Here is a 57671-nt window from a genome sequence, read left to right as displayed (position 1 = left end):
TACAGGTATTTCTATCCATCAGACAACCTAAGTAGTTGTCAGAAAGGAGGTTGATAATATGATTCATTCGGCCGACTGCTCGAAATACGTTTGATTTATTCTAAGAGTAAAATAAATTATATTTTTAATGAAATAAATACTACTTGTTCCATAATACCTCCAAATGACCAATTATTATTGCAAATAAATTTACTTTTTAAATTTATTCTCTTGCATATTTTATCATTGTCAGTATATTTGAGAAGTCGTTAAACGAATGACAAGACTTCCAAAAGCAGGATATATTCGAGCCGCACATGAATATATCCGACGCAGCTGAGGAGTACAGACGCCAGTCTGAGAGGGCCTTTGTTCCGGTCTTCAGCTACGTTCTGCCTCAGCTAAAATATAATTTTTTCAATACCGGTTATTTAAGTCGTGGACAAGCAGTTTTGTTGCGCAAGGCATTTTGCTTGCCACAAGCTACCTCTGTTTGTCCTCGGTTAACGAGGGTATTGCTTTCCGGAAAAGCAGATTAAGCAAGCTTATGGCTGTGTTGTTCTGTCCACGCGAAAGTGTGTGCGGCGCACGGCAACGTGGACACCGCACAGCCATAACTTTTCTTCCCAATCTCACCAACCACCTAACTCCTATTCCACATGCGTAAAGTTTTACTCCTGTTTTTATGGGCATGTTTGTTTTCTCCGCTTGTGTTTGGTCAGTCGCGGCAGGTCAGCGGAAAAATAACGGCTTCTGACGACGATCTGGGCCTTGCAGGGGCTTCTGTCATTTTTAAGGGTACCAATATCGGCACCAATGCCGATGCCGATGGTAAGTTCAGCTTCTCTGTTCCAGGCGACGGCGTTCTTGTCATTTCATACGTAGGCTTTCTCATCAAGGAACTTCCCCTTGGCAATCAGACAAACTTTGACATTAAACTTGAAGCCGATACGCGGCAGCTGGCCGAAGTGGTGGTAACCGCATTTGGTATCGAGCGCCAGCGCAAGGCATTGGGGTATACGGTGCAGGAAGTAAAAGGGAGTGCATTGACCGAGTCACGCTCAACCAATGTGGCGAATGCACTTTCAGGAAAAATCGCCGGGGTGCGGGTACAGTCCAATGGCGGGCCGGGCAGCGGCTCTACTATCCAGATCCGCGGCTCCTCGTCTGTTTCCGGCAATAACCAGCCCCTGATTGTTATCGACGGGGTTCCAATGGAACAAACAGCAAGCAAAACGTACGGTGGCGGTATTTCCGAGGTCAATCCCGACAACATCAAAGAAATGTCGGTGCTGAAAGGTCCCAATGCCGCAGCCCTTTACGGCTCCCGTGCGGCAAACGGAGTAATCATTATCACAACCAAAAACGGCCAGGGAACCAAAGGACTTGGGGTGGACATCAATTCGAATGTTACCTTCGAACGTCCCTGGATCAAGCCCGACTTTCAGAATACCTATGGGGGTGGCAATGGTTACCGTACCTGGTACAATGATGGCTGGAGCGGCAGCATCAGCGATCCGGCCGAAATCGCGCAGTACCGGGCAGTGTATGATACGCGCTACCCGCTGGCCGGCTCGGAAGGTACCGACGAAAGCTGGGGAGCGCCCATGGACGGCCGTCTGGTGCGGCAGTGGTGGACCGGTGATGACGTAGCTCCGCTGACACCACAACCCAACAACTGGAATGAGTACTGGGCAACAGGCCGCACGATCACCAACAGTGTGGCACTTTCAGGAGGAAATGACAAAGGTTTTTTCCGGCTTGGTCTCAGCCGGCTGGACCAGAAAGGGATCATGTATTACAATGATTTTCACAGAAACAACTTCCGCATCAACTCGGGATATAACCTCACCAAGAATCTCAGCATCACTTTATCCGGCGAATACATCAAGTCGGGCTCAGACAATAAAAGCTACAGTGGCGGACAGGAATTCATCTGGTCACACCGGCATGTATCCTGGGACCAGCTGCGCGACTATGAAAGCTATGCAGATGTGCATAACCAGCGTGGCAATGATACCGACCCGCCCAACTGGCAGCATACGTTCTTTACAAACCCCTATTTCTCACAAAAGAAACTGCCGTCCGGGAATGAAAAGGACCGGGTACTGGGCAACATTGCACTGAACTACAAAATCCTGCCGTCTCTCAGCGTAATGCTCCGGAGCGGTACTGACTACTGGTCTGATACGCGCATTAACGTATCGAACTTCAACCGCGTGCGGAATGGCGTACGTACGCCGGGAAGGTTCTCCGAGGAAGTACTCCGCAGCCAGGAAACCAATTCGGATTTCATTTTTACGTACAACAAGGACATCAGCAAAGACTTTGGTCTGAACGTGCAGTTTGGAGGTATTCAACGTACCAATTATTACAAAAGAAATTACTTCTATGTAGGCGAGATGGTGGTGGACGGGCTGTACAATGCAGGCAACTCGGTACCCAGCCAGAACAAGATTGAAAGTGAGATCCGCAAGTCCGAAACCCAGAGCTTGTTCGGAACTGCCAACTTCTCCTGGCGAAACTCGGTATTCCTCGACCTGACGGCACGCAATGACTGGTCGAGCACGCTTCCCAGCAATGCACGCTCGTACTTTTATCCCTCGGCGTCGCTGAGCACGGTCTTCACCGAACTCATGGACCTGAAAAGCGATGTACTTTCATTTGGTAAAGTGCGTGTAAGTTATGCCCTGGTAGGAAATGATGCCACGCCCTACCAGCTCGCGCAAACTTTCCTGGCCGGCGATCCATGGAACGGTTCAATACCAAAATTCACAGAAAACACGCAGATCGCCAACTCCACCCTCAAACCTGAAATTACCACAGGCTTTGAAGCCGGCGCCGATCTGCGGTTTTGGAAAGGCAAGCTCGGGCTCGACATCACTTACTACGATCAAACGACCCGCGACCAGATCCTGGGCGTCGAGATCTCGAAGGCATCGGGCTATAACACGCGGATCCTGAATGCCGGAAAACTGACCAACAAGGGCATTGAGATAACCCTTACGGGATCACCTGTAAAACTGTCCAATGGTTTCAGCTGGGATGTATCGCTGAACTATGCCCGCAACCGTAACAAGGTTGTTGAGCTCGCAGAAGGACTCACGACCTACACCCTGGCAACCCAGCGCGGTATGTCCTCGGAAGCGCGGGTGGGTCAGCCTTACGGCACATTTTACGGAGTAGGATTCCAGAAAGCCCCGGACGGCCAGGTTGTATACGGTGCCAATGGTCTTCCGCTAACCGCAGCCAACCAGCGCCTGGGCAATATTCAGCCTGACTGGATCGGCGGCATGGTGAATACCTTCAACTTCAAGGGTTTTTCACTGAGCGCCCTGGTGGATGTGCGTGTAGGCGGTGATATATATGATGAAGGTACCGGTACTGCGCGCTGGACAGGCCAATATGCCGAAACCGCGCTGGGACGTGAAGAAGGGGTAATTGGTCGGGGCGTGCGCGAGGTAACTGCCGCAGACGGCAACAAATCCTACGTACCGAATGACATTATCGTTACTGCCAACCAGCTTTACGGGTACAGTAACCCACGGAATTACCATGAGTCGGCCATTTTTGATGCGAGTTATGTCAAACTGAGAGAGTTGTCACTTGGGTACAGCGTGTCGCCTGCTTTCCTGAAAAGGATCAAGGTACAATCTGCCAAGATATCGCTGGTAGGCCGGAACGTGTGGATGATCTTCAAAAACACCCCCCACATTGATCCCGAGATCGATGCCAAAGGCGGCAACCAGCAAGGCTTCGGCTACGGCGAGCTGCCCAGCTCGCGCAGTATGGGTATGAACCTGTCGCTATCATTCTGATCCAAGGGAATAACACTACCAACAAGTCATTTTTCCGATGAAAAACATATTCAGACATAAAAGCATACTGAGCGCCGTACTGGCAGGAACGCTGGCGGCGGGCAGCTGTACCGGGGATTTTGACAAAATGAATGTCAGCCCCAACAGTCCTACTTCCATTGGCCCCCAGTACCTGCTGCCCACTGGCATAGAAACATCCATCGACCGCTACTGGGGCCACCGGGAACGTTTTGAAAGGATTAATATCGATGCGGCCGAGCTCTATGTACAACATCTTACCCGCAACATTTACAGCAATGAAGGCGACGATTACACTGTGTCTCCCGCTCTGCTATCAAACAACTGGCGTGGCTTTTACAATGAGGGGCTCCTAAACTTCCAGCGCATTATTGTGCAAACCAGGGAAGGCTCGGAGAATCCCAATGCCAACTACGAAGGCATTGCGCTGGTCATGAGGACCTGGGTATTTTCGCTGCTCACGGACATGTACGGCTCAATCCCCTACTCGGATGCGATCCGGGGCACGGCCGACCAGCCCAATTACACGCCCAAATACGACTCCATGGAGGATATTTATGCAGGTATGCTCGCCGACCTGAAAACGGCCAATGAAAAGCTGACGGTAGGCGGGCCGATGGTTGCAGGTGATATCCTGTATTCGGGAGATATTCTGAAATGGAAAAAATTTGCAAACTCGCTGCGGCTGCGGCTCGCCAACCGCCAGGCAGCCAAAAAACCGGCAGAGTCGAAAGCGATTATGACCGAGATCCTTTCTGATGCATCGAAATTCCCGGTTTTTACGAGTAATGCAGACAATGCCTCATTGAAATGCACCACGGTACTGCCGAGCAATAACGAATGGAACCAGATCCTGATCCAGGGCGGGCGTACGGACTGGAACATTAGTAAAACACTGGCCGACCGCATGAATGAGCTGGGAGATACGCGCATTACGGTTTATGCCAATGCAAATAAGGATGGCCTGTACCAGGGTCACCCCAACGGACTACCCGACGCTATTGCAACCAGTTACCTCGCCACCAGTTCCACCATCGGGGATGCATTCACCAAAGCTGATGCACCCGAGGTGATCATGACCTTTGCAGACCTGAATTTTATCCTGGCCGAAGCTGCGCTGGATGGTGATATCACGGGTGATGCCAAGCAGTATTTTGAAAAAGGAATTACGGCTTCTTTCGGTCAGTACGGATTAACTGTACCTGCCGGCTACCTGGCAAAGGTTGGGGCTGTGACCCGGGAGAAAGTACTTGAACAAAAATGGATTTCCCTGTACGGACAGGGTGTGGAAGCCTGGATTGAGTGGCGGCGCACGGGACTGCCTGTTTTTCCGTCGCATGATCCGCGTGCGGTATTGCAAAACGGCGGCATACTTCCTACCCGTTTCAATTATCCTTCTTCCGAGTATTCTCTCAACAAAGGATCGGTAGACGCCGGTACCAGCCTCAACGGCGGTCCCGACGACATGAAGACCAAGCTCTGGTGGGCAGAAAAGTAAGCCCGTGTTCAAAGACAATCAGCATTTCTATCTTTTTACAAGACATTATGAAAAACCTGAGATCATACCTGGCTGCTGCGGCAATACTTGCAGGATTCACAATGGGGACCTCATCCTGCAAAGAAGAAGATCCGTTTCTGGACCGGGACGTAGCCCCGCTACTTGTGGATATCGTGGGTGCACCTTTTGGCTCTCCCATTGCCAGCACGCCCTCCGTAGCCTATGACAGCTCCATGCAGCAACTCACGCTTACTTCGCGCCTCTATGAGCTGGACAAGACGAACATACTGGACCATACCAAAGGCATTGACTCGATTCCTGTCGCGAATGTTCCCATCAAAATTGCATTCAACCTGACCAAAAGCGTCAAAGCTGAAACGATCAGGTTCAATGGGGTAACGTACAACTTTACGCCCGAAACTTTTAAAACAAGCGGGCAGCTCGGCGAGGTAAGCTCCGACAATGATGGTACCGTGACGATCAGGACGACGTATGCAGCACTCGGCCTGACCGGCAACCGTATCCAGCGCAAGGACGACATTGTCAAAATCACCTGGACAGGCACGCACAAAGGCATTGCTTTCACCCGGACCTCGCAAATGTCTGTGACCAAAAATTAGTAAATTAGAGTACTTCTTATCCATCATCACATATCCGCTAAACAGCTTTACAATGAACCAGAAAATTGACCGCCGCAATCTCCTGAAATCGGGTTTAATGGCCATCGGAGGAATGACGCTGGCGCCGCACCTGAGTATGGGCGCATTTACCAATGCTCCCCTGCTCCTGGATCCAGAGCGTAGAATTTACCGCAGCCCCATGGTACGGGAACATTTCCTGCCGTCGGATTTCAAAGCGCCCAAGATTGTGGCACGCCTGAGCTCGAACGAAAATCCCTACGGCCCGCCTATGTCCGCCCAGAAAGCGGTAGCGGACTCTGTTAAAAACGGCAACCGGTATGCCTGGAAAGAAATGTATGACCTGATCGACAAGATCGCGAAGAAGGAAGGTGTACCGGCCGACCACATTATGATGGGCCCCGGCTCATCTGACCTGCTTGAAAAGGTGGCTTTGGTGCTTTTCATGAATGGCGGAAATGTGGTATCGGCCGATCCTTGCTACATGTCGCTGATCCAGGTAGCTAAATCGGTAGGTGCCACATGGAAAGCGGTGCCTTGTACGGCAGACTGGTCGCACGACCTCAAAGCCATGGAAGCTGCCGTGGATAAGGATACGAAGCTGGTATATGTATGTAATCCCAACAATCCGACGGGGGCTATCACCAAAGGTTCCGACCTGCTCGACTTCTGCTCACGGGTATCCGAGAAAGTACCTGTATTTGTAGACGAAGCCTATATTGAGCTCGCCGTAGGTGCTGACACCCAAAGCATGGTGTCGCTGCTTACGCAGAAGAAAAACGTAATCGTGGCCCGCACATTCTCAAAAATCATGGGCATGGCAGGAATCCGCGTGGGCTATATGGCAGCCCAGCCCGCATTCCTGGAACGGATCAACAAGATCACACGCGGCGGAATGGGCATTTCGTATACATCCATTTTCGCAGCGTCTGCCAGTCTGGATGACCAGGAGTTTCAGGGTAGTACCCGCAAACTTAATCACGAAGCCAAGCAGTACCTGTACGAAAACCTGGATAAAATGGGATACAAGTACATTCCATCCTACACCAACTTCGTACTCTTTCCGGTGAGTATGCCCGGCAAGGAGCTCCTTACAAAAATGACGGCCAAAGGCATCTCAATCCGCTCCTTTGACATCCAGAACAAACCCTGGTGCCGCGTCAGCATCGGTACAATGGATGAAATGAAAGCATTTGTAGGAGCGCTGGGGCAGTTGAGTTAGGGAGAGTTTTTGGTCATTTGTTGTCATTTGTAGTCAGGTGTAGTCAGGTATGGTCAGGTGTTGTCAGGTGTGGCGATTCTTTGTTATTGAATGCCATTGCTAATGATGGTTTGAATATTGACAGGCGATTTTAAAAACGACACCTGACAACTCCTGACAACAAATGACAACAAATGACCACTCCTGACCACTCCTGACCACCCCTGACAACAAATGACCACCCCTGACCACCCCTGACAACAAATGACGCCCCCTGACACCCCCTGACCAAAAACAACACCCACCAACCCCGACGCACCTAATCACATCAACATCAACCACTATGAGTGATGCATTGCAAAAAACCATAACACTCCTGTTACTGATTACTCTGGGGCTGCTGCTCAAAGGGAAGTTCAAGAACAAAGACCAGACAAACGGCATCAAGGAGATCATCCTTTCCGTGGCGCTGCCTTCCACGATTTTCATTTCGCTCATGAAAATCGACATCGACTCGTCCATGATCGTGATCCCGCTGGTGACGCTGGTCTTCAATTTCCTGATGTTCTTTTCGGCCCCGCTGGCATTTGCGCTTTTCGGGGTTGAAAAAAACAGTCCTACCGGCCGCACGCTCATGATGCTGATTCCTTCACTGGCGCCCGGACTATCGTGCTTTCCGTTTATCGCGGAGTTTTTGGGAGAGAAAAGTCTGGCTATTGCAGCCCTGGCAGATGTAGGAAACAAGTTCTTTGTACTGATATCACTGTATATCCTGGCCATGAACATGTTTCTCAAAAACAGTAATGACCAGGAAACGAAGCTCGGCGGGAAACTCAAAAGTCTGTTTGTCAGCATGTTCCAGGAGCCGATCAACCTCCTGATTTTCCTGGCGATCCTGCTGCTGAGTTTCGGGATCAACTATGGAAGCCTGCCGCTGGTTGTGCAGGAGGTATTTGACAAAACAAGCGCCATGATGACGCCCCTCGTGCTGCTGTTCATCGGACTGGCCGTGCAGCTCAAAGAAGGCAAAAAACGCATTGTCGCCAGCATCCTGTTTTTCCGCGCAGGGATCACGATGATCATCAGCGCGGGGATGATCTACATTCTCAACATCACCGACAATGCGATGATCCTGCTGGCCATCGTCATTCCGCTCAGTGCGGCCAGTTTCTGGCCGCTGGCGCACATTTCGGCCTTCAACCTGCGCGAGGATTCGAAAAACATGCCCAAGGAAAAGCGCACCTTCGATCTGGAACTCGCAGTACTGCTGCTGGCTTTTTCGCTGCCTTTTTCAACCATCCTGATATTGGGCATACTTTCCTCCGGGACCTTCTTTGCCCACAACACGACCCTGATCACAGCAGGGCTGATCCTGATCGCACTTGGTGCCCTGCCCAATGCGCTGAGCAAGGTTTTTGTAAAAATGTCCAAAGCCTGAAAATATCCGGTTATTTGCTCAACTCCTGACTATGAAGCTGCCCGGCCCTGCAAAGGATGCCGGGCACTTCTTTTTTACACAGGTTTGATTTTGCCTGAAAACTTTCCTTTGCGACCTTTGCGCCTCATTGAAAATCACGTCCCATGTCCGACCTGCTTACCGGCTCCGCAGCTACCCCGAAAGAACTTGGTTTTACATTCCCTGCCGAGTGGCACCCGCACAGGGCCACGTGGCTCACCTTCCCGCATAACGATGCGTCGTGGCAGGGTGAGCGGCTCGGCAAAATGCGCCCGCAGTATCTTGAATTTATCAAGACGATCAGTCTGGGTGAGCAGGTAGGCATTGTCGCCAATGATGAAAAGCTCAAAGGCTACATTTCGGAAGCATTGGACGGGGTCGGTGTTGATCTTTCCAAAATCGAGTTTGTAGTAAAGCCCACCAATGATGCGTGGTGCAGGGATCACGGACCTGCATTTCTGATCAATAAAAATAGCGGTGAGAAAATGATCGTCGACTGGGGGCATAACGCCTGGGGAGGCAAATATCCGCCCTACGATGATGACAACCGTACTCCCGCTGCCATCGCAGCGCACCTCGGGCTGCCGCTCACTTCTCCGGGCATTATCATGGAAGGCGGTGCAGTGGAATTCAATGGGGCGGGAAGCGTACTGACGAGCAAATCCTGCCTGCTGAACCTCAACCGCAACCCTCACCTGAACCAGGGGCAGATTGAAGAATTTCTTTGCAACTTCTATGGTGTGGAGCAGGTACTCTGGGTAGAGGGCGGCATTGAAGGCGACGATACGGACGGACACATTGATGATACCACGCGGTTTGTCAATGAAGATACAATCGTGGCTGCCGTTGAGCACGACCCGCATGATGATAACTATGGCATTTTGCAGACAAATCTTTCCATGCTGAAAGCAATGCGGCTGGTCAATGGAAAACAGCTCAACATCATTGAGCTGCCTATGCCAAAAGCAGTAATTATCGACGACTTCCGTACGCCCGGCTCCTATGCCAATTTCCTAATCTGTAATGCCGGTGTCATCGTACCCGTATTTGAAAATCCGAACGATGCAGTTGCCATCGACATTCTTGAAAAAGCCTTTCCGGACCGGAAGGTTATCCCGCTGAAAGCGACGGAGATCATCTGGGGCCAGGGAAGCTTTCACTGCCTGAGCCAGCAGGAGCCGCTGGTCTGAATTTACCTGGGTTGTTTTTTCAAAATCGGAACTGATCCAATCACGTACTTGCAATCCTCAGGAGCTTTGCCCTTAAAATGCAGGGCGGCTGATTATTCGGCGTACACGCCCATCTGTGTCCAGTCATCGGGTTCCTGCAGGAAAACATTGTAGTCTACGAAGCCGCGGATTCCGTCGGCCCAGCCTTTTTCGCTGTGCTGCCAGAAGAGTACCTGGGCGTCGGCAGCGAGGTCGTTGAGGTGCGTGCGGGAGTAGCCGGCCAGCCATAGGGGATAATCGTCAAAGTTGCCGGCAATGTACTTTTTGTAATAATGCTCATTGACGTAAATGATCGGGCGCATGCCATAATGCTGCTCAATTTGCATGAGCCAGTTGCGTACACCTTTGATAATGATATCGTCGGGTTTGTTTGCATTTGTTTCCAGGTCGAGTACCGGAGGAAGATCGCCCGGCTCGATCCGCACCTGCCCAATGAAGTTCTGCACCTGCCGGTCGGACATGACGCGCGGATTATAGAAATGGTACGCTCCCCGCTTCATCCCCACCCTCCTGGCCTCGCGCCAGTTGCGCTCAAACTGCCGGTCGAGGTGGGTGGCGCCTTCAGTGGCTTTAATGTATACGAAGTCAATCTTCACATTTCCGTGCCGGGCTTTTTTAAGCTTTTCCCAATTGATCTTCGCATTGTGGTGTGAAACATCTATCCCGTGGATTGCATACCGCAGGGGCAGCTTGATCCCGAATTCACTGATAAACTCCCATTGATTTTCATCCTTGCTGTCGCGGTACCAGAGTACCCCGCCGATCAGGAGCAAAATTCCTGCAATAATGGCCCAACCTTTGGCAGGAAGCGGTTTTACGTAGTTTTCTGTCTCTGCGGATGCGCTGGTTTTCTTTTTTGCCATACCTGCACAAAGGTATAAAAGTTAGTGGTAGAGGGATCACAACCATTCATTTTCATAATCCACCGTTCATGTACTTTGTATAACATAGTACCTGCCATAACACATACATTTACATCATCAAAACAGCAACTCAACTGTCCAATTTAAACATCTGTTAGCCATGAAAACTTCAATCAAAACCATCGCCGCCACTTTTGCTTTTGCCGCATTGTTCACATTCAATTCTTTTGCGGGAGACAAGGAAGCAAAAAAAACAGCTTCATTCGAAACCGGCATTTTTGTAACAAGAACTGGCAATATCCACGTCAGCATCGACAAGTTCCAGAATACGCCTGCAACCGTAATCGTCACAGACAAAAGCGGAAAGGCTATTTACCGGGAAATGCTGGGTAAAAAAACCGATAAATACAGAAGACAGCTGAATGTAAGTTCACTGCCCGCTGGCAACTACTCCATCGAGATCAGTGCGGGTGAAGATAAAATTACCCGCGACTTCGAACTGAGCGAAAGACCGACTTCAAGAGAAATCAGTATCCGTTAGACAATAAAGGTTGTGAATGAAAAAGGGTGACGAAATTGTTTCGTCACCCTTTTTGCATATGCCTGGTTCTTTTATCAGATCACCACGTTCACAATGCGTTTTGGAACAACGATCACCTTTTTGGCGGCTTTCCCTTCCATCCACTTCAGTACGGTTTCGTTGGCCAGTACCTGCTTTTCGATTTCGGATGCGGGTGTGTCCAATGCAAACGGAAGCGAAATACGAACCTTGCCATTGATCTGCACCGGGTATTCGAATACATCGTCTACGGTAAACTTCTCCTCCCAAACCGGGAACGAAGCCTTTCCGAGCGTACCCGGCTCGTTGCCCAGCGCTGCCCACAGCTCCTCGGTGATATGCGGCGCATAGGAAGACAAGAGTACTACCAGCGGCTGCAATATATCCCTGCTCTGGCATTTGAGGCTGCTCAGCTCATTCACACATACCATGAATGCACTGACCGCCGTGTTGAATGAAAACGATTCAATGTCCTCCTGGATTTTCTTGATCGTTTTATGCAGCACTTTCAGCTCCTCGGGCCTGGACGCAACATCTTTTACCAGAAACTGTGCATTGTCATTGTAAAACAACCGCCAGAACTTGCGGATAAAGCGGTATGTCCCGTCAATACCATTGGTGTTCCAGGGCTTGGCCTGTTCCAGCGGCCCGAGGAACATCTCGTACATACGCAGCGTGTCGGCCCCGTACCTGTCTACGATGTCATCAGGATTTACAACATTGTACTTGGACTTGGACATTTTTTCAACCTCCGTCCCGCAGTGGTAGCGACCGTCTTCAAGGATAAACTCGGCATGCTCTCCGGCGATATCGGGCCGGGTAGCTTTGAATTTTTCTACATCAAGAATGTCATTTTCAACAATATTCACATCCACGTGCAGCGGAGTCACCTCATATCCGAACCTCAGCCCTGCACTTACGAACACGGGCTTGGCGTAGTTTTCATTTTTCACCCGGTACACAAAGCTGCTCCTTCCCTGGATCATGCCCTGGTTGATCAGCTTTTTAAATGGCTCTTCCTCGGGCACGTAGCCTCTGTCTTTGAGAAACTTGTTCCAAAAACGGCTGTACAGCAAGTGTCCGGTGGCATGTTCGGTGCCGCCGATGTACAAGTCTACATTCCGCCAGTAACCGATAGCATCCTGCGAGGCAAATTCCTCCTGATTTCTGGGGTCCATGTACCGGTACCAGTACCAGCTGCTGCCCGCCCAGCCGGGCATGGTGCTCAGCTCGTAGGCATCGCCCGTAGCAGGCAGCCAGTCCGCAGCCCGGCCAAGCGGCGGTTCACCGGTTTCTGTGGGAAGGTATTTATCTACCTCCGGCAGGTTGAGCGGCAGTTCGTTTTCTTCCAGCAAGTAAGGTACAGGCTCTCCTTTGCTGTCTTTTTTATAAAAAACAGGCACCGGCTCGCCCCAATACCGCTGCCGGCTGAACACCGCATCGCGCAGGCGGTAGTTGATTTTCCCCTTTCCTAAGCCTCGCTCTTCAAGCCATTGGATCAGCTTATCGGTGGCCTCCTTGTAGCCCAATCCATTAATGATGCCGGAGTTGATGTATTTTCCTTCCTTAGTCGCGTCGGCTTGCGTTTCGATTTCCTTTTGCGCATCGAGGATCGGAATGATGGGCAGATCAAAATGTTTCGCAAAATTCCAGTCGCGCTGATCGCCCGACGGCACCGCCATGACCGCACCCGTGCCGTAACCTGCCAGCACATAGTCTGCAATGTAAACGGGTACCCTGGCGCCACTCAGCGGATTGATCACATAAGCGCCGGTAAACGCACCTGACACTGTTTTCACATCCGACATCCTGTCCCGCTCGGACTTTTTCTGCGTCATCGCGATATAGGCATCAATCTCACCCCGCTGTGCAGGTGTCGTAATTACATCTACCAGCTCATGCTCCGGCGCAATCACCATAAAAGTCACCCCATAAATGGTGTCGACACGGGTGGTGAAAACTTCGATGGAGGAGGGAGAAATGGAGGAAGGAGGAATGGAGGAAGGTATTTCTTCATCCTTTCCTCCATTCCTCCTTACTCCATCCTCCTTTTCTCCCTCTAACGGAAACCGTACCAACGCTCCTACCGACCGGCCGATCCAGTTACGCTGCTGCTCTTTCAGCGACTCGGTCCAGTCTACCATATCAAGGCCATCGATCAGGCGCTGGGAGTAGGCAGTGATCCGCATCATCCATTGGCGCATCAGTTTTTGGATGACAGGAAAACCGCCACGTTCAGATACACCGTCTTTTACCTCATCATTGGACAACACCGAACCCAGGCCAGGGCACCAGTTGACAGTGGCATCGGCTACGTAGGTGAGGCGGTATTTCAGGGTGATTTTATATTGTTCCTCAGCACTTAATGCCTTCCATTCGTCTGCTGAAAAAATAGGCGTATCTTCATCTTTGGGGGCATTCACTGCCTTGTTCCCGCTTTTTTCAAAAATGGCGATCAACGTCTCGACAGGTTCTGCCTTGCCGGAATCATTGTTGTACCAGCTTTTGAAAAGCTCCATGAAAATCCACTGGGTCCATTTGTAGTACGAGGGATCGGAGGTACGTACTTCACGCTCCCAGTCGTAGCTGAAACCCAGGTTTTTGAGCTGCTGAATGTACCGGCTGATGTTTTGCTCGGTTGTGACGGCGGGATGCTGGCCGGTCTGGATCGCATACTGCTCGGCAGGAAGGCCAAAGCTATCGAAGCCCATCGGGTGCAGCACATTGAAACCTTTCAGCCTTTTGTATCTTGAATAAATATCGGATGCGATATAGCCCAGCGGGTGCCCTACATGGAGGCCCGCGCCTGAGGGATAAGGAAACATATCCAGCACATAGTACTTGGGTTTTGCCGAATCATTGGTGACCCGGAACGTGCCTTTTTCTTCCCAGAATGCCTGCCATTTCTTTTCAATTTCCCTGTGGCTGTACTCACTCATAACACCTGATTTGTGGTTCTTTTGATCAAAGCCCGCCATGTCTGCGCTGAATTTTGTTGCAGCAGGGCGGCTTCCTTTTTTTTATTTGGAAGCGCAAAAATAGCTCTTTTGATCAGATTCAGGCATTCTGGTAATCAATAACATTCATGCTGATGCCTTTGCAGAAACAAATTCCCAAATCCGGCCTGTATTCCTACTTTTGTATATCATTTATTCACCGGTCTGAAAGCGGAAAGCCCGTTTGAAGGCTTTTCTCAGGAGCAAAGTGGCGATCAACACAGACAATGTCAGGCTGGTATTCGGGTTAAAACTGAAACAGTTACGACTCGACAAGGGAATGTCCCTGGGAGATCTTTCCCAAAAATCCGGCCTGTCTGTGTCGTACATCAATGAAATTGAAAAGGGAAAGAAATACCCGAAGTCCGACAAGATCATTGCGCTGGCAGCAGCCATGGACGTGGACTATGATACGCTCGTTTCGCTCAAACTCAGCAAGCGCCTCGAACCGATCTCCGACCTGCTCAGCTCCAACATCCTTACCGAGCTGCCGCTCGAACTTTTCGGCATCGACCCGGCCGACCTGCTTGAAATCCTCTCCGATGCACCGACCAAAATCAGCGCATTTGTAGGTACGCTGATCGAAATTGCGCGCAACTACAACATGTCCATCGAGAAATTCTACTTCTCAGCCCTGCGCACCTACCAGGAAATGCACGATAATTACTTTGAGGACATTGAGCAGGAAGCAGAACGTTTTCTGGAAGAATACAGCATTGCGCCCGACCGTATTCTGGACGAGCCGCATTTATACGAAATCATTACATCACGGTACGGATACCGGGTCGAAAACATCAATGAGCGCGCCAATCCGGAGTTTGCTACGGTACGTTCACTGACCATTCCTTCTCCTTCGGGTACCCGGCTGCTGCTCAACAACCATCTCACTTCCGTGCAGCGGGCATTCATCTATGGGAGAGAAATCGGGTATCTTTATCTGGGGTTGAAAAACCGCCTGCACACCACGGCCCTGGTTGAGGCTGAGAGCTTCGAACAACTGCTGAACAACTTCAAGGCTTCCTACTTTGCGAGTGCCATCATCATCCGCAGAAACCTGCTGGTACCCGCACTGGCCGACTTTTTCAACCTGTCTGCCTGGCAGCCTGAGCACCTTATCAACCTGATCCATCGCTTCAATACCACGCCTGAATCATTCTGCTACCGGATCAGCAATGTGCTGCCGCGCTACTTCGGGATTAATCAGATCTTTTTTTCCAGGTTCAACAACTTTGTGGGGCAAAATATCTTTGATATGAGCAAAGAGATGCATATCTCCCGCAAACACTATCCACATACGGTCAAAGACGAGCACTACTGCCGCCGCTGGGTAGCGCTTACGATCCTCAACGACCTGGGGGATGCTATTGTGCAGAAGGAAGAGCCGGGCATCCTGTGCAAAGCGCAGCGCTCCACCTACCTCGACACCCGGGACGAATACCTCGTGATCAGTTTTGCACAGCCCATGTCGCCCACGCCTAATCTCAACGTGAGCGTATCCATGGGCATTTACCTGGACGAAAACACGCGCGAAAAACTGGCCTTCCTGAATGATCCCCTGCTGCCTGCCCGTGAGGTAAACCAAACCTGCGAACGCTGTGCCCTTTTTGACTGCCGGGAGCGGGTTGCCGCGCCGGTTATTTTACAGAAACGGCATAAAAACGAGGAACTCCGGAAGGCATTGAAGCGCATGATCCATTGACACTATTAAAAATTTCTTAAAAGTCAGTGTACAAAAATTTAGCGCTTTCTTCTGAATTATCTTTGCAAACTTTTTGGAAGAACGACTATGCCCGGCACATACGATTTTGAGGATCTGATCATCAGGCTTTCCACCCCGTTTTACATTCTGCTGATCGGGCTGGAAATAGTGCTAACTTACCGGTCATCGCGGGAGCACCACCCGGAGAGGCCTTCCTATACCTTTCGTGACACGCTTACCAATGCTGCTCTGATGCTCCTGAATGGCGGAATCGATCTGCTTTTCAGGGCTGTGTATGTAAGCGCCCTGATCTGGTTTTTTAACAGGAGCATTTTGCCTGCGGTGGAGCCTGCTGCTGTCTACTGGTTTTTGCTTTTCCTGCTGGAAGATCTGGCATTTTACGTACTGCATTATGTGGATCATCACTGCAGGTTGTTCTGGGCAGTACATGTGACACACCATTCTTCGGATCATTTTAACCTTACCACCGGGTTCCGTTCCTCTGTTTTCCAGCCCTTGTACCGGTTTGTCTACTTCATCCCCATCGTGCTGCTGGGCTTTAATCCGGCAGATGTGATTGTGATGTATTCCATTACACAGATTTACGGCATTATTGTTCACACTGAATATGTAGGTAAAATGGGCTGGCTTGAATACCTGTTTGTCACCCCTTCTCACCACCGGGTGCATCATGCCAGCAATATTGAATACCTGGATAAAAACATGGGCATGTGCCTGATCATCTGGGACAGGATTTTTGGCACTTTCCAGGAGGAGCTGGATGCGGTGAAGCCATGCTACGGCCTGGCCAAGCCTGCCGGTAATACCCGGCTTATCACTACGGTTTTCCACGAATGGAGCGCGATCGCTCATGATTTCAGAAACTCGGCCGGCTGGAAAATGAAAATGAGCTACCTGCTGAAAGCACCGGGCTGGTCGCACGACGGCTCCCGCCAGACCAGCCGTGAGTTGCAGAACCAAAAACGGGCAGTTCAGCAAGGCGAGGCCATTGTGGCCGAATAAGTCCTGGTATTTTGCCTGATCAGGTCCGAAAGTATGGTTATCTTTGCAGTATTAAAGGTTAACTCCCTTTCACCATGCATCAGACACTCCAACTGGTACTGGCGCCCGAAATCGCGCTGGACGAACGCAACCTGCGTACCCATATTCTTCAGAAACTCCGCCTCAGGGAGGATGATACAACACTGATCCGTAAAACCCGGCAGTCTGTGGACGCCCGGGGCAGGCAGGTCAGGGTTAATGTACAGGCCGAAGTTTATGTCAATGAGCAGCCGCCTGCATTACTCGGCCACCAGACCGACTATCCCGACGTCAGCAAAAGTCCCTCGGCCATCATTGTAGGCTGCGGCCCTGCGGGCATGTTTGCTGCATTGCGGCTGATTGAGCTGGGGATCAGGCCTGTGATCTTTGAAAGAGGCAAAGACGTACGCGCACGCCGCCGCGACCTGGCAGCGATCAATAAAGACCACATTGTTAACCCGGAGTCAAACTACTGCTTTGGCGAGGGAGGTGCAGGCACCTACTCTGACGGAAAGCTCTACACGCGCTCTAACAAGCGCGGCGACATCCGCCGGGTACTTGAAATATTTGTCCGCCACGGTGCTACTGAGCAAATCCTGATTGACAGTCATCCGCATATCGGTACCAATAAGTTGCCGGTTGTCGTTTCAGAAATGCGCGAGAGCATACTCAAAGCCGGCGGTGAAATCCATTTTGATACGAAAGTCACCGACCTGATTATTGAAACAGGTACAATAACAGGTGTTATCACTGGCAGTGGGCAGGAACACCGGGGAATAGGCGTGATACTGGCTACCGGCCACTCAGCCCGCGACATTTACTACCTGCTGCACCGTAAGAACATACTGATCGAAAGTAAATCCTTTGCCATGGGCGTGAGGATTGAGCACCCACAGCGGGTGATCGACCAGATTCAATACCATTGCAATACGGATCGGGGCCCGTACCTGCCGGCTGCTTCGTACAGCCTCGTCACCCAAACCATGTACAAGGGAGTACGCAGGGGGGTTTTTTCTTTCTGCATGTGCCCGGGTGGCTTTATTGTACCCGCAGCAACGGTGCCCGGCGAGGTTGTGGTAAATGGCATGTCGCCTTCACGCCGCGATTCGCCGTATGCCAATTCGGGCATGGTAGCCACGGTGGAAGACGAGGACATACAGCCTTATAAAAAAGAATGGGGGCCGCTGGCCGGACTCATGTTCCAGCAGGAAATGGAGCAAAAAGCCTGGAAAATGGCAGGACAGACGCAAACGGCTCCTGCTCAGCTGGCGAGCGATTTTGTAAAAAGTAAAATATCCACGAACCTCCGGGATACCTCCTACCAGCCCGGCCTGCACTCGGTTGACTTGTACGATATCCTGCCTGATACGATTGCATTTCCATTACGCGATGCATTGACGGATTTTGGAAAAAAGATGCGCGGGTATTTGTCTCCTGAGGCACAGCTGATCGGGGTCGAAAGCCGCACTTCATCGCCTGTGCGTATTCCACGTGACCGCGACACCTGCGAACATCCTGAAATCAAAGGACTTTTTCCCTGCGGGGAGGGTGCCGGTTATGCAGGCGGCATCATGTCGGCGGCAATGGATGGCGAGCGCTGCGCCGAGCAGCTGGCTGTGCATTGCAGGAAGTAAAAAGTAGGTTGGTTTGCAAGTTCACTGGTTAGTTCCTATTATTATACTTGCAGAGTACCCTGCAATTTGATCAATTCACACACCTATGCCAGAAGTATTCCGCATGTTTGGAATGAAGTTTTTCTTTTACAGTCTGGAACATTTGCCGATTCATATTCACGTGAGAAATGCGGAAGGTGAGGCCAAATTCGAGGTTGAACCCATCGTCCGGCTGGTTTCAAGCTATGGCATTAAAACCAAGGATCTGGTCCTGGCCGAAGCATTAGTCGAGCAGCACAAAGAGCTGATTATCACAAAGTGGCAATACTTTTACGGAAACCATTAATCACAAGACACTATGACAATCAAGCACATCTGGTTTGATGAAGCCAATATCTATGTGGTCCTTGACACAGGTCATACCATTGGTAATCCTTTAAGCTGGTTCAAAAGACTTGAAAGCGCAACTCCGGAGCAACGTCAGCATTTTAAGTTGGGGAGCGGACGAAATAGTGTACATTGGGAAGCGCTGGATGAAGACCTCAGCCTCGAAAGCTTTTTTGACTTTAAAAGAGAATTGAATTACGCCAATATCTGACCAACAATAGCGCCTTTGGAGTCGTTTGCTGCATTTACGGACCAACTTTCACAAAAACTGAAATATCCGCTGCCCGGAGAGTCGGCGCACCGGAATATGCAGGCTTTGTCCAAAATGCGGCTGACTTTCAAACCAAATGCAAAAACCCGCCGCAGTGCGGTACTCGTCCTTTTTTATCCGTACAAAAACGAGATTTACTTCCCGCTGATCCTGCGCCCTGCCTACGACGGCGTACATTCCGGCCAGGTGGCCTTTCCGGGTGGCAGGTTTGAGCTTACGGACGAGAGTCTGATACGTACCGCCATGCGCGAAGCCCAGGAAGAAATCGGGTTACGGCTGAATGATGTGAAGGTACTCGGCAGCCTGACGGAGCTTTTTATCCCTGCCAGCAATTTCAACGTTCTTCCCGTGATCGCGGTCATGCCTTACCGGCCCGACTTTTATCCGGACCCCAGGGAAGTGGAAGATATTTTCGAGATCAGACTTGAAGAAATCTCCGACAAAAACGTGATCGGGGCGAGTGAAATCCAAGTCCGTGGCGAACAGGTACATGCCCCGCACTACATGATCCAGGGCTATAAAGTATGGGGTGCCACGGCCATGATGATCAGCGAGCTTCTGGCCGTATTAAGTTCCGTAGACCCCGACACTGTCGGCTAATAATTCAAGCTTAATTTGCTATATTAGCAGTTGTTTGAAACATTCTTCCCGGCTTTCTTCGTCCCGTTTTCTGCTGTTTTAAAGCTGACATTCCTGCTGCGAAAGCCGGCAAGAACTGACCATACCAAAATTTACTGAGTACTTAAAACCTGGTTCCTCCTGCATTTATGGAAGAAAACGGAGCTGCATCCGAAGCAGAAGATAGCGAATTACATAAAAAGCTGCCCATATCGGGTTTGTACGAAAACTGGTTTCTTGATTATGCCTCCTATGTAATCCTGGAAAGAGCAGTGCCTGCGGTTGAGGACGGCTTCAAACCCGTGCAGCGCCGCATCATGCACGCCCTGAATGAAATGGACGACGGCCGCTTCAACAAAGTGGCAAATGTGGTAGGCTCGTCCATGCAATACCACCCGCACGGTGACGCCTCCATTTACGATGCCATCGTCAATATCGGTCAGAAAGAACTCCTTTTTGATACCCAGGGCAACTGGGGAGACGTACGTACGGGCGATAGTGCGGCCGCGGCCCGGTACATTGAAGTAAGACTTTCCAAGTTTGCCAAGGAGATCGTTTTCAATGACGATACTACCGAGTGGCAGCTTTCCTATGACGGCCGCAAGCGCGAGCCGGTTACATTACCCGTCAAATTTCCACTCCTGCTCTCGCTCGGGGTGGAAGGTATTGCCGTAGGTCTGTCCACCAAGATCCTGCCGCATAACTTTTGTGAGCTCATTGAGGCCTCCATCAGTATCTTGCAGGGCAAGGAAGCCACGATTTTCCCCGACTTCATGACCGGAGGCCAAATCGACATTTCCAACTATAATGACGGACATCGCGGCGGCAAGGTGCGTGTACGCGCCAGGATTGAGGAAGAAGACAAGAAAATGCTCGTCATCCGTGACATTCCTTTTGGTACTACTACCACCTCGCTCATCGACTCCATCGTGAAGGCGAATGACGGCGGCAAGATCAAGATCAAGAAAGTGGTAGACAACACGGCGGCGGACGTGGAGATACAGGTACACCTGGCACCGGGGGTATCTCCCGATATTACGATTGATGCGCTGTATGCATTTACGGAATGCGAAGTGTCGATCTCTCCCAATGCCTGCATCATTATAGCGGAAAAACCGCATTTCGTTGGTGTTACCGACATTTTGCGGCACAACACACACCAAACCGTGCATCTGCTGCAGCGTGAGCTTGAAATCAGGCGGAGTGAGTTGCTGGAAAAAATACTTTACGGCTCCCTGGAAAAGATCTTTATTGAAAACCGCATTTACCGGGATATTGAGGAATGCGAGACGTTTGAGGCCGTAATCCGTACGATCGACAAGGGACTTGCGCCGTACAAACCGCAGTTTTACCGTGAAATCAACGACGACGACATTGTAGCGCTGACCGAGATCCGGATCAAGCGTATATCTAAGTACGACGGCTTCAAGGCCGACGAGCTGATGCGGAAGTGGCAGGAAGAGCTGACAGTGACGGAAGATAACCTGGCGCACATCACCCGGTTTGCCATTGATTATTTCCGCGATCTCCTGAAAAAGTACGGCAAAGGCCGCGAACGCCGGACCGAGCTGCGCGCATTTAACCAGATTGCCGCCAACATTGTAGCGGCCAACAACCAGAAACTGTACGTTAACCGGGCAGAGGGATTTATTGGTTACGGCCTCAAAAAGGATGAGTACGTGATGGATTGTTCGGATATCGACGACATCATCGTTTTCAGGGGGGATGGAAAATGTGTGGTCACCAAGATTCAGGAGAAGGTTTTTGTAGGTAAAGACATTATTTACTGCGCCGTTTTTGTAAAAAATGACGAGCGTAAAGTCTATAACCTGGTGTACCTGGATGGTAAGACCGGGGTTTCTTACATCAAACGGTGCCAGATCACGGCGGTGACGCGCGACCGGGAATATGATCTGACGCAGGGTACGCCCAAATCAAAAATCACCTATTTCACGGCGAATGAGAATGGAGAGGCGGAGGTAATCAGCGTGAGCCTTACTGCCCAGAGCAAGGCAAAGGTCAAGCAGTTTGATTTTAGTTTTGCCGAACTCCTGATCAAAAACCGGAGTGCCATGGGCAACATCCTGTCCAAATACCCGATCCGGAAGATCATCCTGAAACAGGCCGGACGCTCTACCCTGGGCGGCGTAAATATGTGGTTTGACCCGATTATCGGGAGGCTCAACCGTGACGAACGCGGCGAGTACCTGGGTAATTTCGGGCCTTCGGACCATATCCTGGTCATTTATAAGGATGGAACGTACGAGCTGACCAATTTTGATCTTACCAACCATTATGAGTCCAGCGATGTTTTGCTCGTCCGCAAGTTTGATCCTGCTATCCTGGTTACAGGGATTTATTTTGACGGTGGTCAAAAGCAGCATTTTGTCAAGCGTTTCAACATCGAGACTTCGTCGGTGGACAAGAAATTCCTGTTTATCAGCGACACAAAAAACAGCAAGCTGCTCCTCGCTACGACAGATAAACGTCCGAGACTGGAACTGCTAATTGCAAAGACGCCTCAGAAAGAGCAGCATTCGGAAGAATACCTGATTGAGGAACTTGTTGAAGTAAGAGGCTGGCGGGCGATGGGCAACAAGCTTCCGGCGGATAAATTCAAGGAAGCACGCTGGCTGGCACCCCTGCCTGAGCCGGTAGAGGAAGCCCCTGCGGAAGAACCTGCGCCGGAGGAGCCTGAGGCTGCCACGCAGGAGATCGTTGTGGCGGAAGAAAAGCAGGAAACAGTGGAAGAAGCCGCAGAGCCGATACCACCCTCAGCAGAAGTGTCCGAAGAAGAAGAACCGGTGCAAACCACTACAATAAAGAAAGAACCCAAAAAAGGAAAAGGCCGGAAAAGCCAGCTCGGCCTGTTTGAATAGCAGATGTGCTATCTTTAAAAACAGTCCTTTCCGGGCAACATTTTGCAGGGTATGTTGCGTACTGGTAAATGCAGGCGCAGCATACCGTAGTTTACAAGAATTTGCAGATTAGAGGTAAACTTTACGAGTACAGTGAAGAAACTGATCAAAGCCATATTAGCCCTGTTATTTGCTTGCATGGTTTTCATCTTGCTTTGCAATTTTTGGGTAGTGTATTGCACCCGTCAGTACAGCTATTTTTCGATCCGGAACCTGCCATCCAATGATGTGGCACTGGTATTGGGCACCAGCCGGAACTCTGAAAAAGGAAAGGAAAACCTTTTTTTCAAGTACCGGATGGAGGCTACTGCCCGCCTTTTCAAAGAGGGCAAGATCAAGTACATTATCCTGAGCGGTAACAACGATTCGGAGTATTACAATGAACCCCTGGATATGCAGCGTGCTTTGTTAAATCTTGGAATACCGGAAAATGTCATGACACTCGACTATGCGGGTTTCAGGACGTTTGATTCCATTATTCGCTGCAAGGAAGTGTTTAACCAGGATAACTTTACGATTATTTCACAAAATTTCCACAATGCCAGGGCACTCTACATTGCTCATAATGAGGGCATCAATGCTATTTCATTCGCAGCACAGGACGTACCCGACGGCTACTCGCTCCGCACGCTGATCCGGGAGTACCTGGCCCGGCCCAAGGCGGTGCTCGACGTGCATGTACTGCGCCCGCCCGCTGATGTTACGTCCAATAACGAGATCAGGAAAAAATGAGAGCGGAATATGAAGTAAGATTCAGTATAAAAGGCTTTCCCGACCCATTTCGTCCCGACTGTATATTCCTGTTTTTCCTGTTGCTTGTTTCCGCAGGCTGTTTTGCACAAACTCCTACTTATCAGGTCAAAGGTAAAGTAACCGATGCTGCAACCGGTGATCCGATACCTTTTGCCAATATTGCCATCCAAGCTTCATTATCAGGAACCACGACGGATTTTGATGGAAACTATGTATTGCAGTATACACCACCTGCCGACTCGATGCTGGTTACCTATGTAGGTTACGGCAGTAAAAGCAAGCCTATCCTTCCTGATGTGCCGGTACAAACGATCGACATTCAGTTGACGCCGGCTACGACCCAGCTTAAAGAAGTAAAGATTTTTGCAGGAGAAAACCCTGCCTATGCAATCCTGCGCAGGATTGTAAGCAACAAGTCCCGCAACAATCCGGACGACCTGAGTGCCTTTGAATACAAGAGCTACAACAAGATCCAGATCGACATAGATAATATCTCGGAGAAATTCCGCAACCGGAAGTCGGTCCGGAAAATGACGCACATTGTTGACAAGTACGATGAGATCAAGGGAGAAAATGGGGAAACGATCATTCCGGTGTTCATTTCCGAATCGGTATCCAATGTTTTTTACCGGAACAATCCCAGGAAAAAAAAGGAGGTTATCCTTAAAACCAAGATTTCGGGTGTAGGACTGACGGATGGAGGACTGACTTCCCAGCTGGTAGGCTCGTCATTTCAGCAATATAATTTTTACAAAAACTGGCTTAACATACTCGAAAAGGATTTTGTGTCCCCCATCGCTGACAGCTGGAAGCTTTACTATGAATACTACCTGGCTGACAGCGTGTACAATGGTACCAGCTATGACTACCACATAGAGTTTGAGCCGCGTAAGGAGCAGGATCTGGCTTTCAAGGGCTCCTTCTGGGTAGACGGGAGTGCATTTGCATTGACACAGATTGATGTCAGTGTAGGAAGACAGGCCAATATCAACTTCATTGAACAAATCAAAATACAGCAATCGTATAAGCTGTTTGAAGATGAAAAAACGTGGCTGCCTGAGAAGACGCGCGTTTTGATCGATGTGGACGAACCTACCAAAAAAACGGCGGGAATGCTGCTCAAATTCTACTCGGCAAATTCGGATTACCGCCTCAATGTACCCAAAGATGTACGGTTTTACGATACGGGTATCGAGTTGCAGGAAGACTACCGTGACCATGACTCTACTTTCTGGATCCGGAACAGGCCTGAAACATTAAGCAAATCCGAGCAGCTGACATTTCAGCTGGTAGATTCACTGAAAGCATTGCCGGTGGTAAAAACGTACATTGAGATCCTGAATGTATTTGTAAACGGTTATAAGAAGATTGACAAATGGAATGTTGATATCGGCCCTTACCTATACCTGTATGCAAACAACAAGGTAGAAGGTCACCGTTTCCGCCTGGGCTTTCGCACGGATCCCGGTTTCAGCCGTAAATGGATTTTCAATGGATATGGTGCCTATGGTACCCGCGATAAAGCATTCAAATACGGAGGCGGGCTCGACTATATCATTGACCGTAAACCCTGGACGATGGCCGGCGTTTCCTACTCCAAAGACCTGGAAAGACTTGGCGTTTCAGCAGAAACCATTGGACCAAATACTATTTTCGGCGCATTTTCGCGCTTCGGGGCATTTCGCAGGCCTTACTGGCAGGAGGATATTTCGGCTTACTTCAAGCGGGAGGTAGTCAAAGGATTTACAGGCAGCCTACAGATCCGGCACCGGAACTTCAATCCGCTCTTTCCATTTGCCTATCGTACCAACCCCGCTGCGGGATCAGACTCGCCTGTAAGAAGCGCCTTTGACATCACCGAAATGAACTTTGAGGCCCGCCTGGCCAATAAGGAAACCTTTCTGATGAGCGATAACGAGCGTATCAGTATGGGAAACGGCAATTCACCTGTCATGACACTCCGGTACACACTGGGCGTGCAAAACCTGTTCGGGGGGGATTTTAATTATCAAAAACTTTCACTGAATGTCCGCCACAGCTTCCGGGCTGGCGTGCTGGGACGGACTGCGTACAATGTTACTTTCGGGTATATTCCCTCTACCCTGCCCTACCCGCTGCTTTATACGCCTTTGGGAAATGAGTCGCTGTTTTATGTCGACAATGCGTATAACCTGATGCGCTACTTCGAGTTCATTGCAGACAAGTACATTGCAATGAAAGTAGAACACCATTTTGAAGGCCTGTTTTTCAACCGAATACCATTGGTACGAAAACTGAAACTGAGGACGCTGGCGACCGGGCGTATCTTTTACGGTAGCATCAGCAATGCCAACCTTTCACTGACGACGACAGAAGACGAGTCGGGTAATGCAGTGCAAACGTTCAACCTCCTCAATCGCAAGCCTTATGTGGAAGTAGGTTACGGGATTGATAATATCTTAAAATCCGGCCGGATTGACTTTATCCATCGGCTGACTTACCTCAACAATCCAGGCGTTACTCCTTTTGCGGTGAAGATTTCGTTTTTGTTTAGTTTGTAAAAGTCTTCTTACTCCCGCACTACCTTTAACGTTTTTTCTTCTGAAACTGTCTTAATCCGGATCAGATATAATCCTGCTGCCGGCAACCGAAAAAGCTGTCTGGTTTCCGGATTTGATTTTTGTTTCAGCAAACTACCACCTGCACTCATTATTTTCATTTCCCTTGTTTTTTCAGGTAAGACTATCTGAATATTTCCGTCAGGAGAAGGATTAGGAAAAACTTTCAGGTTTTCAACCTTTTCTTTATCAGGAATTAGGGAGACAATCCGGCTGTAAGAAAAATGGCCATCGTCATCCAGCTGCTTCAACCGATAGTAACTGGTTGTAATAAAGTGGTCGTCAGCAAATGCATAATCCGTTTCATTATCTGCATTGCTTGCTGCGTCTACCCAGCCGATTTTCTCAAAAACTTTTACATCCAATGATTTCTGAATTTCAAATCCTTTGTTGTTCCATTCCACAGCCGTTTTCCAATGCAATTGAGCGCGACCGGGTTCGGATGCAAATGCATTGAAACTGATTAATCGTACCGGGAAGGCTGAAAAGGCTGCCTGCATATTGATATTACCCAAAATCCAGTCAATACTGGCACCGTTCGCACTTCCTGAGCCCGAGGCAGCGTAAATACCTGCAGGAGATATTTGCTGTGCAAATGCATGTCCTGCATATATGCCTGTTATGAGTGCAAATAAGATTTTTCTCATCGCCCTGTGATTTTCGATGGCGCACCAACACTTTGGGACATTGCAGCTTCCAGCTTTTCTATTTTTTGGGAAAGAGCCTTCATCATTTCCAACTCTTTGCGTAGGATGGCAATCTTGTCCGTCTTACTTTTCAACTCTTTCACGGATTCGATCAGGTGCGGGATCATACCGATGTAGTTCACCGATTTAAATCCTTTTTCGTCAGTTTTCACCAGCTCTGGAAAAAGGTTTTCAACCTCCTGTGCAATTAGCCCGGTTTGGATACTCTGATCCGTTCGTCCATCATTCCATCTAAAAAAGTAACCATTGATTTTGGAAAGCTTGGACAAGCTGCTGCCTGGCAGCAAAGTGATATCCTTTTTCAGGCGACGGTCGGAAGTTTGTATCATGCTACCATTCAACCGACCTTCACCCTGCCCGTTCACCCAAAATGCCCAGATATTTCCAACAAAAAAGCCCACCTCACCATCAGCCCGCATGCCTACAAAACCGTCAACATTATTTTGGCTGTTGTTAAAGTGAATTCCGGCAGTAGCACCAGCATTGTGGCGAACTCTGGCTCTTGCACCGAGGTCAAGCAGGTATTCGGGAGCGAGAACGTTTGTTCCTATACCTACATTGCCGCCATAAAGGATTGTCATTGCATTTTTCCTATTGTTATAATTTCCAATACCAACCTGAAATACTCTATCATTAAAAAATGGGATATTTTTCGCCTCTTCGCTATCATCGTTGTACGATCCCACCACAACAGAACCCACCGATTTTGATGTCACGTGATTGCCCAATGCAATAGATTCATTCCCTACGGATTTCGAACCTAACCCAAATGCAAACGAACTATCCCCTATTGCTTCTGAATGTCTGCCGATAGCTACCGTTTGCAAACCCAGTGCACTAGATTCGTATCCCATTGCGGTACTGTAATCGCCATATGCGTTCGTTTGGTATCCTGTTGCAAAAGAACAATTGCCTATATTCGCATTGTACCAAAGACTTGAAGTCTGAAATCCTGCTCTAAATGCAGCTTTACCAGGATGCCAAATAAGCCGCTCACCTTCGCCGATCGCTGGAGATGGCAGCGGTGCCGGAGGCTCATTTGTGCCATATGCCCCCTTCAAAATCAGTGGCTTGTTGTTTGACAATGCATCCGCCTGCCTTGATAACATGGCATATGGAACTGACAGCAACTGCGTTGTTCCCAAATCCACAAAGGCCTCACCTCCAAGCGGATCGAATTTGATTCCAAGAAAAAAAGTTTTGTCTAGGGCGGCCCAATCTATTACATCCAAGCCCGGCGTAACGCTCCCGATAGCTACATTAAATACCCCAAAATCATTGGTCATTACACTCTGTGTTTCTTCAAAGACCTTTGTTGTTGGCTGGGGCTCTGCCGAAAGCTTTTCGTAAATAGTTAATCTTAATTTAACCGAAGCATTTTGGATGATTTTCCCATCAGCACCCCGGGCAATGCCTTGGTAAGAAAATCGGTTAGGCACTTGGGCGACAGAAAATTGTGATGTGAGAAAGAGTAAGAAAAAGCAGATTAATGCTTGAAAGATGCCCTAAGCATAACCGCTGGAAGCTAAATGGTGTTTCAGACTTTTCATGTTGATGGCTTTTTAGTTAAGCCTGCTACAACGCAGCAGGTGAAAGCCAAAATCATGATTATCCAAATAAATCGGGCATTTGTTTACCCAAAGGCAGTAACTCGCCTATCCAACGGCACTTCAATCAAACACTCCGCAAATCCTTCGCCGCATAATTCAGCATAACCTCCTGTCCTACTTCGAGCTCGGGCCGGGTACGGTAAAATGCGAGTTGCTGGTGGTTGCCGGTGCAGACAATTTCCCAGTAGTTGCCGTGGAATCGTATCGCCGTCACCTTTCCCTTCCATTTACATTTGTCGGGGTTACGCGTGAGCCGGATTTTCTCCGGACGTAAATAGTGCTGCTTGGTGTCGCTTTCAGAAACGAGCCAGTTAATATCGCCGGTCAGCTCCGCCACGTAGCTGCTTACCGGTGCATTATACACTTCCTGCGGACTACCGGTTTGAATGATTTTTCCATTCTGCAGTACAGCAATGCTGTCCGACCATGCCAGCGCATCTGACGCTTCGTGCGTCACGAAAATGCAGCTTGTGCGATGCTCCCGGCGGAGGTTTTCAATGGCAGTAGCCAGCACATTGCGGTTATGATTGTCCAGATGGGCGAAGGGTTCGTCCAGCAGCAGCACATCAGGCTGCCCGGCCAGTGCCCTTGCAATGGCTGTGCGCTGCTTTTCACCTCCGGAAAGCAACTTCGCCTTTTGAGTACGGACACTTTCAAGTGCAGTAATTGCAATAAGCTCCTCCACACTTTTCTTTTTATAGACAGGATCATGAAACCTCAGTGCATAGGCGATATTTTCCTCCACGGTCTGGTTGGGAAAAAGCTCAAATTCCTGATGGATCAGCCTGATTGCCTTGTGCCCGGGCATGAGCTCCCCGCTGACAGCCCTTAATTTTTCATTCCTGAAAAAAACGTCACCCTGCTCCGCATCCAGGAACCTGCCCAGAATACGCAGCAGGGTGCTTTTACCCGAGCCGCTCTCGCCCAGTATACCCAGCCACTCGCCTGCATGTAATTGCAGATTAATGTCGGTCAGGACGGGCTTTCCACCCAATGTCTTGGTCAGTGACTGTGCGGCCAGGGTAATTTCTCCGGGGTTCATGCCTGTGCCCAGGTAACTTTCCCTTCAATAGGTGTGCGACGTGCCGGCAGCTCCGGTGCATCGTGGTACCCGAGAAAATACAATCCCATGCTTTTCTGATTTTCAGGTAATTCCAGAAAACGCGCAAGGTCTTCAAGCAAAGCCGGGCTGCTCCAATACGATCCGATGCCGTAAGCCGTGGCAGTAAGCCACATGTTTTGTACGGCGCAGGCTACGGCGGCGGTTTCTTCCCACTCAGGCAGCTTGTCGGGGTGCAGCTCTGCATTGATCACGATCACGCAGTTGGATTTGAGGACTTTTTCGCCCGCGGCATCGTAACGTGCTTGTGAAAAGGATTCGGCCGGCGTCTGACTGCGGTATCTTTCTGAGAAAAAACCGGCAAGACGTTTTTTGCTTTCTCCTTTAAATACCACAAAACGCCACGGTTCGGTCAGTTTATGGCTTGGGGCAAAATTGGCATTTTCGAGAATGGTGTGTATGATCTCGTCAGGAATATCTTTTTCGATGTAGCTCGGCGGAAAAATGCTCCTGCGGGTCCGGATGACCCGGTTAATTGTTTCAATTGATTGTTCCATTTCACTGTATTTGGTCAACAGGCAAAACTAACAATTATTACGCCCTCTGGTGCTGGTTGGCGCACTCTCCCGTAAAATATGCCTTCCGGATTGATCATGGCCAAATTTAACCATCCTGCTTACCAACTTTGCCGTTAAACAATTAACTTGAACCGCGCTTTTCACCATCTGCTAATTTGGCGCCCGAATTTTTATCAAATCTGATATTCCATGCTTGTAACTACTACCTCGAACATTGAGAACAAAAAGATCGTCAAGTACATCGGGTTGGTCAATGGAGAGGCCATTATCGGCGCCAATATCATCAGAGACTTTTTTTCAGGGATCAGGGATGTGGTGGGCGGACGCTCCGGAGCTTACGAACAGGCATTGCGCGAGGCCAAAAGCATTGCGATCCGTGAAATGATGGACCAGGCCCAGCGTCTTGGGGCAAATGGCGTCATCGGGGTTGATATTGACCTGGAAACCATTGGAGGCAGCGGCTCCATGCTCATGGTGAGTGCCAATGGAACCGCTGTATGTTATGAATGATCAGAAAACCGCGCGGGCAATCTGGGCTACGTTGTCGGACTTGCCCATGGTATAAAAATGCAGTACGGGAACACCATATTCAAGTAACTCCCTGCATTGCTGCGTACCCCATTCAATACCGATCTGCCGCACATCCTTGTCAGAATCGTGTTTTTCAACTTCCTTCACGAGGTCCTGCGGAAATTCAAGGTGGAAAATCTGCGCAAGTACGGTGAGCTGCCTGCGCGTAGCCAGTGGCTTTAATCCGGGAATGATCGGTACGGTAATGCCTTCCGCGCGGCAGCGCTCGACAAAGCTGAAATATTTTTGATTATCAAAGAACATCTGGGTGACGATGTAATTGGCTCCCAGCTCGACTTTTCGTCTCAGGTGCTGATAATCCGTGTCAAAGCTGACGGCATCAAAATGCTTTTCGGGATACCCGGCTACGCCGATACAGAAGTCGGTTGGGTAAGTTTCAGTTTCAGCCCGCAGCAGTATGCCTTTGTTCATGTTGCTCACCTGCTCCACCAGCTCCGAAGCATAAGTATGTCCGCCGAGCTTCGCCTTGAAAATACCCGCAGATTTTTCAGGGTCACCGCGCAGTACCAGCACATTGTCGATACCAAGGTAGTTAAGGTCGATCAAAACATCCTCGGTCTCATCTTTGGTAAACCCTCCGCAAATGACATGCGGCACGGCATCCACATGAAAACGCTCCATCAGCCGGGCACAAATGCCTACGGTACCAGGACGCTTTCGGATCGGAATACGCTCCACAAGACCATTCGGTCCTACACGGTCGATCAGTTCTTCACGGTGATAGGTGACATCTACAAAGGGGGGCTTAAACTCCATGAGCGGCTCGATGGATTCAAACAGCTCGTTGATATTCTGTCCTTTGAGCGGGGGGATAATCTCTATGGAAAAAAGGGCTTTACCTTCTGCGCGGCGAATGTACTCGGTAACCTTAGTCATGTACGGCTATAATGTGTCGTGGATTCGGCACAAAGAACGTCATTTAACACTCGAAACCAATCGGGATTAAACAAAAAAATGGCCTACCGCATTACAGTAGGCCATTCCACGTAAACCCTCCTCTATCAGTGTTCGTCAAAAATGTTATTGGACTCCAACAGGGCGTCGGGCCCAAAGCAACAATTTGCTTGACTGAATACTAATAACTAAAATTCTGTGCCAAATTATCAAAGATTGCCGAGCAGAGCAAAGTATATCAAACATTTTTCCGAAAACAGTAGCCCAATTACTACAATGATCGGCCAATTTTGAATGCATGAGCACTTTTTACTTTTTACCTGAATCTGCTAGTGTTTACTAATGCAACATTATCGGTAATACATTCCCCAGATTTATGCCCCAGCATGTGGCAGTGCAGGCTGACGGGTCATTTCGATGTGCTCTATGGCATCTTCCAGGTAAATACCGCTGGTTTGCTCAAATCCGAACAGCCCGTAAAACTCATGGAGATGTGCCTGAGCACCAATCCGGATGGTTGTTAAACCGTATCGTTTTTCGAGTTCGGCAATGGAAGTTTGCAGCAGCGCGGCACCCCAACCTTTGCCACGGCCATTGGCACTTACCACAATGCGGCCGATCGAAGGGTAAGGATAAGAGAGGCCCGCGGGCACAATGCGCGAGTAGGCCACGAGTTCGGAACCGGCATAGCCGAGTACATGCATGCATTGCTGGTCTTTGTTATCAGCATCCAGAAAGTTGCATTTTTGTTCAACCACAAACACTTTACTGCGCAGCCGCAGGATCTGGTAAAGTGCCTCGACGGATAAGGAGTGAAATGGCACGACAACCCATTTGAGATTATGTTTATTTTCCACGAACGTTGCTTCTGTGTTTTACCTGAATTTAATGGTCTTTTATAAATTTGCAGCCTGATGACGTCCGGCGCAGCAATGTCCGGCGAAATGGTCGCACTGTTTTTTCAAATACAAAGATTAACTACTAATTACCAACAAGCATGGGAAGAGCTTTCGAATATAGAAAAGCCAGGATGTTTAAGCGCTGGGACAAGATGGCCAAAACCTTTACACGGATTGGCAAAGAGATTGTCCTGGCAGTAAAAAGCGGTACGGCCGATCCGGCTACCAATGCCAGGCTCAGGGTACTCCTGCAAAATGCAAAGGCCGCGAATATGCCCAAGGATACCGTTGAGCGGGCCATCAAGCGGGCTTCGTCAAAGGATCAGGAAGATTATAAGGAAATGGTGTATGAAGGTTATGGCCCACATGGGGTTGCAATCCTTGTTGAAAGCACCACCGATAATCCTACCAGAACCGTGGCCAATGTGCGCAGCTACTTCAATAAGCTGGGCGGCAGCCTTGGTACGATGGGTATGCTCGACTTTATTTTTGAAAGGAAATGCATCTTTAAGGTAAAGAATGTAGCCGGCAAAGACCTTGAAGAGCTGGAATTTGAACTGATCGATGTAGGAGGCGAGGAAGTTTTTCTTGATGAAGAATCAGGCCTGATCAACATCTATGGAGAATTTACAGCATTCGGAAATTTGCAGCACTGGCTGGAAGACAACGGATACGAGATTGTGGAGGCCGACTTTGAGCGCATTCCCAATGACACCAAAAAGCTCAGCGAAGAAGAAGTGGCGGAAGTGGAAAAGCTGATCGAGAAAATTGAAGACGATGACGATGTACAGCGTGTATACCACAACATGGCTTAATGCAAAGCCTCAATCCTGTGCTGTTTTTGCATAAACATAAATGAATCCCCGGCCTTCTTCCCCAGCAGGGAGGCCCCAACCGGCGAGGAAGAAGAGACGACCATAATCCTCTCTTCTTCCCACTCCACGGCGCCGAGGCTCACAGCTATAAAAAACCATCCGGCCGTCGTTTGCAGCAAGGTACCCAGCGTACTTTTTCCGGGTACCTCCGATCCCGTGATCTTTTCAAGGACAAGCCGCTCCTGCCGTGCCTGCTCATATTGGCGGGCATGCATGTTACGGTCGAGCTGACCCATGGACCGGGAGGTTTCGTACTTATCCCCTGCCGAGCTTTTTCCCTGATCATTGGCCGAATCCTGTGCGGCCTCCATTGCGCTCCACGCGACCATCATTCGTTCACCAAGCAGCGTTTTGAGGTGGTCTAAAAGCAGCGATTTGTTCATGAAAGTAAATTTGTCAGAAGAATTTTCTCGCTAATATTCAATTTTTTAGCCGCCTGCCAAGCATCCGGCGCTGTAAAATCTTATTCTGCCTGCCCGGTTGACCAAACATCCTTATTATCTTTGCAAAACTTTCTCGAATATTGGCAATGACAAAACTTTCAGTCCGGCACCTACTCGGAATTAAAAACCTGAACGAAACTGACATTCACACCATCCTGGACACTGCTACCCAATTTAAGGAAGTTATCAATCGTCCGATCAAGAAAGTACCTTCTCTCCGGGACATTACCATTGCCAACGTTTTCTTTGAAAATTCAACCCGTACCCGTCTTTCCTTTGAGCTTGCCGAAAAACGGCTTTCTGCGGATGTGGTCAACTTTTCTGCTTCCGGGAGCTCGGTAAAAAAGGGAGAAACGCTGCTGGACACGGTGAATAACATCCTGGCCATGAAGGTGGACATGATCGTGATGCGGCACAGCAGTCCGGGGGCCCCGCATTACCTTTCCACACGCATTCCGGCCAATGTCGTGAATGCGGGAGACGGTACCCACGAGCATCCTACCCAGGCATTGCTGGATGCTTTTTCCATGCGCGAAAAACTGGGTGACCTGGCCGGGAAAAAAATTGCGATCATCGGTGATATAACCCATTCGAGGGTAGCGCTTTCCAATATTTTCTGTTTGCAGAAACTGGGTGCCGAAGTAATGGTTTGCGGGCCTTCAACACTGATCCCCAGACATTTGAATGAGCTTGGCGTGCGTATCGGGCACAATGTCAGGGAAGCTTTGCAGTGGTGTGACGTGGCCAATGTGCTGCGCATCCAGCTCGAACGCCAGCAGATCAAATACTTTCCGTCGCTCCGGGAATATTCCCTTTATTACGGGATCAACAAGGAAATGCTGGATGAGCTGGACCGTGAAATTGTGCTCATGCACCCGGGACCTATCAATCGGGGCGTGGAGCTTACCTCGGATGCGGCTGACAGCCAGCATTCTATTATCCTGAACCAGGTAGAAAATGGTGTAGCAGTGCGCATGGCAGTGTTATACCTTCTGGCCCAGCAGTAGTGCATTTTGGTGCGAAATTTTCTTAATGGTTTGTTGGGTAAATTTGGTGCTTCCTTCGTTATTTGACAAACGATGAGAAACGATACATGAGAACCTCTTTAAGCACCTTTACTTATATCATATCTGTCCTGCTGATGGCCGGCTGCGCATCGTCCAGCAAAACCCAGAAGCAAATTCCGGAAGCACAGGTACGCCCCACGGATCAGCAGGCCGCCGTTGCGTCCGTCAGTGAAGAGTATACGCTGATCTCCATCCAGAGCAAATACCTTTTAAAAGATACTACCCAGTCAACTGTATACCTGTATGTTGATGCATTAAAAGGTAAAAACCCGATTGCTGCGCAAGACTTTATCAGAACCTACAACCTGAACTACGTGATCTACTCAGATTACGGCACGCGCGACAGGCTTGGCTATGGCAATGTAAAGCTTGACTCCTCCAATGTGTCGAAGGTGGGCGATAAAATCGTGATTCGGTACGAAATCAAGAGCCCTAACAAGGACTATGGCGTACTTTTAAGCGAAATCAGCCAGACAGGCACGCTGAAAAAAGTATTGAATGACCTGACGATCCATTTCAAGAAAATGGCGGTGGGGCAGGTTTATGGCGTGTACACAGCCACCAGCACACAGCCGCTACAAAGGCATTACATCAATTTAAATGAAGAATTTACATTAAAAAATACCGAAGGAAGCCCGGCCCAGCTTCACGTGGTTTACTACAATCACGATTTTGAGGCCGCAGGTTCTCCTATGAACGTCGCTCAGAAGAACGCCGGGAAGACGCTTGAAATTGACAGCACGTTCAGCATTAATGCCAATGAGCCGCTGCGGTTTACGAAAGAAGGACTTTACAACATTTTTGCAGACACCAGCAAGTCGGAAGGTCTGGGGTTACTTGTTGTAAACGAACGTTTTCCAAAAATGACACGTCCGCAGCTTCTGCTGGAACCGCTGCTTTATATGAGTACCAACAATGAAATTGGTGAGATCAAAAAGGCGGATGATTTTAAAAAAGCACTCGACAAATACTGGCTTACGCTGATGAATGGAAATGCCATGCTGGCGCAGCAGTCCATCCGTGCCTACTATGGCCGTGTAGAGGAAGCCAATCAGCTTTTTACCACTTATAAGGAAGGCTGGAAAACCGATAAGGGAATGATATATATCGTCCTCGGACCGCCGGATAAGGTGCAGCGCAGCAAGGATCGTGAGGTATGGACCTACGACCGTCGCGGCAATGCACAGAATGTGAATTTTACTTTTAATCGCAGAAACAATCAATTTGTGGATGATCATTATGAACTGGTTCGCTATGCCGAATACCAGCCAATCTGGTATCCAGTAGTAGAAGCATGGAGAAACGGAAGTATCCGGTAAGAAAACCGGCCCCCAGACCGTCGCAGGCAGATATGGTATTTGGCACACAGTCAGTGCTGGAAACATTGCGTTCGGGAAAAGAAATCGAAAGACTGTTTGTTCAGCGCGAGTTTGGTCTGAACGAGATCGAAAAGCTCGCCAAAGAACGCGAAGTTCCTTTGCAGCGGGTACCGGTTGAAAAGCTCAACCGCATAACCCGCAAAAATCACCAGGGTGTTATTGCATTTGTATCGCCAATCCGGTACATGCCGCTGCACAATGTGCTTACGCAGGTTTTTGAAGAAGGCAAAACGCCCCTCTTCCTGCTGCTCGACCGCATTACCGACGTCCGCAACTTTGGAGCAATTGCCCGTACGGCGGAATGTGCCGGTGTACAGGCGATTATTGTTCCGATGAAAGGCGGTGCGCAGATCAATGCAGACGCTATGAAAACTTCATCCGGTGCATTGAACTTCCTGCCAATCTGCCGGGAGCCGAATCTCGGCGAAACCCTGACTTACCTCCGAAACAGCGGCTTGCAGATTATTGCCTGTACAGAAAAGACCGAAAAATCCGTGTACCAGGTGGATTATTCCATTCCTACGGTGATCATCATGGGATCTGAGGAAGACGGGATTTCAAGGGAATTCCTTCAAATGGCTGATGCGAGTGCCAAGATTCCATTGAACGGGCAGGTTGAATCGCTCAATGTTTCGGTGGCCTGCTCGGTCATATTGTATGAAGCAGTGCGGCAACGGCTGGTTTAAAATTTTTGTCCCGAATTGCAGAATGTTTATTCATTCACTTTTGTTACATTTGCATAACACCTGAACCGGCATTGGATTGCATCTCCTCTAAGCACGTCAGGTGTTTTTTTATTCCAGGGTCTCCCACCGGATCGATTCCGTGATTGAATACAGAAAATAGCGGTTTTGAACTGTAAATTGAATATTAAAATAGGCGGTCTTCCCGCCTATTTCCGTTTCAAAGAAGTGGTATCCGATAACGTGTTGCTTCGGATGATTTTGATGTGAAGTAAACCCGACATACCTAGCGCCCCTGAGCGCATCCTCCAAGCCTTCAATCAGCAACAGTATTTTATCCGGATAGGGGTCAAATGGCTGGTTAATGCATTCCTTCACCCCAGACATATTAAACTTGATTTCCGCATCCAGCTCTTTTCTGTAAATGCCGATTTCTGTTGCTACAAGGTCAACTTTTACTCTTTCCCTCGCCACCCGGCGCAAGAGATTTAAATCCATCTGTCATGTTTGGTTTGTAGTAAACAATACAGAGGAAATTGAGTAAAGTAATTGGTGCGGAAAGGGCAAGTTAACGAAACCTGACCTGATTACCAGCCCCGCTCCTGCCGGAAGCTTTTCATAATCCAGCCTCCGCCTACCACATCATCACCTTCATAAAAAACAGCCGCCTGGCCAGGTGCAATGCCGTTGACGCCGTCGTGAAAACGGGCAACAATCTGATCAGGACCGGTTTGTTCAATGATTGCAGGCGTGCCGTCGTGTTTGTAGCGGACTTTGGTGATGGTTTCAAGCGGCTGCTCGATAGAAGCGTACTTTTGGAGGTTCAGCTTGCTGACATGCATGCCGTCGCGGAAAAGGTCAGGCATGTCGCCGAGCACTACTTCATTGGAATCCTTCCGGATTTCAGTTACAAAAACAGGACGTCCCAGTGCGATACCCAGTCCCTTCCGCTGACCAACGGTATAAAATGGATAACCTTCATGTTTTCCGACAACCGTACCATCCGCGTAAACGAAGTTACCGCCTGCCACCTCGGCTTCCAGGCCGGGAATGCGTCTTTTCAGAAACCCGCGGTAATCATTATCCGGCACGAAACAGATCTCGTAGCTTTCCGATTTATTGACCAGATCAATAAATCCCCGCTCCCGCGCCATTTCCCTGATTTCCGACTTACGCAGGTGTCCTAGCGGCAGCTTGGTCCGGGAAAGACTTTCCTGTGAAACCCCCCAGAGTACGTAGCTCTGATCCTTCCAGGTGTCTACGCCTTTGGAAACATAATGCCTGCCGTTGCTGAACTGCATATTGGCATAATGCCCGGTAGCAATAAACTCACAGTCGAGGCGGTCGGCGCGGCGGAGCAATGCATCCCACTTGATGTGCGTATTACAAAGTACACAAGGATTGGGCGTACGGCCTTCCAGGTATTCGCCGGTAAAATGGTCGATCACATAATCGCCGAATTCATTCCTGATATCGAGAATGTAATGCGGAAAACCGAGTTCGACTGCAATTGTGCGGGCGTCGTTGATGGAGTCGAGGGAGCAGCAGCCGGTTTCTTTTTTGGTACCGCCGCTGCTGGCGTAATCCCAGGTTTTCATGGTCATCCCGATGACCTCGTAACCTTGTTCGTGAAGTAGGACAGCTGCGAGCGAGCTGTCGATGCCGCCGCTCATGGCGACAAGAATGCGTCCGTGTTTGCTCATTGGATAAATCAGCCGAAGGTTGAATGCCTTCCGATTATGTAAATTTGAAAACCTGTAACAGCCATAATCGACCGTCAGGTTCCGCAAAGGTACGGATAATGCGGGTCAGTTTTGCAGGACCAGTGTGAACGCCTGCTGGTACTGAATTGCTCAGGCAATTACCTGTCTGATTACATTCTTGATATTCAGCTCGACAATTTCGGTCATGCTTTCACATTTGCTGTAATTCTGGTCGGCATAGTAAGCCGCCAGGCCATCACGGAGCTGGTGAATGTTATCTGTGGTGGAAATATTATCCTTGATCGAAACGTCGCGCAACTCTTTGAGCCGGTGCTTGTCACTGCGTGCCTGATACATGATCGACGATTGTTCCTCCTGCTGGTATTGCAGCACGGTTTTGTCTGTCAGACACTCCATCGCCAGTTCTACATAAGGTTTGTTTTCCTTGAAAAACTGCGGCATATACACCCTTGCATTGCCTTCATAAAACTGCTGGTCAAAATCGATGGCGCGAAGCCGGAACTGAAAATCGTCAAAATCGGGCGTGATTTGCATGACAAAATTGTAGGATCGCATATCGCCCAGGAGCGTAATCTTGCAGCGTTCATTAAACTTGACAAATTCCTTGGCGATCCGTATCGGATTATAGTCCGTGTGGCGCAGGCGCGATTTGGCAAATTCGTCGCCCGGAATGCCTGCAATGTGCTCCTCAATCAGCGAATCGCCATCCACAAGGTAGTTCACCTGATTGGGTGAAAAAATCTCTTCAAGTTCAAGTCCGTAAATGCGGGAGGCGTCGGCTTTTTTTACATAAAAGTAATCGTAAATATCATTCAGGCGGTTTACAATCTTGATCCTGAACGGATTAGAGTTCCCGAACTTGCAGTAATCAATGCGTTCAATGTACTTGTGCTCCACAATCCTGAGGTTGCCGGAAGCTTTCAGCATGGCATACGCTTTCTTGAGTCCGTTGTGCAGGCGCTCCACTTCGAGCGGCGGGTACATCGGACTTTCCCAAAGGGTATCCTTTCCATTTTTATCAGTCAGGGGAAACGATTCATAGAAATTAACCAGGTCATGATAACCTACCGGGAGCCTGGCATCACGCTGGTAAAAACGCAGGTATTTGCGCAGTTCAGCACTGACGGGATAAATTGGCTTCTTTTTCAGTATTCTTACATCACCCTGTTCCATAATATTCAAATTACTATTTTTCCGCTCAAATTGCGTGTAAAGTTCACTTTACCGGAATTTTCCCCAGCAATAAGAAACCCCGCTATCATGCGCAAGCCGATCGGAATTGTTGTTTGTGGTGGCCTCAGCACACGCATGGGCACGGACAAAAGTCTGCTCGTTTACCACCAAAAACCACAGCGGTACCACCTGTATGACCTTCTTGCCCCAATATGCAGCGAAGTATGGCTGTCGTGCAATCCTATGCAGGCTCCATCCGTCCTGCCCGGCTTTCGTGTGATAACCGACGCGCCTGAATTTGCCGGAAACGGACCCATAGCGGCCTTGCTTTCAGCCCGAAAAATGCTGGGTACCGGTGACTTTTTGCTTGTTGGATGCGATTATCCGTTCATTTCGGAGGCATCATTAACCGGCTTTTTACATCACATTGATCCCGGAAGTATCGCAGCTGTACACTTTAATCGGGAAGGCTGGTACGAGCCGCTGCTTGGCTGGTACTCCGCAGCAAGTATTCCTTTACTGGAAAGCTCTTTTCATCAGGGAAAAACCAGTCTTCAGTCTTTTCTGAAAAATTACAAGACGCAGCAGTACACTCCTCAAAGTGAGCTGACTATGACGAGTGTGGACACGCCGCAGGAATATGAGCATGCAAGAATGCTTTTGCAGCAAAATTCGGAATTATAAGTCTTGCTCTGTTTTTGTCAATGTGTGCCCAGGTGAAAAGCGGAAGAATTAATACAATGCTAACATTGCTGGCGCAAAGTTGCTGTAATTTTCGCCTCCGGAAATCAGTCAGGCAGGGTTAAACTGCGCGTGCTGGTTCCTTATTGAAGTAGTTAAAACTTTTATTACCAAATGAAAAAAATGATCCTGGCCATGACACTGGCCGCATTCAGCCTTACATCCTTTGACGGTATGTCGCAAAATAAGAACAAGGTGATTGCCCACCGGGGAGCCTGGAAAAATACCGGCGCCACCGAAAACTCCATTGCTGCGCTGGAACATGCAATCAAAATGAAGTGCTATGGCAGCGAGTTCGACGTACACATGTCGGCCGACTCGGTATTGTATGTTTTGCATGACCATTCCATTAAGGGTACCAATATTGAAACGACGGGCTCCGCTGAGCTGTCGCAGATCAAACTGGATAATGGCGAACCGCTCCCTACCCTGGAAGCTTACCTGAAGGCCGGTGCAAAACAAAAGAAAACACGTCTGATCCTGGAAATCAAAACTTCCAAAATAAGCAAGGAACGTTCACTGGCCCTTGCCGCCAAATGCGTTAAAATGGTGAAAGACCTGAAAGTAGCCGGCATTACGGACTACATTGCTTTTGACTTCGATGTTTGTAAAAAAGTAAAGGAACTGGCGCCGAAAGCTCACGTGGAGTACCTGATGGGTGACAAAACGCCTGAGGAGATCAGGGCAGCCGGACTGGATGGTATTGATTACCACTACACCGTGATCAAGAAAAATGAAGATTACATCCGCGCCATGCACGACCAGAAAATGACCACGAATGTATGGACCGTCAATGACGAGGAAACAATGAAATGGCTGCTCGAAAAGAATGTGGATTTTATCACTACCAACGAGCCCGAGCTGCTCCTCCGCATTACAAAATAGATTTCGGGAGAATATAGGATCAGTTGCAAAAATCGGGGCTTACCCGATTTTTGCGGTTTGAAGCTGTCCGTTTGTTTCCCGCCAGGCGCGGATCACCTGTGTGAGCTGCTTGTATTCGATCAAAAATCCATCGTGACCATACAGGGAGTCTATTTCCTGAAAAACGGCATCGGGAATGTGGCGGGCCAGGAACTGCTGCTCCGATAGCGGGAAAAGCAGATCCGACTTGATACCCAGCACGAGCGTTTTGGCCTTCACCTGCCCGAGTGCATGTACAATACCTCCGCGATTACGTCCTACATTGTGGGAGTCCATGATCTTGGACAGTATCCAGTACGAAAATGCATTGAACCGCTTCACAAACTTATCACCCTGGTACTGCTGGTACGACGATGCCCTGAAATCATCAATCTGATCAGGATTGTCGCGAGCCTGGGTGAAATTATAGGTATCATAATTACGATAGGAAAGCAATGCAATGGAGCGCGCCGCCCGCATTCCCATGCTTCCCGCATCGTCTTTTTCTTCCTTAAAAGTAGGATCCGCCGCGATCGCCATTCTTTGTGACTCATTGAATGCAATACCCCAGGGAGAGTGCAATGCATTGGATGCAATCAGGATCAGTTCTTCAAAAATGTCGGGCACTTCCACCGCCCATTCCAATGCCTGCTGCCCGCCCAGCGAGCCGCCTATGCACATATTAATTTTGCGGATACCCAGCTCCTGGCGAAGCAGGTCCAGTGTACCAACCACGTCACGGACCGTTACGGTGGGAAAGTCGCGGTAGTAAGGCTTATGCGTTCTCGGATTCACCGACAGCGGGCCTGTGGAGCCGTAAGCCGACCCTAGTATATTGGCGCAAACCACAAAATGCTCCCGCGGATTGAAATATTTATCATCCCCCACCAGCCCGTCCCACCAGTCGGTCGCATTGGCACTGCCCGTCAGTGCGTGGCAGATCCATACAACGTTGGTCCCTTCCTCATTGATCGACCCGTAAGTAGTATAAGTAAGTTCAAAGCCTGGCAGCTCCCCGCCCATTTCGAGGGCATAGGCGTAGGGATATTTAAAGATTTTCTGTTCCGGTTGCATAGGTGCCAGCGCACGTGGTTAAATTGTTTTTTATACCAGCCTACCATTGCCCCGCAGGACAAAAATAAACCATGAGCCGTGCCATTCAGGATTTCACGGGTATAAGAGAATATAAAGCCACTCGGCTTACAGAAATTTCCAAAAGTAATTTCAAACGAATTGAATTTATATCTCCTAATAACTTAGGTGGGAATTAGCACCTTTCTCCACAGTGGTAGCAGGTTGCCAGAGGTTCGTAGAGCCCATTCTCTCGCCTCTTCTTTATAAATCAACTGCTGGCAGTGAAGCGAATTGATTGATGTTGCAATATTAAAGGCAGGTGCCTGAAAAAACAAACAAATGCCGAAATTCTCTTGTGAGGCCTTCCAGCGGGCTTATCTTTGGCGTTTTGTTACCCGCTTTTTATGAAAACTGTTCTTATCTGCCTTCTTTCCTTCTTTACAACACCGCTCTTTGCACAAGGTATCCGGCCCGATCCGGAACGCATCGCCAAGCACGTCAACAAGCTTGCGTCCGACAAGATGAAAGGACGCGGTACCGGCAGCCGGGAAAATAAAAAAGCGTCCGAATACGTCGCGCGTGCATTCAAAAAATACAGCCTGGCGCCCAGGGGTACCACGGGATACTATCAGCCTTTTACCGCCAAAATCCGGCGTGTGGTCGTCCCCGACAGCATACGTGAAACCAGGAACGTTATTGGCTTTCTCGATAATCAGGCACCCTATACCATTATCATCGGAGCGCATTTTGACCATCTGGGCATGGGCATGCAGGGAAGTTCCAAAGCTGAGAAGCCCGAAGGTCAGATCCACAATGGTGCCGACGACAATGCGTCCGGAGTGGCCGGACTGCTGGAACTCGCCAGGTATTTTTCTGAAAATGGTGTGAAGGAAAGCTGCAATTTCCTGTTCATTGCATTTGGGGCCGAAGAGCTGGGGCTGGTAGGCTCGCGCTACTTTGTAAACAATCCTACTATCCCGCTGAACCAGGTCAACTTTATGTCCAACATGGATATGATAGGCCGGTACGATCCTGCGCGCGGAGTAGGTATCGGCGGGTTTGGTACTGCCTCCGAGTGGCCGGCGGTTTTTGAAGGTGTAAAAGGTGATGCCAAATTCTTTACAGACAAGGCAGGCAGCGGCGGCTCTGACCACGGTTCATTTTATACCAAAAACATTCCTGTACTTTTCTTCCATACCGGCGGCCACGACGACTATCATAAGCCGACGGACGATCCCGCCAAAGTGGATTCCAAAGCGGAAGCTGCCATCCTGAACATTGAGATCGCGATCATTGAAAATGCCATGAAGCTTCCCAGGCTCACTTTTAGTGAGGTAAAGTAAGTCGGATGTCTCACCCTTAAACAATCAGGTTTTGTTCGGTTTTGTCGCCCCCTCTTTTACTTACGGTCATTCACATGTTTCACCCGAAGATTTGTACGGAAGTTTGTTCAGGGATGTGCAAAATAGTAAAATATTCAAGGATTCCAAAACTTTTGCCGACTCCCTGCCGATCGATGATCCTGTACTGATTATAGAAAGGTACCATCACGAGAAGAGTGAACCTGGGTTCAATTTGTCGCAGTTTGTTGAAAAACATTTCCAGATGCCGGCACATTACGTGTCCACATTCCATGCAGATACTTCCAAGCCCGTTTCCGACCACATCGAGAGGCTGTGGCCCGTACTCACCCGCCAGCCGGATTACCAGGAGCGGGGCGGCTCGCTGATTCCCCTGCCCCATCCTTATGTAGTACCCGGCGGACGGTTCCGTGAAATATATTACTGGGACAGCTACTTTACCATGCTAGGGCTGCGCGAATCGGGCAAAAAGGAGCTGATCGGGCATATGGTTGAAAACTTTGCTTACCTCATCAACAGCTTTGGCTATGTACCTACAGCCAACCGGACCTATTACCTGAGCCGGTCGCAGCCGCCTTTTTTCTCCCTGATGGTGCGTCTTTACGCCGAAATGGAGGATAATAAGATACTGACGCGCTTCCTGCCGCAACTTCAGAAGGAGTACAACTATTGGATGAATGATGATGAAGCAGCAAAAAAGGACTTTACGGCCTACCGGAGAGTAGTACATCTACCCGGCGGCAAGGTTCTGAACAGGTACTGGGACGACCGGGCGACACCCCGGCCCGAATCGTACCGGGAGGATGTTGAGCTGGCGGACGCAGCTTTTGAAAAATACGGCACTCCGCGTGACCAGCTGTACCGGCACATCCGCGCAGCTGCCGAATCGGGCTGGGACTTCAGCAGCAGGTGGTTTGGCGATGAAAATGATTTTTCTACGATCCATACAACCGATATCCTGCCCGTAGACCTGAATTGTCTATTGTATCACCTGGAAAAAACACTGGCAGAGGCATACCTGCTGGGCGATAACCGTAAAATGCACCTCGAATTTGAGGAAAAAGCAAAAGCACGGGTAGTGGCTATCCACGAATATTTCTGGAACGACGAGCGGAAGTTTTTCATGGACTACGACTTTGTAAAGCAGCAATCTACCCGGCCCCTGACACTGGCCGGCCTTTTTCCATTGTTTTTCAAACTTGCGCGTAAGGATCAGTCACACTACATCCGCGGCTATGTGCGGCTCAACTTTCTGAAATCCGGCGGTTTGCTGACCACCAAAGTACGATCGGGACAACAATGGGATTCGCCCAATGGCTGGGCTCCTCTCCAGTGGATTGCGTATCAGGGATTAAGAAATTACAATTTCAACCGCATTGCCAATCAGCTCAATGAGAACTGGCTTTCCCTGATTGACAAGGAATTCAAGCACTCGGGTAAAATGCTTGAAAAGTACGACGTGGCCGATACCAACCTGCTGGCCGGCGGCGGCGAGTACGAAAACCAGGAAGGTTTTGGCTGGACCAATGGCGTATACCTGCGGATGAAGCGGCACCAGCGGTGAGCACCCACTGCATTTTATAATATGCTAATGAGTTTCTAATCTGATCTTGAAAAATTCCAGACAATACTCCTTTTTGTAGAAGATATTTTTAATACCTTGGTATATTATCATTCCACCGAACACTCCATGAAACTTTCCATATATCAGATTGATGCTTTCACTGATAAACTTTTCGGCGGTAATCCTGCTGCCATTGTTCCCCTTGAAGAATGGCTTCCCGACGCTACCCTGCTGGCAGTTGCTGCTGAGAATAACCTGGCCGAAACCGGCTTTTACGTACCAACTGAAAATGGATTTCATATCCGCTGGTTTACACCTACGGTAGAAGTAGACCTTTGCGGACATGCCACGCTGGCAGCTGCCTACGTGATTTTTAATATAAAGAAATACGATGGTCAGCGCATCCGCTTCGAGTCGCGCAGCGGTGAGCTCATTGTTGATTGCATGGACAACTGGCTCACGCTGAACTTTCCAGTCGACCAGTTTCAGGTAGCAGTACCGCCACCCGCATTGGTGGAAAGTATCCATTCCGTGACGATGCTGGAAGTGTACAAAGGCAGATCCGACTACTTGGTTGTACTTGACTCTGAGCAGGAAGTACTTGACCTCGATCTGGACATCATCATCTTGTCAACCATCCCCGCCCGGGGTATTATTGTGACCGCGCCCGGTAATGACGTGGATTTTGTTTCAAGATTCTTTGCACCGCAGTCAGGCATTGACGAAGATCCTGTGACAGGCTCGGCGCATACGACGCTCATCCCGTACTGGGCCGAACGTCTTTCTAAAAACCGCCTTACCGCCAAACAACTTTCCAAGCGCGGCGGCTTTCTGAAATGTGAGCTCGATGGCGACCGCGTGTACATCGGGGGACAAGCCAAACTTTATCTTGAAGGCGAAATCCTGGTCGACTGATCAGGATTTTTTGCCAGCAAGCCGGGTACGCTGGCCTGCATACAAGCCGCCGATCACCAGCAGGGTGCCAAGTACCGTGTAAATGGTAACCGGCTCATCCATAAGCCACCAGGCAAAAAAGAAACCGAATAAAGGACATAGAAAAAGCCAGAGCGAAGCCCGCACCGTATCCAGGCGGAGCAGGTAAAACCAGCATATCAGTCCCACGATCGACACTGCCAGGCTGAGCCATAACACCGACCCCCAGAACCTCATATCCCATTGTGCAACTGAAAAATCGCTGAACAGCAAAGTAGCAGGCAGGAGCAGCAAGCCCCCGATCATCACCTGCCAGCCATTAATCAGCAGGTTGGGCAAAGTCCACTGGATGGTAGCATAGTAAACACTCGCTGCCGACACAGCTACCATGCTGACAGCCAGCAGCATAATACCGGCAGGAGTTGTATGACTGTCACCCAGCAGCGGGTAAGTAGCCAGTCCCACGCCCGCCATTCCCATGATAATTCCCATCCACTCCTCACTTTTCGGACGTCTTTTGAGCCACCAGGAGGAGAGCAGCACAATGATCAGCGGGTTGGTGGAGGTGGACAGACTGCCGATACCCGCCGCTGTGAATTTCATGGCAAACACGTATAAACCCAGGTAGAGCGTTGTATTCAAAAATCCGAACAAAGCCAGCTGCCTGAACTCCGTCCTGCTGGGCAGCCTGTACGACGGATCGCGGGTAAACAAGTACGAGAATGCAAGTAAAATGCTGCCCGCGATGAAAAAACGGATATTTGCCAGGAGCAGCGGGGGTACAGATATTACACCGAATTTGGTAGCGACCGACGCCGATGACCAGAGAATGGAAAACAGGATTCCAATGCCAATATTTTTCACACGCAAACAAAAAATTATGTCCCAAAATTACGTGATGTATTTCGGCTTCGCTGTTCACTTTTCATATTTTTGGGCATGAGTAACAAAATAATCGGGAAGCTCACCACCTTGTTTCTGATTATCCTGTGTGGTTCCCGGGTGTTTGCACAGCAACAGTGGACCTATGATTTCAACAATGGGTTCAACCCTATCGAAAGCGGCGGCATTGCATTGAAACCGCTGGGCACACCCGGACAGGTTGTCAAAGAAAAGATTCCCGGCACGGAAGATCTCAGCAGAAGTACGTATGTATTTGAGAAAAACAGCGGTCTTCAGTTTAACAATGCGGAGGCAAAAGGTTTTCTGAATAAATCTTTTACTGTCGAAATCTATTTCAAACTCGCGGAGCTCGACAGCTGGAAACGTGTGCTTGACTTCAAAAATCGCAAGAGTGACTATGGCAGCTACATCTACGACGGCAAGCTGAACTTTTACGATTTTGCAATCGGAGGAAAGGCCCCGGTCCATGCTGATCGTTACGTGCACTATGTATATTCCCGTGATTTTGAGACAAAAATCATCAAAATGTACATTAATGGGCAATCAAAGCTCGAATTTAAGGATCCGGGTACGGAAGGTATGCTGGATGCCGACCAGGTGCTTAACTTTTTCCAGGACGACCTGATCGCCAATCATGAGTCGAGTTCGGGGACAATTGCGCTCATCCGCCTCTACGACCGGGTGATGACGCCTGTGTTCATCCGCAGGAGTTATCATACCATTGCCAAGAGCTATGGGCAAAAAGACACAGAAGATGAGGAAGTTGCCTCTTCAAAATCTGCTCCCGGCGCCGGACCGGCAAAGAAAAATTTATCGCACGTGACAGGCAGGGTGTATGATGGCAGCAACCTTCGTCCGGTCAATGGAGCCGACGTGCTCGTCAGGAAGTCGGCCAATGACTCGCTGGTAGCACGTACCAAAACTGTGGATGGAATCTACGAGTTTGAGCTGGTACCCTTTGAATCCTACCGGATCTCGGCCCAGGCAGACGGATTTGAGCCGAAGAGCATTCCGGTAAAAACCACCAACAGAAATCAGGAAGTCAAGTCGCTGATCAGCCTGAGCCAGGAATCCTTTACAGCTCCGATGGTAACTTTTTATTTCAAGCAAGGCACGGACGAGCTTGACGGCACTGAGGCCGAGTTAGACTCCGTTGTATCTTACTTTCAAAAACGAACCGATCTGCGGCTGATTCTTAAAGGACATACCGATAATACCGGCGACTTTGAAAAGAACATTGAGCTGTCGAATATGCGTGTCAATGCATTGAAGAACAAGCTGCTGCAAAAAGGAATAAGTGCAGAACGCATAGAGGGAAAGGGACTCGGACCTGCGCAGCCTACCCGCGTCAACCGGTCGGAAGCACTGAAAAAATCGAACAGGCGCGTGGAGGTATGGGCGGAGCCTGTAAAAAGATAAAGCCATCTCACTGAGATGGCTTTATACTGACTATTCCTAAACCCTTAACCTTTTCTTATCTTAAATATCTTTCCTGAGTTGCCTGGCCAAAATCCGGTTTCATCCGGTTATTCTGCTTTGCCAGTCTTTACAGTAATTCACACACCATTAAAAACGTTCCAGCTATTTATTAAAGTAACAAACTTATGAATGTTACTCACTTTTCAGCATTTAAGAAGCAGCGTAACCTGGTATATATACGAATCGGTTCTTTCTGGCTCTTTTTAAAGCTGCGACTAAACATCTTTTCAGTTTATAGCCGCTCAAAAACATTTCACAGGAATAAGAAACACCAATATGCACCGTTTCTACCTGTCCTACATGCTGAATTGTTAAACTTATACAATTCAATCACAATGCAAATGTCATTAATAATCTTGAAATTACAAATTGTACAAAATCCTATCAGCCGAATTTTCTTTGGAATTAAATATTAATATGAGCTATATTATCCCACAATCCTATCACTTCTATCCTTTTCCATTTGCATAAATTTGGCTTAAAGTAGATATTTCAAAATAATCTACGATCTTGAAATATTTATATTTTATTAAAAATGTACAATCATTGGTTATAATTATTCATTGTTGATTGTATTCCCATAGTGCAAAAAGAAGTAACAATATCCCCGGCTTTATCCAGCACGAAAGGTAATTCTGACATTTCTTCGCTTGAAAATGCTTTCAGCACGTAGTCAATTTGCCTCCCACGTGGAAAATTATTCCCTATTCCAAATCGAAGTCTGGGGTATTCGGTAGTTCCAAGTAATTCTTCTATATTCTTCAAACCATTATGACCTCCGGCACTTCCCTTGGGCTTGATCCGCAATGTACCAAAGGGGAGCTGCAACTCGTCAACGATCACCAACACCTGCTCGGCCGACACTTTGTACTGATCCATATAGTAGCGCAGCGCCTTGCCGCTCAGGTTCATATAAGTGGTTGGTTTGATCAGATGAATCTGCCTGCCCCTGAACTTCCACTCGGCCGTAAAAGCGAGCTTTTCAAAATTAAACTTGAAATCATGCTGTGCCGCCAGTCTGTCCAGCACCATAAAGCCCGCATTATGCCGTGTGAAAGCGTATTCCGGACCAATATTGCCCAAGCCGGCAATCAGATATTTCATCGGGTAAAAGTTTTTGATTTCGTGATTGAGCGTTTAATTTAGGCTAAAATTCAGGGAAATTATATCATGCCCCAAAAACGATTGATCCTGAGCAGCCCTCTGCTGGAAATTATGACCAGCCGACTTTGCCAGCAACTCATTGAAAATCATCAGGACTTCTCCGACTCAGTTGTGATGGGGCTCCAACCCCGCGGCATCTACTTTGCAGAGCGCATTGTGGTCAAACTGAGGGAGCACACAGGCAGGAATATTCCTCTCGGCCATTTGGACGCTACCTTTTATCGTGACGATTTCCGAAGAAGAGAGTCGCCCCTTTTGCCCAATAAAACCAACGTTCCCTTTCTGATCGAGGGCAAGCGCGTGATTCTGATCGATGATGTACTCGCCAGCGGACGCATGGTACGTGCAGCCCTGGACGCTATGACCGCATTCGGCCGACCCAAGATGGTGGAGCTGATGGTGCTGATTGACCGGCGCTACAATCGCGAGCTGCCCATTGACCCGGATTATGCAGGCATGCAGGTAAGCACACTGGAAAGCCAGCGCGTGCAGGTAGAGTGGAAAGAGCAGGGTTTTGAAGCCGATCGGATCTGGATGGTCGACTAGCGCGGACGAGAGGCTTCTTCCTTGTCGGCCGCCTTGCTGATGTCCTGGGTGCGGTAAGTCAGCTTATCAATGTAAAATACCTCACGGCCCTGCCCGATGGCGGACGTTCCGAGTCGCTGCATGCCATAAGCCAGAAAATACTGGCCATACCAGGGCGACAGGTAGCTGTCCTCATTGTTCAGCACCTTTTCTTTCTCTGACTTGGGACTGATCTTGAACTTTTCACTTTCCACGACCACTTCATTGCGACGAATCACTTCGGTATGCACTTCGCCATCCTGCGGGTAAGCCAGTACAAAGTAGTCGTCCACCGGCGTGATCTGCACCATTTCCTGAAGGTCGAAGCTGGTCAGGTCCTTGATGGTAATGCAATTGTCCCAGATAAATTTTCCATTTCTGTCAAAACCACACACAATGGCGTGAGTATACCGGTAACCTTCCAGCGTGCGGGAAATGTAGGGGCGTGAAATGCCGCCGGCAATCACCGGGTTGGACGAGCGCTGATTGGGATAATAAACTTCCGCCACCAACACGATTTCATTCTCGGTCTGGATCAGTTCATGCACCAACAGCCGGTACCTGAATTTGTTCTCCTTACCAAGGCTTTTGCGCTTGCCGATACGTTCCAGCATCTTCGCCTTGCGGCGTGGTTTCATGTAGTTGAAGAAATTCTGCAGCTCTGAAAATTCGATGAACTGCGGTTCGCGCGGCACATCTTCTTCAATATGGGTAATGTACAAGCCCTGCGAATACTGGGTGCAGCCTACCGAGTAATTGCCGATCAGGTACGAATCGTCCGGGTTCAGCGGAACAATTTGTCCCGATATCATACTATACCGCGGATCACTCAGGCTGGTACGTTTCAGCAGCTTGCCGTCGTAATTGTAGGTTTTGATTTCAAAAACGCAGTTTTTCTTCCGGTATGCATAGGTAATTACATTGATGTAGCCATCTATTTCATTGATATCCACATTGTTCAACTCTGTATTTTTCTCAAACAATCCCGGTAATACCCGGGTTGTATGATCAAAAAACGAATGCACGATGACGATCGGCCTTGACCTGTAATAGCCCGAAACAAGTGCTTTGCTCCCGATCACCTTAAAATGCTGTACATCCACACCTGCCAGCAGGTTTCCTTTGTAGGTATCAATAGAACCGTCACTAAAGTTTAGCTGCATAAACAGGAAGCGATCGGTATCAGGCTCGGCAAAAAGCCAGAAGCCGCTTTCGGCACCTTTGTAGGCCATCACAGGTATGTACCTGAAATCCAGCTTGTAAGTTGCCCGCCACACGACCTTCATGGTCGTGTCGTATTTTACAAACTGCCACTGCTCATTCCGGTTGCCGTAGTATTCGTCGCCGCGTACGACCGAGAGCAATCCCTGCTCTCCAAGACTGAAAACTTCGAATTGTTCGGTAGATGATGAGCTTGCGGGAATTTCGAGACGATCAGACTGCTGCAGCTGAGCAAAAGTGGTTACAGGAAGGATCAGACTAAGAACCACGGCGACACAAATCCCGAACCATCTCACGGTACTGCTATTCATAACTTCTTCCTTCTGAGGTACGACTCTCATCAATAATTACCCTAATTTTGCATCAAAATGGATAAGAATACTATTTAATAGTATAAATTATTTTATTTAAATAAAAACATTTCCCAGTTACTTCTATTCCATGACTATTGAAGAAATTTTAAAGGAAGATATTCAAAAAGCAGTCCAGACCCACTTCGAAATAGCTGTTGATGAAGTCCTGTTACAGCCCACGAAAAAAGAGTTTGAAGGGTTTTACACCTTTGTCACTTTTCCATTAACCAAAACTGCCCGGAAGGCACCGGCCGAAATCGGGCAGACAATCGGTAACTACCTGGTATCCAACTCCCCGGTTGTCGGCAGCTTCAATGTCGTACAGGGATTTCTGAACATCGGTTTAAAGGACGATACCTGGCTTGGGCTGATCAGGGACATTGCTGCAGATACTGCTTTCGGCACCTTTCCTTCCAATGGCCAGTCGGTCATGGTAGAATTCTCTTCTCCCAATACCAATAAACCCCTGCACCTGGGGCATTTACGGAATGATTTTCTGGGTGACTCGCTTTCCCGCATCCTCAAAGCTAGTGGCTACGAGGTGGTAAAAACCTGTCTCGTCAATGACCGCGGTATTCATATCTGCAAGTCGATGCTCGCCTATCGTGAGCTTGGCGATGGTGAAACCCCTGAGAGCAGCGGCATCAAGGGCGATCACCTGGCGGGCAAGTATTACGTGCAGTTTGATGTTGAGTACAAAAAGCAAATCAGGACGCTCACCGAAGCCGGCATGAGCGAGGAAGAAGCTGCAAAAAAGGCCCCCTGGATGCTTGAAGCCCAGCAGATGCTGCTCAAATGGGAAAATGGCGATCCCGCTGTCGTGGAACTCTGGCGCAAAATGAATGGCTGGGTATACGACGGATTTAATGAGACTTACGGTAAAATCGGCGTGAGTTTCGACAAAACCTATTACGAATCAGACACTTACCTGCTTGGCAAGGATATTATTGAAGAGGGTTTACAAAAAGGGATTTTCTTTAAAAAAGCAGACAACTCCGTGTGGATCGACCTGGCTGACGAGGGCCTGGACGAAAAGCTGGTACTGCGCGGCGACGGCACTTCGGTGTACATTACCCAGGACCTGGGCACTACGGAGCTCAAAAATAAAGACTTTCACAATGACCGCTACCTGTGGGTGGTAGGCAATGAGCAGGATTATCATTTCAAGGTACTGTTTGCGATTCTGAAAAAGATGGGCCGCTCCTATGCCGATGGCTGCTATCACATCAGCTATGGTATGGTGGACCTTCCTTCGGGGAAAATGAAATCCCGCGAGGGCACCGTAGTGGATGCAGATGACCTGGTAGATCAGATGGTGCAAACTGCCACCAACCGCACCCAGGAACTGGGTAAAATTGACGATTTTGAAAGTGATGAAGCCAAAACGTTGTACAATCAGCTGGCATTGGGTGCATTGAAGTACTACCTGCTGAAAGTGGATCCCAAAAAACGGATGCTTTTCAACCCTGAGGAGTCCATCGATTTTCAGGGACATACCGGACCTTTCATCCAGTATACCTATGCACGTATCCGTTCCATCCTGCGCAAGGCAAATCAGGCAGAAATCAGTGCTGCAATTCCCGATAGTACTTACAGTCCCAAGCAACCAGAGAAAGAGCTGATCTTCATGCTGTCGCAATACCCCGGGCGGGTGCAGGCTGCCGCGGAAGACTTTGCGCCTTCTGTCCTATCGCTGTATGCGTTTGAGCTGGCCAAGGTTTACAACCAGTTTTATGCCGAACTATCGATCTTTTCTGATCCGGATGCCCATGCTGTAAAGTTCCGCGTGGAAGTATCCAGGATCGTGGCCGAAACTATTCAGAAAGCACTTGGACTTCTGGGGATTGAAGTTCCGGAAAGAATGTGACCAAATTCAGATTTTTACGTCAACATATAGGCAGTACAGGAAGAAAATTCAGGCGATAAACGTTTACATTTACAGTAGTCGTAACAATTACAACTAAACAAGTATGGAACTTATGAAAGCGCTTTTCATTATGATTGCTTCCCTTATCACAGGCCTTTTCGCCGACAAGTCGGAAATCGCCAGCAGACCGGCCGCAGCTCCTGCTGCCAAACAGTTGCTTTATGATTTCAAGGTAAAAAGCCTGGTGGGAGGTGAAACCGTAGACCTTTCCAAATACAAAGGAAAAAAGGTTGTCATCCTCAACGTAGCATCCAAATGCGGCTTCACCAAGCAGTATGCAGACTGGGAAAAATTCAACAAAGATCATGGCGACAAAGTAGTCGTACTGGGTTTTCCTGCCAATAACTTCGGCGGACAGGAACCTGGCACCAGCGAGGAAATTGCCACTTTCTGTTCCAGCACGTACGGAGTAACATTCCCGATGTTTGAAAAAGTATCCGTACTGGGCGACGATCAGGCACCAATTTACAAGTGGCTGACTACCAAAGATCTGAATGGATGGAATGACAAAGTTCCAACCTGGAATTTCTGCAAGTATGTAGTGAATGAAAAAGGAGAGCTGACCAACTTCTTTGCATCCAAAGTACTCCCGACTGATCCTGAATTTTTGAAGGCAGTAGGAATTTAAAAAATGCCTGCCGGAGATCTTCTCCGGCAGCTTTCCATATACAACAAAACTATACGCAACTATGAAAGACATTCATGAAGCCCGTCGCTACCTCTCCAATGCAAAGGAAATCCTGCGCGAAAAAGCCATTAAGGAAGATGGCTTCTACAAAGACCGTAAATACGTAAAAATGGCCGGGCATACCGCATATACAGGCGTTCTGCTGGCATTGGACTGTGCTTTTGGTCAAAAGAAAAAAGGCAGAAAAAGCGTCGATTGGTACAAGGAGGAACTTGCTGGTACAGACCGGAAAATCCTGTCAAACTTTCTGGTTGCTTATGATATTCTCCACCTCTCGATGAGCTATGACGGAATTCTAAGTGCTGCGGTCTCAAAAGAAGGCCTGGACGTTGCAGAAAGAATAATCGACTGGGCTGAGCAGAAAACAGCGGCCTGATTTTACCCCGATAATAATTACAAATGAACCCCTGGATTGAGGCGGCACGGCCGCGAACATTGCCCCTTTCACTTTCCTGCATTTTAATGGGTTGTTTTCTGGCTGCTTCAACCGGCACTTTCAGCTGGACGGTAGCTATTCTGAGTGTACTCACCACTACTCTCCTGCAAATCCTTTCCAACTTTGCCAATGATTACGGCGATGCCGTCAACGGAAAAGATACCGAGCTCAGGCAGGGACCACAGCGGGCGGTACATTCCGGCCAAATCAAATCCGCAGATATGCTGCGGGCCATTATTTTGTTTTCCGTACTATCGCTGATATCAGGCGTACTCCTGCTGATGATGGCATTGAGAGGTGCTCCGGCCAATACATTCTGGATCTTTCTCGGGCTGGGACTGGCATGCATTTTCGCAGCCATCACCTACACCGCCGGCAAAAAACCCTATGGGTATATGGGCCTGGGTGACTTGTCCGTTCTGATCTTTTTTGGATGGGTAGGTGTGATTGGCAGCAGTTACCTCCATACGCTGGTCTGGAACTGGCACTTCCTGCTTCCGGCCACAAGCTGTGGCTTATTTGCCGTCGGAGTGCTGAATATCAACAATATACGTGATATTGAATCTGACAAGGCGACTGGCAAAAACTCCATTCCGGTGCGGCTCGGGCGAGAAAATGCCATTATTTATCACTGGATCATCCTGACCGTCGGCATGCTTTGCGTGCTGCTATATACCATTCAGCATTTTTCCGGTTACAGCAGCCTCCTTTTTCTGCTGAGCTTTCCTTTGTTCATCAAAAACGGACTGGCTGTGTCGCGCCTGCGGCAGGCCAGTGAGCTTGATCCCTACCTGAAACAAATGGCGCTTTCCACGCTGCTGTTTGTTATTCTTTTCGGACTCGGTACGGTACTGTAATCATTTTACCCGGAGCTTGATCGCATTGCCCAGCAACGTGTAACCTTTTGCATTCGGGTGTAGTCCATCGGTAAAAAGGGCTTCGTCAATCTTTCCGTTTTCCAGCAGAAAAACCTTCCCGGGATTTATAAATCCGACATTCAGCGCTCCGGTAAGCTGCACAAGCTTTTCATTGAGTGCTGCGACTCTACCCTCCTGATCGCGGCGCGGGTAAATGCCCGACATGATGATTTCTGCCTGCGGCTGCCTGATTTTCAATGCATCAATGAGCAGTGTCCAGCCCTGTACAATCTCGGCATCCGTATTAAGGTGAAGGTTATTGGTACCAATATTTACAAAAACCTGCCGGGCATGAAAACCATCCAGCTCGCCGTGGTACACCCGCCAAAGTACGTTTTCAATACGATCCCATCCATAGCCCATATTCACGGTACTTTTGCCAAACGTATCGGTCCAGGCTTTATCATTTTGCGCTACGGGACCCTTGGGTAACCCGCCCCAGAAATGCGTGATGGAGTTCCCGATCACCACAGTGGCGGGCGGCTGCTTTTTGTTTTGTTCCATAATAGCCAGATGCCGGGCCTCCCAGTCGTACCGGTTCAATTCCCGCAACTGGGTTAGCGGCTGCATGGTTGAAACATCCCCTTTTGCCTCATGCAGGATCGTCCGCAGATTTTTCTCATAACCTTCCGCATACCGCATCATTCCCAGGTCATTGGGGTGCGTACCATCCACCGTAGTCTCAATATCCTGACCAAAATCCGCTTTCGAGATCAGGTAAATATTAGTAATGCCTTTTTCTTTTAACTTCCCGAAGGCGGCACGCAGGGTTTCATTGGCCTCGGTATAATAGTGTTTGCTTTGAGGATTTATTGCTTCGTCAGTATAGCCGGCATGTTCGGCAAGTACGATGGGGGTTTGAGGATGCGACTGCCGGAGCGTTTGTACAGTGGCCAGAATGCGCCGCGTGATTTCTTCGGTATCATAGTCAATATCCGGCTCAGGCCGGATGGTGAGATTGGGCAGACAATCCAGGACAAAGACCTTGGCATCGATCTGGTTTACATAGGCTACCACTTCTTTTTCCAGTTTTCCATTTCCCGAAAAACCGAGATTGATCAGCGGATGGTCCATCTTCCGGCCCAATATGGCTGTCCACGCCATACCCGGCCGCGACGGGCAGGCACCCTGTGCTATCGAAGTACCATACACCACAATCGGCTTGTCAGGTCTCACCGGCAGGGGCGTCAGGGTCACTCCTGCCGGAGTGCCGATTTCCAGCCAGACTACCTTATTGTACAACGGGAGATACAAGCGGTATTCACGTCCAAGCTTATGGTAGTTGTCGTTTGATTCAAGATTGCTGAATGTATAGCTGATGGTATCCCCGAAACTATGCTGCCCTGCACACCAGCGCCAGTCACCGTCGCTGGATATCGCATACAGGTCCACGCCGCTCACGCCCGTCGCCGGCATGTGCGGCAATGCATGGTCGCCCTCTACCACATAGCGTACCTTGATCTCGGAAGTACTTGCCCGGAAGCGGACCATCAGCCCCGCCGAATGTTGTGCCAGGTTCCATACGTCCTGCCGCACCTTTGTTTTCGCCGAGGCCGGCAGCCGGTCGTAGGTATTTTTCAGCTCCTTGCCGTGCCAGCTGCGCCCTTC

At 49.1% G+C, this 57671-nt stretch carries 49 protein-coding genes and 1 riboswitch (1 of these 50 only partly in view); of the genes, 32 read left to right on the top strand and 17 right to left on the bottom strand.

The window, feature by feature from the left end:
• Positions 1-638: 638 nt before the first annotated feature.
• The 6 genes from HWI92_RS24455 to HWI92_RS24430 all read left to right on the top strand — a co-directional run bounded on the left by HWI92_RS24455 (position 639) and on the right by HWI92_RS24430 (position 9798).
• Positions 639-3797, top strand: a complete 3159-nt coding sequence (locus tag HWI92_RS24455) for a SusC/RagA family TonB-linked outer membrane protein (RefSeq protein WP_204660026.1) — start codon at positions 639-641, stop codon at positions 3795-3797.
• A 37-nt stretch (positions 3798-3834) separates the two neighbouring features.
• Positions 3835-5313, top strand: a complete 1479-nt coding sequence (locus tag HWI92_RS24450) for a SusD/RagB family nutrient-binding outer membrane lipoprotein (protein WP_204660025.1) — start codon at positions 3835-3837, stop codon at positions 5311-5313.
• Positions 5314-5360: 47 nt separating this feature from the next.
• Complete coding sequence (locus HWI92_RS24445; RefSeq protein ID WP_204660024.1) at positions 5361-5933, top strand: hypothetical protein; 573 nt, start codon at positions 5361-5363, stop codon at positions 5931-5933.
• Between the two features lie 52 nt (positions 5934-5985).
• Complete coding sequence (locus HWI92_RS24440) at positions 5986-7173, top strand: pyridoxal phosphate-dependent aminotransferase (protein WP_204660023.1); 1188 nt, start codon at positions 5986-5988, stop codon at positions 7171-7173.
• A 322-nt stretch (positions 7174-7495) separates the two neighbouring features.
• Positions 7496-8590, top strand: a complete 1095-nt coding sequence (locus tag HWI92_RS24435; protein ID WP_204660022.1) for an AEC family transporter — start codon at positions 7496-7498, stop codon at positions 8588-8590.
• A 143-nt stretch (positions 8591-8733) separates the two neighbouring features.
• Complete coding sequence (locus HWI92_RS24430) at positions 8734-9798, top strand: agmatine deiminase family protein (protein WP_204660021.1); 1065 nt, start codon at positions 8734-8736, stop codon at positions 9796-9798.
• A 92-nt stretch (positions 9799-9890) separates the two neighbouring features.
• Here HWI92_RS24430 and HWI92_RS24425 read toward each other — a convergent pair whose 3' ends face one another.
• A complete protein-coding gene (locus tag HWI92_RS24425; RefSeq protein WP_204660020.1) occupies positions 9891-10700 on the bottom strand; it encodes a glycoside hydrolase family 25 protein in 810 nt (269 codons plus the stop codon).
• 160 nt (positions 10701-10860) lie between these two features.
• Here HWI92_RS24425 and HWI92_RS24420 point away from each other — a divergent pair, with 160 nt between their 5' ends.
• Positions 10861-11241 (top strand): T9SS type A sorting domain-containing protein, encoded by a 381-nt coding sequence (locus HWI92_RS24420; RefSeq protein ID WP_204660019.1) that lies wholly within the window; start codon positions 10861-10863, stop codon positions 11239-11241.
• A 74-nt stretch (positions 11242-11315) separates the two neighbouring features.
• Here the strand turns inward: HWI92_RS24420 and leuS are convergent, their stop codons facing one another.
• A complete protein-coding gene (leuS, locus tag HWI92_RS24415) occupies positions 11316-14198 on the bottom strand; it encodes a leucine--tRNA ligase (RefSeq protein ID WP_204660018.1) in 2883 nt (960 codons plus the stop codon).
• 265 nt (positions 14199-14463) lie between these two features.
• Here leuS and HWI92_RS24410 point away from each other — a divergent pair, with 265 nt between their 5' ends.
• The 9 genes from HWI92_RS24410 to HWI92_RS24370 all read left to right on the top strand — a co-directional run bounded on the left by HWI92_RS24410 (position 14464) and on the right by HWI92_RS24370 (position 26095).
• Complete coding sequence (locus tag HWI92_RS24410; RefSeq protein ID WP_204664848.1) at positions 14464-15954, top strand: helix-turn-helix domain-containing protein; 1491 nt, start codon at positions 14464-14466, stop codon at positions 15952-15954.
• A gap of 87 nt (positions 15955-16041) precedes the next feature.
• Positions 16042-16977: a sterol desaturase family protein gene (locus HWI92_RS24405; protein ID WP_204660017.1), complete on the top strand. Its 936-nt coding sequence runs from the start codon at positions 16042-16044 to the stop codon at positions 16975-16977.
• A gap of 74 nt (positions 16978-17051) precedes the next feature.
• Positions 17052-18629, top strand: coding sequence for an NAD(P)/FAD-dependent oxidoreductase (locus HWI92_RS24400; RefSeq protein WP_204660016.1), 1578 nt, complete (start codon positions 17052-17054; stop codon positions 18627-18629).
• Between the two features lie 85 nt (positions 18630-18714).
• Positions 18715-18954: a DUF4160 domain-containing protein gene (locus tag HWI92_RS24395; protein ID WP_229248587.1), complete on the top strand. Its 240-nt coding sequence runs from the start codon at positions 18715-18717 to the stop codon at positions 18952-18954.
• A gap of 12 nt (positions 18955-18966) precedes the next feature.
• Complete coding sequence (locus HWI92_RS24390; protein ID WP_204660015.1) at positions 18967-19206, top strand: DUF2442 domain-containing protein; 240 nt, start codon at positions 18967-18969, stop codon at positions 19204-19206.
• A 6-nt stretch (positions 19207-19212) separates the two neighbouring features.
• The gene (locus HWI92_RS24385) at positions 19213-19866 is read left to right on the top strand and encodes an NUDIX hydrolase (protein ID WP_204664844.1); all 654 of its coding nucleotides are present in this window, start codon (positions 19213-19215) and stop codon (positions 19864-19866) included.
• Between the two features lie 167 nt (positions 19867-20033).
• Complete coding sequence (locus HWI92_RS24380; protein WP_204660014.1) at positions 20034-22763, top strand: DNA gyrase/topoisomerase IV subunit A; 2730 nt, start codon at positions 20034-20036, stop codon at positions 22761-22763.
• Positions 22764-22940: 177 nt separating this feature from the next.
• Positions 22941-23534 (top strand): SanA/YdcF family protein, encoded by a 594-nt coding sequence (locus HWI92_RS24375; protein ID WP_204660013.1) that lies wholly within the window; start codon positions 22941-22943, stop codon positions 23532-23534.
• Positions 23531-26095, top strand: a complete 2565-nt coding sequence (locus HWI92_RS24370; protein ID WP_204660012.1) for a DUF5686 and carboxypeptidase-like regulatory domain-containing protein — start codon at positions 23531-23533, stop codon at positions 26093-26095. Before HWI92_RS24375 ends, HWI92_RS24370 begins: the two co-directional genes overlap by 4 nt.
• Positions 26096-26103: 8 nt before the next feature.
• Here HWI92_RS24370 and HWI92_RS24365 read toward each other — a convergent pair whose 3' ends face one another.
• The 4 genes from HWI92_RS24365 to HWI92_RS24350 all read right to left on the bottom strand — a co-directional run bounded on the left by HWI92_RS24365 (position 26104) and on the right by HWI92_RS24350 (position 30086).
• A complete protein-coding gene (locus HWI92_RS24365) occupies positions 26104-26799 on the bottom strand; it encodes a T9SS type A sorting domain-containing protein (RefSeq protein ID WP_204660011.1) in 696 nt (231 codons plus the stop codon).
• Positions 26796-28298, bottom strand: coding sequence for a tail fiber domain-containing protein (locus tag HWI92_RS24360; protein WP_204660010.1), 1503 nt, complete (start codon positions 28296-28298; stop codon positions 26796-26798). The genes HWI92_RS24365 and HWI92_RS24360 overlap by 4 nt, the downstream gene beginning before the upstream one ends.
• Positions 28299-28533: 235 nt before the next feature.
• Positions 28534-29511, bottom strand: a complete 978-nt coding sequence (locus HWI92_RS24355; protein WP_204660009.1) for an ABC transporter ATP-binding protein — start codon at positions 29509-29511, stop codon at positions 28534-28536.
• Positions 29508-30086 carry a nitroreductase family protein gene (locus tag HWI92_RS24350; protein ID WP_204660008.1) on the bottom strand — a complete coding sequence of 193 codons (579 nt, stop codon included), beginning with the start codon at positions 30084-30086 and terminating at the stop codon, positions 29508-29510. Before HWI92_RS24350 ends, HWI92_RS24355 begins: the two co-directional genes overlap by 4 nt.
• Before the next feature lie 210 nt (positions 30087-30296).
• Between HWI92_RS24350 and HWI92_RS24345 the strand changes: the two genes are divergently transcribed.
• Positions 30297-30617, top strand: coding sequence for a heavy metal-binding domain-containing protein (locus tag HWI92_RS24345; protein ID WP_204660007.1), 321 nt, complete (start codon positions 30297-30299; stop codon positions 30615-30617).
• Here HWI92_RS24345 and metF read toward each other — a convergent pair whose 3' ends face one another.
• Both metF and HWI92_RS24335 read right to left on the bottom strand, forming a co-directional pair.
• Positions 30618-31574, bottom strand: a complete 957-nt coding sequence (metF, locus tag HWI92_RS24340) for a methylenetetrahydrofolate reductase [NAD(P)H] (RefSeq protein ID WP_204660006.1) — start codon at positions 31572-31574, stop codon at positions 30618-30620.
• Between the two features lie 392 nt (positions 31575-31966).
• Positions 31967-32449, bottom strand: coding sequence for a GNAT family N-acetyltransferase (locus HWI92_RS24335; protein WP_229248585.1), 483 nt, complete (start codon positions 32447-32449; stop codon positions 31967-31969).
• Positions 32450-32589: 140 nt separating this feature from the next.
• Here HWI92_RS24335 and HWI92_RS24330 point away from each other — a divergent pair, with 140 nt between their 5' ends.
• On the top strand, positions 32590-33306 hold the full coding sequence (locus tag HWI92_RS24330) for a YebC/PmpR family DNA-binding transcriptional regulator (RefSeq protein ID WP_204660005.1): 717 nt from the start codon (positions 32590-32592) through the stop codon (positions 33304-33306).
• Here HWI92_RS24330 and HWI92_RS24325 read toward each other — a convergent pair.
• Positions 33303-33749 (bottom strand): transcription elongation factor, encoded by a 447-nt coding sequence (locus HWI92_RS24325; RefSeq protein ID WP_204660004.1) that lies wholly within the window; start codon positions 33747-33749, stop codon positions 33303-33305. The two genes, HWI92_RS24330 and HWI92_RS24325, sit on opposite strands and share 4 nt — an antisense overlap.
• Positions 33750-33895: 146 nt before the next feature.
• Between HWI92_RS24325 and HWI92_RS24320 the strand changes: the two genes are divergently transcribed.
• From HWI92_RS24320 to rlmB, 3 genes are all read left to right on the top strand, one after another.
• Positions 33896-34816: an aspartate carbamoyltransferase catalytic subunit gene (locus tag HWI92_RS24320; protein ID WP_204660003.1), complete on the top strand. Its 921-nt coding sequence runs from the start codon at positions 33896-33898 to the stop codon at positions 34814-34816.
• A 134-nt stretch (positions 34817-34950) separates the two neighbouring features.
• Positions 34951-36195, top strand: a complete 1245-nt coding sequence (locus HWI92_RS24315; RefSeq protein WP_204664840.1) for a GWxTD domain-containing protein — start codon at positions 34951-34953, stop codon at positions 36193-36195.
• The gene (rlmB, locus tag HWI92_RS24310) at positions 36171-36941 is read left to right on the top strand and encodes a 23S rRNA (guanosine(2251)-2'-O)-methyltransferase RlmB (RefSeq protein WP_204660002.1); all 771 of its coding nucleotides are present in this window, start codon (positions 36171-36173) and stop codon (positions 36939-36941) included. Before HWI92_RS24315 ends, rlmB begins: the two co-directional genes overlap by 25 nt.
• A gap of 108 nt (positions 36942-37049) precedes the next feature.
• Here rlmB and HWI92_RS24305 read toward each other — a convergent pair whose 3' ends face one another.
• The 3 genes from HWI92_RS24305 to HWI92_RS24295 all read right to left on the bottom strand — a co-directional run bounded on the left by HWI92_RS24305 (position 37050) and on the right by HWI92_RS24295 (position 39835).
• Positions 37050-37436, bottom strand: coding sequence for an LPD3 domain-containing protein (locus HWI92_RS24305; RefSeq protein WP_204660001.1), 387 nt, complete (start codon positions 37434-37436; stop codon positions 37050-37052).
• Between the two features lie 89 nt (positions 37437-37525).
• Positions 37526-38641, bottom strand: coding sequence for a tRNA 2-thiouridine(34) synthase MnmA (gene mnmA, locus HWI92_RS24300; protein ID WP_204660000.1), 1116 nt, complete (start codon positions 38639-38641; stop codon positions 37526-37528).
• A 150-nt stretch (positions 38642-38791) separates the two neighbouring features.
• A complete protein-coding gene (locus HWI92_RS24295; protein ID WP_204659999.1) occupies positions 38792-39835 on the bottom strand; it encodes a hypothetical protein in 1044 nt (347 codons plus the stop codon).
• An 87-nt stretch (positions 39836-39922) separates the two neighbouring features.
• Here HWI92_RS24295 and mobA point away from each other — a divergent pair, with 87 nt between their 5' ends.
• Positions 39923-40519, top strand: a complete 597-nt coding sequence (gene mobA, locus HWI92_RS24290; protein ID WP_204659998.1) for a molybdenum cofactor guanylyltransferase — start codon at positions 39923-39925, stop codon at positions 40517-40519.
• Between the two features lie 171 nt (positions 40520-40690).
• Positions 40691-41461: a glycerophosphodiester phosphodiesterase gene (locus HWI92_RS24285; protein ID WP_204659997.1), complete on the top strand. Its 771-nt coding sequence runs from the start codon at positions 40691-40693 to the stop codon at positions 41459-41461.
• A gap of 39 nt (positions 41462-41500) precedes the next feature.
• Here HWI92_RS24285 and HWI92_RS24280 read toward each other — a convergent pair whose 3' ends face one another.
• Positions 41501-42553: a homoserine O-acetyltransferase family protein gene (locus HWI92_RS24280; RefSeq protein ID WP_204659996.1), complete on the bottom strand. Its 1053-nt coding sequence runs from the start codon at positions 42551-42553 to the stop codon at positions 41501-41503.
• Positions 42554-42715: 162 nt separating this feature from the next.
• Positions 42716-42823, bottom strand: a riboswitch (SAM riboswitch).
• 134 nt (positions 42824-42957) lie between these two features.
• Here HWI92_RS24280 and HWI92_RS24275 point away from each other — a divergent pair.
• The 3 genes from HWI92_RS24275 to HWI92_RS24265 all read left to right on the top strand — a co-directional run bounded on the left by HWI92_RS24275 (position 42958) and on the right by HWI92_RS24265 (position 46393).
• The gene (locus HWI92_RS24275) at positions 42958-43896 is read left to right on the top strand and encodes a M20/M25/M40 family metallo-hydrolase (RefSeq protein ID WP_204659995.1); all 939 of its coding nucleotides are present in this window, start codon (positions 42958-42960) and stop codon (positions 43894-43896) included.
• Between the two features lie 31 nt (positions 43897-43927).
• Positions 43928-45478 (top strand): alpha,alpha-trehalase TreA, encoded by a 1551-nt coding sequence (gene treA / locus HWI92_RS24270; RefSeq protein WP_204659994.1) that lies wholly within the window; start codon positions 43928-43930, stop codon positions 45476-45478.
• A gap of 126 nt (positions 45479-45604) precedes the next feature.
• The gene (locus HWI92_RS24265) at positions 45605-46393 is read left to right on the top strand and encodes a PhzF family protein (RefSeq protein ID WP_204659993.1); all 789 of its coding nucleotides are present in this window, start codon (positions 45605-45607) and stop codon (positions 46391-46393) included.
• Here HWI92_RS24265 and HWI92_RS24260 read toward each other — a convergent pair whose 3' ends face one another.
• Entirely contained in the window at positions 46394-47275 is an 882-nt protein-coding gene (locus HWI92_RS24260) for a DMT family transporter (RefSeq protein ID WP_204659992.1), read from the bottom strand.
• 75 nt (positions 47276-47350) lie between these two features.
• On the opposite strand from HWI92_RS24260, the gene HWI92_RS24255 reads away from it, so the two are divergent.
• Positions 47351-48733, top strand: coding sequence for an OmpA family protein (locus tag HWI92_RS24255; RefSeq protein WP_204659991.1), 1383 nt, complete (start codon positions 47351-47353; stop codon positions 48731-48733).
• Positions 48734-49336: 603 nt separating this feature from the next.
• Here the strand turns inward: HWI92_RS24255 and pth are convergent.
• Complete coding sequence (gene pth, locus HWI92_RS24250) at positions 49337-49897, bottom strand: aminoacyl-tRNA hydrolase (protein WP_204659990.1); 561 nt, start codon at positions 49895-49897, stop codon at positions 49337-49339.
• Between the two features lie 66 nt (positions 49898-49963).
• Here pth and pyrR point away from each other — a divergent pair, with 66 nt between their 5' ends.
• Positions 49964-50503: a bifunctional pyr operon transcriptional regulator/uracil phosphoribosyltransferase PyrR gene (gene pyrR / locus HWI92_RS24245; RefSeq protein WP_204659989.1), complete on the top strand. Its 540-nt coding sequence runs from the start codon at positions 49964-49966 to the stop codon at positions 50501-50503.
• Here pyrR and HWI92_RS24240 read toward each other — a convergent pair.
• Complete coding sequence (locus tag HWI92_RS24240; RefSeq protein WP_229248581.1) at positions 50500-52053, bottom strand: hypothetical protein; 1554 nt, start codon at positions 52051-52053, stop codon at positions 50500-50502. The genes pyrR and HWI92_RS24240 overlap by 4 nt on opposite strands.
• Positions 52054-52183: 130 nt before the next feature.
• Between HWI92_RS24240 and argS the strand changes: the two genes are divergently transcribed.
• The 4 genes from argS (at position 52184) to HWI92_RS24220 (ending at position 56003) form a co-directional block, all read left to right on the top strand.
• Positions 52184-53962: an arginine--tRNA ligase gene (gene argS, locus HWI92_RS24235; protein ID WP_204659988.1), complete on the top strand. Its 1779-nt coding sequence runs from the start codon at positions 52184-52186 to the stop codon at positions 53960-53962.
• A 103-nt stretch (positions 53963-54065) separates the two neighbouring features.
• Complete coding sequence (locus HWI92_RS24230) at positions 54066-54650, top strand: glutathione peroxidase (protein ID WP_204659987.1); 585 nt, start codon at positions 54066-54068, stop codon at positions 54648-54650.
• 61 nt (positions 54651-54711) lie between these two features.
• Positions 54712-55086, top strand: a complete 375-nt coding sequence (locus HWI92_RS24225; protein WP_204659986.1) for a DUF5618 family protein — start codon at positions 54712-54714, stop codon at positions 55084-55086.
• Positions 55087-55109: 23 nt separating this feature from the next.
• Positions 55110-56003 (top strand): 1,4-dihydroxy-2-naphthoate polyprenyltransferase, encoded by an 894-nt coding sequence (locus tag HWI92_RS24220; protein ID WP_204659985.1) that lies wholly within the window; start codon positions 55110-55112, stop codon positions 56001-56003.
• On the opposite strand, the gene HWI92_RS24215 is transcribed toward HWI92_RS24220, so the two are convergent.
• Positions 56004-57671, bottom strand: the 3' portion of a protein-coding gene (locus tag HWI92_RS24215; protein WP_204659984.1) for an SGNH/GDSL hydrolase family protein. It continues 120 nt past the right edge of the window; 1668 of the gene's 1788 nt are visible here — the last part of the coding sequence; its start codon lies off the right edge, out of view; it ends in the stop codon at positions 56004-56006.

Source organism: Dyadobacter sandarakinus (assembly GCF_016894445.1).
GTDB lineage: Bacteria > Bacteroidota > Bacteroidia > Cytophagales > Spirosomataceae > Dyadobacter > Dyadobacter sandarakinus.
The sequence above is the reverse complement of the archived record's forward strand: the minus strand, read 5'-3'. Positions and strand labels throughout refer to the sequence as shown.

Coding starts and splice junctions, on each gene's coding strand:
- HWI92_RS24455 (WP_204660026.1), top strand. CDS start 639: ATGCGTAAAGTTTTACTCCTGTTTTTATGGGCATGTTTGTTTTCTCCG.
- HWI92_RS24450 (WP_204660025.1), top strand. CDS start 3,835: ATGAAAAACATATTCAGACATAAAAGCATACTGAGCGCCGTACTGGCA.
- HWI92_RS24445 (WP_204660024.1), top strand. CDS start 5,361: ATGAAAAACCTGAGATCATACCTGGCTGCTGCGGCAATACTTGCAGGA.
- HWI92_RS24440 (WP_204660023.1), top strand. CDS start 5,986: ATGAACCAGAAAATTGACCGCCGCAATCTCCTGAAATCGGGTTTAATG.
- HWI92_RS24435 (WP_204660022.1), top strand. CDS start 7,496: ATGAGTGATGCATTGCAAAAAACCATAACACTCCTGTTACTGATTACT.
- HWI92_RS24430 (WP_204660021.1), top strand. CDS start 8,734: ATGTCCGACCTGCTTACCGGCTCCGCAGCTACCCCGAAAGAACTTGGT.
- HWI92_RS24425 (WP_204660020.1), bottom strand. CDS start 10,700: ATGGCAAAAAAGAAAACCAGCGCATCCGCAGAGACAGAAAACTACGTA.
- HWI92_RS24420 (WP_204660019.1), top strand. CDS start 10,861: ATGAAAACTTCAATCAAAACCATCGCCGCCACTTTTGCTTTTGCCGCA.
- leuS (WP_204660018.1), bottom strand. CDS start 14,198: ATGAGTGAGTACAGCCACAGGGAAATTGAAAAGAAATGGCAGGCATTC.
- HWI92_RS24405 (WP_204660017.1), top strand. CDS start 16,042: ATGCCCGGCACATACGATTTTGAGGATCTGATCATCAGGCTTTCCACC.
- HWI92_RS24400 (WP_204660016.1), top strand. CDS start 17,052: ATGCATCAGACACTCCAACTGGTACTGGCGCCCGAAATCGCGCTGGAC.
- HWI92_RS24395 (WP_229248587.1), top strand. CDS start 18,715: ATGCCAGAAGTATTCCGCATGTTTGGAATGAAGTTTTTCTTTTACAGT.
- HWI92_RS24390 (WP_204660015.1), top strand. CDS start 18,967: ATGACAATCAAGCACATCTGGTTTGATGAAGCCAATATCTATGTGGTC.
- HWI92_RS24380 (WP_204660014.1), top strand. CDS start 20,034: ATGGAAGAAAACGGAGCTGCATCCGAAGCAGAAGATAGCGAATTACAT.
- HWI92_RS24375 (WP_204660013.1), top strand. CDS start 22,941: ATGGTTTTCATCTTGCTTTGCAATTTTTGGGTAGTGTATTGCACCCGT.
- HWI92_RS24370 (WP_204660012.1), top strand. CDS start 23,531: ATGAGAGCGGAATATGAAGTAAGATTCAGTATAAAAGGCTTTCCCGAC.
- HWI92_RS24365 (WP_204660011.1), bottom strand. CDS start 26,799: ATGAGAAAAATCTTATTTGCACTCATAACAGGCATATATGCAGGACAT.
- HWI92_RS24355 (WP_204660009.1), bottom strand. CDS start 29,511: ATGAACCCCGGAGAAATTACCCTGGCCGCACAGTCACTGACCAAGACA.
- HWI92_RS24350 (WP_204660008.1), bottom strand. CDS start 30,086: ATGGAACAATCAATTGAAACAATTAACCGGGTCATCCGGACCCGCAGG.
- HWI92_RS24345 (WP_204660007.1), top strand. CDS start 30,297: ATGCTTGTAACTACTACCTCGAACATTGAGAACAAAAAGATCGTCAAG.
- metF (WP_204660006.1), bottom strand. CDS start 31,574: ATGACTAAGGTTACCGAGTACATTCGCCGCGCAGAAGGTAAAGCCCTT.
- HWI92_RS24330 (WP_204660005.1), top strand. CDS start 32,590: ATGGGAAGAGCTTTCGAATATAGAAAAGCCAGGATGTTTAAGCGCTGG.
- HWI92_RS24325 (WP_204660004.1), bottom strand. CDS start 33,749: ATGAACAAATCGCTGCTTTTAGACCACCTCAAAACGCTGCTTGGTGAA.
- HWI92_RS24320 (WP_204660003.1), top strand. CDS start 33,896: ATGACAAAACTTTCAGTCCGGCACCTACTCGGAATTAAAAACCTGAAC.
- HWI92_RS24315 (WP_204664840.1), top strand. CDS start 34,951: ATGGCCGGCTGCGCATCGTCCAGCAAAACCCAGAAGCAAATTCCGGAA.
- rlmB (WP_204660002.1), top strand. CDS start 36,171: ATGGAGAAACGGAAGTATCCGGTAAGAAAACCGGCCCCCAGACCGTCG.
- HWI92_RS24305 (WP_204660001.1), bottom strand. CDS start 37,436: ATGGATTTAAATCTCTTGCGCCGGGTGGCGAGGGAAAGAGTAAAAGTT.
- mnmA (WP_204660000.1), bottom strand. CDS start 38,641: ATGAGCAAACACGGACGCATTCTTGTCGCCATGAGCGGCGGCATCGAC.
- HWI92_RS24295 (WP_204659999.1), bottom strand. CDS start 39,835: ATGGAACAGGGTGATGTAAGAATACTGAAAAAGAAGCCAATTTATCCC.
- mobA (WP_204659998.1), top strand. CDS start 39,923: ATGCGCAAGCCGATCGGAATTGTTGTTTGTGGTGGCCTCAGCACACGC.
- HWI92_RS24285 (WP_204659997.1), top strand. CDS start 40,691: ATGAAAAAAATGATCCTGGCCATGACACTGGCCGCATTCAGCCTTACA.
- HWI92_RS24280 (WP_204659996.1), bottom strand. CDS start 42,553: ATGCAACCGGAACAGAAAATCTTTAAATATCCCTACGCCTATGCCCTC.
- HWI92_RS24275 (WP_204659995.1), top strand. CDS start 42,958: ATGAAAACTGTTCTTATCTGCCTTCTTTCCTTCTTTACAACACCGCTC.
- HWI92_RS24265 (WP_204659993.1), top strand. CDS start 45,605: ATGAAACTTTCCATATATCAGATTGATGCTTTCACTGATAAACTTTTC.
- HWI92_RS24255 (WP_204659991.1), top strand. CDS start 47,351: ATGAGTAACAAAATAATCGGGAAGCTCACCACCTTGTTTCTGATTATC.
- pth (WP_204659990.1), bottom strand. CDS start 49,897: ATGAAATATCTGATTGCCGGCTTGGGCAATATTGGTCCGGAATACGCT.
- pyrR (WP_204659989.1), top strand. CDS start 49,964: ATGCCCCAAAAACGATTGATCCTGAGCAGCCCTCTGCTGGAAATTATG.
- HWI92_RS24240 (WP_229248581.1), bottom strand. CDS start 52,053: ATGAATAGCAGTACCGTGAGATGGTTCGGGATTTGTGTCGCCGTGGTT.
- argS (WP_204659988.1), top strand. CDS start 52,184: ATGACTATTGAAGAAATTTTAAAGGAAGATATTCAAAAAGCAGTCCAG.
- HWI92_RS24230 (WP_204659987.1), top strand. CDS start 54,066: ATGGAACTTATGAAAGCGCTTTTCATTATGATTGCTTCCCTTATCACA.
- HWI92_RS24225 (WP_204659986.1), top strand. CDS start 54,712: ATGAAAGACATTCATGAAGCCCGTCGCTACCTCTCCAATGCAAAGGAA.
- HWI92_RS24220 (WP_204659985.1), top strand. CDS start 55,110: ATGAACCCCTGGATTGAGGCGGCACGGCCGCGAACATTGCCCCTTTCA.